The 54,915-nt window shown below is 65.7% G+C and carries 55 protein-coding genes (2 of these 55 running past the window's edge); 42 read left to right on the plus strand and 13 right to left on the minus strand.

What is annotated here, in order from left to right:
* The 7 genes from malQ to kdsB all read left to right on the plus strand — a co-directional run.
* Positions 1-596, plus strand: the 3' portion of a protein-coding gene (gene malQ / locus RXV90_RS06435; protein ID WP_316647664.1) for a 4-alpha-glucanotransferase. Its footprint begins 1,264 nt before the window's first position; 596 of the gene's 1,860 nt are visible here — the last part of the coding sequence; the start codon falls outside the window, past its left edge; it ends in the stop codon at positions 594-596.
* An 86-nt stretch (positions 597-682) separates the two neighbouring features.
* On the plus strand, positions 683-1,645 hold the full coding sequence (locus RXV90_RS06440; RefSeq protein WP_316647665.1) for a metal ABC transporter solute-binding protein, Zn/Mn family: 963 nt from the start codon (positions 683-685) through the stop codon (positions 1,643-1,645).
* Positions 1,646-1,656: 11 nt separating this feature from the next.
* A complete protein-coding gene (aztA, locus tag RXV90_RS06445) occupies positions 1,657-2,463 on the plus strand; it encodes a zinc ABC transporter ATP-binding protein AztA (RefSeq protein WP_316647666.1) in 807 nt (268 codons plus the stop codon).
* A gap of 4 nt (positions 2,464-2,467) precedes the next feature.
* Positions 2,468-3,673 carry a metal ABC transporter permease gene (locus RXV90_RS06450; protein WP_316647923.1) on the plus strand — a complete coding sequence of 402 codons (1,206 nt, stop codon included), beginning with the start codon at positions 2,468-2,470 and terminating at the stop codon, positions 3,671-3,673.
* Entirely contained in the window at positions 3,670-4,599 is a 930-nt protein-coding gene (locus RXV90_RS06455) for a metal ABC transporter permease (protein WP_316647667.1), read from the plus strand. Before RXV90_RS06450 ends, RXV90_RS06455 begins: the two co-directional genes overlap by 4 nt.
* 42 nt (positions 4,600-4,641) lie before the next feature.
* The gene (locus tag RXV90_RS06460; RefSeq protein ID WP_316647668.1) at positions 4,642-5,607 is read left to right on the plus strand and encodes a KpsF/GutQ family sugar-phosphate isomerase; all 966 of its coding nucleotides are present in this window, start codon (positions 4,642-4,644) and stop codon (positions 5,605-5,607) included.
* Positions 5,604-6,377, plus strand: a complete 774-nt coding sequence (gene kdsB, locus RXV90_RS06465; RefSeq protein ID WP_316647669.1) for a 3-deoxy-manno-octulosonate cytidylyltransferase — start codon at positions 5,604-5,606, stop codon at positions 6,375-6,377. The genes RXV90_RS06460 and kdsB overlap by 4 nt, the downstream gene beginning before the upstream one ends.
* A gap of 61 nt (positions 6,378-6,438) precedes the next feature.
* Here kdsB and RXV90_RS06470 read toward each other — a convergent pair whose 3' ends face one another.
* A complete protein-coding gene (locus RXV90_RS06470; RefSeq protein WP_316647670.1) occupies positions 6,439-7,251 on the minus strand; it encodes a class II aldolase/adducin family protein in 813 nt (270 codons plus the stop codon).
* Between the two features lie 137 nt (positions 7,252-7,388).
* On the opposite strand from RXV90_RS06470, the gene RXV90_RS06475 reads away from it, so the two are divergent.
* From RXV90_RS06475 to RXV90_RS06515, 9 genes are all read left to right on the plus strand, one after another.
* Positions 7,389-8,315, plus strand: coding sequence for a LysR family transcriptional regulator (locus RXV90_RS06475; protein WP_316647671.1), 927 nt, complete (start codon positions 7,389-7,391; stop codon positions 8,313-8,315).
* 73 nt (positions 8,316-8,388) lie between these two features.
* Positions 8,389-9,084, plus strand: a complete 696-nt coding sequence (locus tag RXV90_RS06480) for a GntR family transcriptional regulator (RefSeq protein ID WP_316647672.1) — start codon at positions 8,389-8,391, stop codon at positions 9,082-9,084.
* Between the two features lie 21 nt (positions 9,085-9,105).
* On the plus strand, positions 9,106-10,665 hold the full coding sequence (locus RXV90_RS06485) for a class I adenylate-forming enzyme family protein (RefSeq protein ID WP_316647673.1): 1,560 nt from the start codon (positions 9,106-9,108) through the stop codon (positions 10,663-10,665).
* Positions 10,666-10,702: 37 nt separating this feature from the next.
* Positions 10,703-12,436, plus strand: a complete 1,734-nt coding sequence (locus tag RXV90_RS06490; protein WP_316647674.1) for a thiamine pyrophosphate-binding protein — start codon at positions 10,703-10,705, stop codon at positions 12,434-12,436.
* A 9-nt stretch (positions 12,437-12,445) separates the two neighbouring features.
* A complete protein-coding gene (locus RXV90_RS06495; RefSeq protein ID WP_316647675.1) occupies positions 12,446-13,192 on the plus strand; it encodes an SDR family NAD(P)-dependent oxidoreductase in 747 nt (248 codons plus the stop codon).
* 6 nt (positions 13,193-13,198) lie between these two features.
* Complete coding sequence (locus tag RXV90_RS06500) at positions 13,199-14,404, plus strand: acyl-CoA dehydrogenase family protein (protein ID WP_316647676.1); 1,206 nt, start codon at positions 13,199-13,201, stop codon at positions 14,402-14,404.
* The gene (locus RXV90_RS06505) at positions 14,401-15,450 is read left to right on the plus strand and encodes a phosphotransferase family protein (RefSeq protein WP_316647678.1); all 1,050 of its coding nucleotides are present in this window, start codon (positions 14,401-14,403) and stop codon (positions 15,448-15,450) included. Before RXV90_RS06500 ends, RXV90_RS06505 begins: the two co-directional genes overlap by 4 nt.
* A 47-nt stretch (positions 15,451-15,497) precedes the next feature.
* Positions 15,498-16,784 (plus strand): acetylornithine deacetylase/succinyl-diaminopimelate desuccinylase family protein, encoded by a 1,287-nt coding sequence (locus tag RXV90_RS06510; protein WP_316647679.1) that lies wholly within the window; start codon positions 15,498-15,500, stop codon positions 16,782-16,784.
* Positions 16,785-16,960: 176 nt separating this feature from the next.
* Positions 16,961-18,436, plus strand: coding sequence for an ABC transporter substrate-binding protein (locus tag RXV90_RS06515; protein ID WP_316647681.1), 1,476 nt, complete (start codon positions 16,961-16,963; stop codon positions 18,434-18,436).
* Between the two features lie 77 nt (positions 18,437-18,513).
* Here RXV90_RS06515 and RXV90_RS06520 read toward each other — a convergent pair whose 3' ends face one another.
* Entirely contained in the window at positions 18,514-19,899 is a 1,386-nt protein-coding gene (locus RXV90_RS06520; RefSeq protein WP_316647683.1) for a hypothetical protein, read from the minus strand.
* A 217-nt stretch (positions 19,900-20,116) separates the two neighbouring features.
* On the opposite strand from RXV90_RS06520, the gene RXV90_RS06525 reads away from it, so the two are divergent.
* From RXV90_RS06525 to RXV90_RS06545, 5 genes are read left to right on the plus strand one after another with little or no spacing between them, the layout of a single operon-like run.
* Positions 20,117-21,061, plus strand: a complete 945-nt coding sequence (locus tag RXV90_RS06525; RefSeq protein ID WP_316647685.1) for an ABC transporter permease — start codon at positions 20,117-20,119, stop codon at positions 21,059-21,061.
* Positions 21,061-21,879 carry an ABC transporter permease gene (locus RXV90_RS06530; protein ID WP_410482348.1) on the plus strand — a complete coding sequence of 273 codons (819 nt, stop codon included), beginning with the start codon at positions 21,061-21,063 and terminating at the stop codon, positions 21,877-21,879. Before RXV90_RS06525 ends, RXV90_RS06530 begins: the two co-directional genes overlap by 1 nt.
* Positions 21,876-23,489, plus strand: coding sequence for an ABC transporter ATP-binding protein (locus RXV90_RS06535; RefSeq protein WP_316647686.1), 1,614 nt, complete (start codon positions 21,876-21,878; stop codon positions 23,487-23,489). Before RXV90_RS06530 ends, RXV90_RS06535 begins: the two co-directional genes overlap by 4 nt.
* Positions 23,464-24,918 (plus strand): aldehyde dehydrogenase family protein, encoded by a 1,455-nt coding sequence (locus tag RXV90_RS06540; RefSeq protein WP_316647687.1) that lies wholly within the window; start codon positions 23,464-23,466, stop codon positions 24,916-24,918. Before RXV90_RS06535 ends, RXV90_RS06540 begins: the two co-directional genes overlap by 26 nt.
* Complete coding sequence (locus RXV90_RS06545) at positions 24,911-25,699, plus strand: citryl-CoA lyase (RefSeq protein ID WP_316647688.1); 789 nt, start codon at positions 24,911-24,913, stop codon at positions 25,697-25,699. Before RXV90_RS06540 ends, RXV90_RS06545 begins: the two co-directional genes overlap by 8 nt.
* Positions 25,700-25,771: 72 nt before the next feature.
* Here RXV90_RS06545 and RXV90_RS06550 read toward each other — a convergent pair whose 3' ends face one another.
* Complete coding sequence (locus RXV90_RS06550) at positions 25,772-26,992, minus strand: FAD-binding domain-containing protein (protein ID WP_316647689.1); 1,221 nt, start codon at positions 26,990-26,992, stop codon at positions 25,772-25,774.
* Positions 26,993-27,087: 95 nt separating this feature from the next.
* Here RXV90_RS06550 and RXV90_RS06555 point away from each other — a divergent pair, with 95 nt between their 5' ends.
* Both RXV90_RS06555 and RXV90_RS06560 read left to right on the plus strand, forming a co-directional pair.
* Positions 27,088-28,011: a DMT family transporter gene (locus RXV90_RS06555; protein ID WP_316647690.1), complete on the plus strand. Its 924-nt coding sequence runs from the start codon at positions 27,088-27,090 to the stop codon at positions 28,009-28,011.
* A gap of 1 nt (position 28,012) precedes the next feature.
* Entirely contained in the window at positions 28,013-28,789 is a 777-nt protein-coding gene (locus tag RXV90_RS06560; protein ID WP_316647692.1) for a methyltransferase domain-containing protein, read from the plus strand.
* Between the two features lie 5 nt (positions 28,790-28,794).
* On the opposite strand, the gene RXV90_RS06565 is transcribed toward RXV90_RS06560, so the two are convergent.
* Positions 28,795-29,280, minus strand: coding sequence for an SRPBCC domain-containing protein (locus RXV90_RS06565; RefSeq protein ID WP_316647694.1), 486 nt, complete (start codon positions 29,278-29,280; stop codon positions 28,795-28,797).
* Entirely contained in the window at positions 29,273-29,593 is a 321-nt protein-coding gene (locus tag RXV90_RS06570) for an ArsR/SmtB family transcription factor (RefSeq protein WP_316647695.1), read from the minus strand. Before RXV90_RS06570 ends, RXV90_RS06565 begins: the two co-directional genes overlap by 8 nt.
* Positions 29,594-29,737: 144 nt before the next feature.
* On the opposite strand from RXV90_RS06570, the gene RXV90_RS06575 reads away from it, so the two are divergent.
* The 4 genes from RXV90_RS06575 (at position 29,738) to RXV90_RS06590 (ending at position 33,248) form a co-directional block, all read left to right on the plus strand.
* On the plus strand, positions 29,738-30,367 hold the full coding sequence (locus RXV90_RS06575; protein ID WP_316647696.1) for an ATP-dependent Clp protease proteolytic subunit: 630 nt from the start codon (positions 29,738-29,740) through the stop codon (positions 30,365-30,367).
* A gap of 115 nt (positions 30,368-30,482) precedes the next feature.
* Positions 30,483-31,748, plus strand: a complete 1,266-nt coding sequence (gene clpX / locus RXV90_RS06580) for an ATP-dependent Clp protease ATP-binding subunit ClpX (RefSeq protein ID WP_316647697.1) — start codon at positions 30,483-30,485, stop codon at positions 31,746-31,748.
* A gap of 5 nt (positions 31,749-31,753) precedes the next feature.
* The gene (locus tag RXV90_RS06585; RefSeq protein WP_316647698.1) at positions 31,754-32,257 is read left to right on the plus strand and encodes a hypothetical protein; all 504 of its coding nucleotides are present in this window, start codon (positions 31,754-31,756) and stop codon (positions 32,255-32,257) included.
* 205 nt (positions 32,258-32,462) lie between these two features.
* Positions 32,463-33,248: a HalD/BesD family halogenase gene (locus RXV90_RS06590; RefSeq protein WP_316647700.1), complete on the plus strand. Its 786-nt coding sequence runs from the start codon at positions 32,463-32,465 to the stop codon at positions 33,246-33,248.
* A 19-nt stretch (positions 33,249-33,267) separates the two neighbouring features.
* On the opposite strand, the gene RXV90_RS06595 is transcribed toward RXV90_RS06590, so the two are convergent.
* Positions 33,268-33,678 (minus strand): (R)-mandelonitrile lyase, encoded by a 411-nt coding sequence (locus RXV90_RS06595; protein WP_316647701.1) that lies wholly within the window; start codon positions 33,676-33,678, stop codon positions 33,268-33,270.
* A gap of 84 nt (positions 33,679-33,762) precedes the next feature.
* On the opposite strand from RXV90_RS06595, the gene RXV90_RS06600 reads away from it, so the two are divergent.
* Both RXV90_RS06600 and RXV90_RS06605 read left to right on the plus strand, forming a co-directional pair.
* Positions 33,763-34,143, plus strand: a complete 381-nt coding sequence (locus RXV90_RS06600; RefSeq protein WP_316647702.1) for a RidA family protein — start codon at positions 33,763-33,765, stop codon at positions 34,141-34,143.
* A 75-nt stretch (positions 34,144-34,218) separates the two neighbouring features.
* Complete coding sequence (locus RXV90_RS06605) at positions 34,219-34,473, plus strand: YdcH family protein (protein WP_316647705.1); 255 nt, start codon at positions 34,219-34,221, stop codon at positions 34,471-34,473.
* Between the two features lie 16 nt (positions 34,474-34,489).
* Here RXV90_RS06605 and RXV90_RS06610 read toward each other — a convergent pair whose 3' ends face one another.
* Together RXV90_RS06610 and RXV90_RS06615 are read right to left on the minus strand one after the other, a co-directional pair.
* The gene (locus RXV90_RS06610) at positions 34,490-35,875 is read right to left on the minus strand and encodes a helix-turn-helix domain-containing protein (protein ID WP_316647707.1); all 1,386 of its coding nucleotides are present in this window, start codon (positions 35,873-35,875) and stop codon (positions 34,490-34,492) included.
* Between the two features lie 60 nt (positions 35,876-35,935).
* Entirely contained in the window at positions 35,936-37,156 is a 1,221-nt protein-coding gene (locus RXV90_RS06615) for a multidrug effflux MFS transporter (RefSeq protein WP_316647709.1), read from the minus strand.
* Positions 37,157-37,359: 203 nt separating this feature from the next.
* On the opposite strand from RXV90_RS06615, the gene RXV90_RS06620 reads away from it, so the two are divergent.
* The 5 genes from RXV90_RS06620 to RXV90_RS06640 all read left to right on the plus strand — a co-directional run bounded on the left by RXV90_RS06620 (position 37,360) and on the right by RXV90_RS06640 (position 42,512).
* Positions 37,360-38,892 (plus strand): acyl-CoA carboxylase subunit beta, encoded by a 1,533-nt coding sequence (locus tag RXV90_RS06620; protein ID WP_316647710.1) that lies wholly within the window; start codon positions 37,360-37,362, stop codon positions 38,890-38,892.
* Between the two features lie 229 nt (positions 38,893-39,121).
* Positions 39,122-39,250, plus strand: coding sequence for a hypothetical protein (locus RXV90_RS06625; RefSeq protein WP_316647711.1), 129 nt, complete (start codon positions 39,122-39,124; stop codon positions 39,248-39,250).
* 126 nt (positions 39,251-39,376) lie between these two features.
* Positions 39,377-39,727 (plus strand): hypothetical protein, encoded by a 351-nt coding sequence (locus RXV90_RS06630; RefSeq protein ID WP_316647712.1) that lies wholly within the window; start codon positions 39,377-39,379, stop codon positions 39,725-39,727.
* Between the two features lie 337 nt (positions 39,728-40,064).
* Positions 40,065-40,265: a hypothetical protein gene (locus tag RXV90_RS06635; RefSeq protein WP_316647713.1), complete on the plus strand. Its 201-nt coding sequence runs from the start codon at positions 40,065-40,067 to the stop codon at positions 40,263-40,265.
* A 246-nt stretch (positions 40,266-40,511) separates the two neighbouring features.
* Positions 40,512-42,512: an acetyl/propionyl/methylcrotonyl-CoA carboxylase subunit alpha gene (locus tag RXV90_RS06640; protein WP_316647715.1), complete on the plus strand. Its 2,001-nt coding sequence runs from the start codon at positions 40,512-40,514 to the stop codon at positions 42,510-42,512.
* A 15-nt stretch (positions 42,513-42,527) separates the two neighbouring features.
* Here RXV90_RS06640 and RXV90_RS06645 read toward each other — a convergent pair whose 3' ends face one another.
* Together RXV90_RS06645 and RXV90_RS06650 are read right to left on the minus strand one after the other, a co-directional pair.
* Positions 42,528-43,115, minus strand: coding sequence for a hypothetical protein (locus RXV90_RS06645; RefSeq protein ID WP_316647716.1), 588 nt, complete (start codon positions 43,113-43,115; stop codon positions 42,528-42,530).
* Between the two features lie 134 nt (positions 43,116-43,249).
* Positions 43,250-43,735 carry a DUF4174 domain-containing protein gene (locus tag RXV90_RS06650; protein WP_316647717.1) on the minus strand — a complete coding sequence of 162 codons (486 nt, stop codon included), beginning with the start codon at positions 43,733-43,735 and terminating at the stop codon, positions 43,250-43,252.
* Positions 43,736-43,837: 102 nt separating this feature from the next.
* On the opposite strand from RXV90_RS06650, the gene scpA reads away from it, so the two are divergent.
* The 6 genes from scpA (at position 43,838) to RXV90_RS06680 (ending at position 49,416) form a co-directional block, all read left to right on the plus strand.
* Entirely contained in the window at positions 43,838-45,958 is a 2,121-nt protein-coding gene (scpA, locus tag RXV90_RS06655; protein WP_316647718.1) for a methylmalonyl-CoA mutase, read from the plus strand.
* Positions 45,959-46,278: 320 nt separating this feature from the next.
* Positions 46,279-46,905: an imm11 family protein gene (locus tag RXV90_RS06660; RefSeq protein ID WP_316647720.1), complete on the plus strand. Its 627-nt coding sequence runs from the start codon at positions 46,279-46,281 to the stop codon at positions 46,903-46,905.
* Between the two features lie 190 nt (positions 46,906-47,095).
* Positions 47,096-47,233 (plus strand): hypothetical protein, encoded by a 138-nt coding sequence (locus RXV90_RS06665; protein WP_316647721.1) that lies wholly within the window; start codon positions 47,096-47,098, stop codon positions 47,231-47,233.
* A gap of 14 nt (positions 47,234-47,247) precedes the next feature.
* Positions 47,248-47,580: an MAPEG family protein gene (locus RXV90_RS06670; protein ID WP_316647722.1), complete on the plus strand. Its 333-nt coding sequence runs from the start codon at positions 47,248-47,250 to the stop codon at positions 47,578-47,580.
* 65 nt (positions 47,581-47,645) lie between these two features.
* A complete protein-coding gene (locus RXV90_RS06675) occupies positions 47,646-48,563 on the plus strand; it encodes a ketopantoate reductase family protein (protein ID WP_316647723.1) in 918 nt (305 codons plus the stop codon).
* Between the two features lie 88 nt (positions 48,564-48,651).
* Positions 48,652-49,416 carry an HpcH/HpaI aldolase family protein gene (locus RXV90_RS06680; protein WP_316647724.1) on the plus strand — a complete coding sequence of 255 codons (765 nt, stop codon included), beginning with the start codon at positions 48,652-48,654 and terminating at the stop codon, positions 49,414-49,416.
* On the opposite strand, the gene RXV90_RS06685 is transcribed toward RXV90_RS06680, so the two are convergent.
* Both RXV90_RS06685 and RXV90_RS06690 read right to left on the minus strand, forming a co-directional pair.
* A complete protein-coding gene (locus RXV90_RS06685) occupies positions 49,408-50,355 on the minus strand; it encodes an alpha/beta hydrolase (protein ID WP_316647725.1) in 948 nt (315 codons plus the stop codon). The two genes, RXV90_RS06680 and RXV90_RS06685, sit on opposite strands and share 9 nt — an antisense overlap.
* Positions 50,356-50,361: 6 nt before the next feature.
* Complete coding sequence (locus tag RXV90_RS06690) at positions 50,362-50,649, minus strand: SCP2 sterol-binding domain-containing protein (RefSeq protein WP_316647727.1); 288 nt, start codon at positions 50,647-50,649, stop codon at positions 50,362-50,364.
* A 67-nt stretch (positions 50,650-50,716) separates the two neighbouring features.
* Here RXV90_RS06690 and RXV90_RS06695 point away from each other — a divergent pair, with 67 nt between their 5' ends.
* Positions 50,717-51,268: a tetratricopeptide repeat protein gene (locus tag RXV90_RS06695; protein ID WP_316647729.1), complete on the plus strand. Its 552-nt coding sequence runs from the start codon at positions 50,717-50,719 to the stop codon at positions 51,266-51,268.
* Between the two features lie 67 nt (positions 51,269-51,335).
* Here RXV90_RS06695 and RXV90_RS06700 read toward each other — a convergent pair whose 3' ends face one another.
* On the minus strand, positions 51,336-52,175 hold the full coding sequence (locus tag RXV90_RS06700) for an OmpA family protein (RefSeq protein WP_316647730.1): 840 nt from the start codon (positions 52,173-52,175) through the stop codon (positions 51,336-51,338).
* 235 nt (positions 52,176-52,410) lie between these two features.
* On the opposite strand from RXV90_RS06700, the gene RXV90_RS06705 reads away from it, so the two are divergent.
* Positions 52,411-54,915, plus strand: the 5' portion of a protein-coding gene (locus RXV90_RS06705) for a helicase-related protein (protein ID WP_316647731.1). The gene runs 444 nt beyond the window's last position; 2,505 of the gene's 2,949 nt are visible here — the first part of the coding sequence; its start codon is at positions 52,411-52,413; its stop codon lies beyond the right edge, outside the window.

The raw sequence follows: 54,915 nt of genomic DNA on the forward strand, positions 1-54,915 counted from the left end.
CGCCGGGTGCCTATGTCACCATGCCGAAAGACGCGATGCTCGCTGTCCTGCGCATTGAAGCACACCGTGTGGGGGCAGTGATCGTGGGCGAAGATCTCGGCAATATCCCCGAGGGGCTCCAGCATGATCTGGCCGAAAGCGGCATCCTCGGCTGCGACGTGGCGCAGTTCATGCCAGGTGCGGCGGCAGGGGCCTATCGCGAGGCGGCACTCGCCTCCTTCGGGACGCACGATCTGCCCACTTGGTCGGGCTGGCAGGACGGGCGCGACATCGACGCGCGTGTGGCGGTCGCTGGCTTATCCCCTGATGCGGCGGAAACGGCGCATTCGTCGCGTGCACGCGACGTCGCAAAACTCCTCTCCGGCACGGGCGGGGCAACGGTCGACGCGCTTCACGGCTTCATCGCGGCCTCCTCCGCCCGGCTCGTCGCGCTTCAGCTCGAGGACATCCTTGAAGTCGCCGATCAGCCCAACCTTCCGGGAACCGTGGACGAATACCCGAACTGGCGCCGCACTCTTCCCGTCGCGGCCCAAAACCTCGCGGCCGATCCGCGCCTCGCCCGTGCCGCCCGGATCATGCAGGCCGCCAGCCGCTGAGCTTTCTTGCAAATAATTCGCAACTGCATTGACTTTTTGCAAATGGATCGCATATTCATTTGCAGGTAACCTCAATGGAGTCTCCGATGCGGTTCGTCCGTCGCCACGTTCTTGCCTTCGCAGTCGCAGCCCTCGCGACGGTGTCCGTCCCTGCCTGGGCGGAAGAACGCATCTCCGTCGTCGCCACGACCGGCATGATCGCCGACACCGCCCGCGCCGTGGGTGGCGATCTTGTCGATGTGCGCGCTCTGATGGGGCCGGGTGTCGATCCACATGCCTACCGCCAGACCCGTACCGATATCGTCGCCATGACGCGTGCCGACATCGTGCTCTGGCATGGCCTCTATCTGGAAGCGCAGATGGAGGATTTCTTTCATGATCTCGACGGAAAACGCCCGGTAATCGCGGTGGGCGAGGCAGTGCCTGAAGCCGATCTTCTGGCGCACGAGGATTACGAGGGACGCTTCGACCCCCATGTCTGGATGGATCCCGACCTCTGGACCCATGTCGTCATCGCCGTGCGCGACGCCCTGACCGGGATCGCGCCTGAGCATGGCGAGGCCTTCGCCGCCAATACCGAGGCACATCTTGCTGAACTCCAGCGCCTTGGAACATATTCGGAAGACGCGCTCGCGACCGTGCCCGAGGCCTCCCGCGTCCTCGTGACCGCCCATGACGCTTTCCGCTATTTCGGCGAGGCCTACGGGTTCGAGGTGCTGGGGATCCAGGGCATTTCCACCGAAAGCGAGGCGGGACTGAACCGCATCGCCGAACTTGTCGATCTTCTCGTCGAGCGCAAAATCGGTGCCGTTTTCGTCGAAAGCTCTGTTTCCGACCGCAACATACGTGCCCTGATCGAAGGGGCCGCATCGCGCGGCCATTCAGTGAAGGTGGGCGGAGAGCTCTATTCCGATGCCATGGGCGCCGACGGCTCCTACGAAGGCACGTGGATCGGCATGATCGATCACAACGTGACCACTATCGCCGGTGCGCTGGGCGGCGTCGTTGCCGAGCGTGGCATGGATGGCCGCCTGTCGGCGGGCTTCTGAGGATCGCGCGGATGTCCACACTCGAACTCGTCAGGAAGGAAGGCCAGCCGCTCGATGAGACGGGCGAAACGCCAGCACTCCGGATCCGCGGGCTGACCGTGTCCTACGGGCGCTCGCCGGCGGTGTTCTCGGTGGACGTAACCGTTCCGAAGGGCTCCATGACGGCGATTGTCGGGCCGAACGGCGCAGGCAAGTCGACACTCCTGAAGGCGGCACTCGGCATCGTGCGCCCACTTGCCGGGCAGGTCTCGGTCTTCGGGCGGCCCCTGTCGCGCGCGCGCAGCCGCGTCGCCTACGTCCCGCAGCGCGCAAGTGTGGACTGGGATTTCCCGACCCGCGTGATCGATGTCGTCCTGATGGGGCTTTACCGCGAACTCGGCCTCCTGCGCCGGGTGAGTAAAGCCGATCGCGCTCGCGCGGCCGAGTGCCTCGAAAGGGTCGGAATGGCAGATTTCGCCGACCGCCAGATCGGCCAGCTTTCGGGCGGCCAGCAGCAGCGTGTCTTCCTCGCCCGCGCATTGGCGCAGGATGCCGATCTCTACCTCCTCGACGAGCCCTTCGCGGGCGTCGATGCGGCCACCGAAAAAGCGATCATCTCGGTGCTGAAGGCGCTTCGTGCCGAAGGCCGCACGGTTGTCGCCGTCCATCACGATCTGTCGACGGTGCCTGAATATTTCGACCGTGTTCTGATGATCAACGTCCGCAAGATAGCCGAAGGTCCCGTTGACACGGTTTTCACTGAAGAGGCGCTCCACGCCACCTATGGCGGCCGTCTCGCCATGGCGGGGCCGGGTGCGCCTGTCGCGGGCGCGGGTTGATCCCATGCTCTTCGAGGCGCTGACCCTCGGGCTCGGCTACAACGCGACGCTCGTTACGATAGGGGCCGCCCTCCTCGGCGTCGCAGCCGGTGTGACGGGCACGTTTCTGTTTCTGAGAAAGCGCGCGCTTGTCTCTGACGCGATCAGCCACGCGACGCTTCCGGGCGTCGGGCTCGCCTTCATTCTGATGGTCACGATCGGGCTCGACGGACGCAACCTCGCCGGGCTTTTGCTGGGCTCGGCGGTTTCCGCAGGTCTGGGGTTGCTCGCGGTTTCTTGGCTCACGCGGCACACGCGCCTCGGCGAGGATGCCGCTATCGGCTCCGTGCTGTCGGTATTCTTCGGCGCGGGCGTCGTTCTTCTGACGGTCATCCAGACGATGTCGAGCGGCCGACAGGCCGGGCTTGAGGGTTTCCTCCTCGGCTCCACCGCGGGCATGCTCTTCGGCGAAGCGGTGCTCATCGCCTTGGGCGGCGCGGCGGTCCTTGCGCTTGTCCTCCTTCTTCGCCGGCCGATGACGATCGTGGCCTTCGATCCCGAATTCGCCGCAGGCGCCGGGATGAACACCACCCGCATCGACCTTGCGATCATGGGGCTCGTCCTTGCCGTCACCGTCGTGGGGCTGAAGATCGTTGGACTGATCCTGATCATCGCCCTTTTGATCATCCCGCCTGTCACCGCCCGGTTCTGGAGCGACAGGGCAGGCACCGTCGCCCTCATCTCGGGCGCGATCGGCGGGCTGTCGGGCTGGGTCGGCACGGCAATCTCGGCCACTGCCCCCGATCTTCCCACGGGCCCGATCATCGTGCTTACGGCCTTCGCGATCTTCATCCTGTCGATGCTTTGCGCACCGGGGCGGGGCGTCCTGTCCTCGCTCGTCCGCTACCTCGCCTTCCAACGCAGGGTGCACCTGCGCCAGGGCCTTCTCGCAATCGCCCAAGGCCAGCCGGTCTACGAACCGCTGACACTCAGGCTCTTGACGCGGGCGGGCCTCGCCCATGCCGACGGCGTTGCCACCGACGCGGGTCGCGCGCGCGCGGCGAAGGCGCTCCGGGACGAGGCGCGCTGGGGCGTCGTCCGCCGGCACGATGCCTTCGCGGGCACGGCGGCCCTCTACGACGGGCTGCGCGAGATCGAAACGGTGCTGACCGCCGATCAGATCGCCGAGGTCGATACGCTCCTCGGCGGTCCCAAGGAGGCCGCGACATGAGCGGTGCCGAATTCGTTCCCCTGTCGCTCACACCTCTCCTGATCGGCATCCTCGCGGCCATCGCTTGCGCCTTGCCGGGCAATTTTCTGTTGCTTCGCCGACAGGCGCTGATCGGCGATGCGATCAGCCACGTTGTCTTGCCAGGCATCGTCGTGGCCTTCCTTCTGACGGGCAGCGTCACGTCAGGCACCATGATGGCGGGGGCGGCCGGGGCGGCGATCGTCTCGGTTGTCCTGATCGAGGCGATCCGCCGCGTCGGCCGGATCGAGCCGGGCGCAGCCATGGGCGTTGTCTTTACTGCGATGTTTGCCGCGGGTGTCCTCCTGATCGAGCAAAGCGATACCTCCTCGGTCCACCTCGATGTCGAACATGCGCTTTACGGCAATCTCGAATCGCTCATCTGGCTGGATGCGACGGGCTGGGGCTCGCTGGTTGATCCCTCGGCCCTTGCGGCGCTCCCGCCCGAACTCTTTCGCGTCGCCGCCGCGGCGCTCGCCATGGCCGTGTTCCTCTTCGTTTTCTGGCGCCCCCTCGCGATCGCCACCTTCGACGAAGGGTTCGCGGCAACTCTCGGGCTGCGCACGAACGCCCTCGGCATTGGCCTCGTGATCGCCTCCGCGATAGCCGCCGTTGCGGCCTTTGACGCGGTTGGATCGATCATCGTGATCGCCATGTTCATCTGTCCGCCCGCCGCCGCCCGGCTCGTCACGAACCGGCTTGGCCACCAGGTCGCGTGGTCCGTTCTCTTCGCCGCCCTTTCCGCGATTCTGGGCTACGTCCTCGCCGGCTACGGGCCGCTTTGGCTCGGCGGATCCGATGCGGTCAGCGCGGCCGGCATGATCGCCGCTGTCTCCGGTGCGATCCTCGCAATAACCGCCCTCGTCGGCCCTTGCCGCAAGCGCGTCGGGGCCCCGGCGGTAGGCTGAGCGCTCTGGCCTTGCCCGAAAACGCGGCGTAAAGAGCGATCCATGAATGACACCGAACTTGCCGATGCCTGCGTCACGGCCCTGAAGGACGAGGCCGCCGCCATCTCCGCCTATGCGGGCCGTGGTGGTGCGACCTTGGCCGAGGCCGTGCGACTGATCCATGCGTCCACCGGGCCGCTTATCGTGGCGGGCATCGGCAAATCGGGACATATCGCGGGCAAGCTCGCCTCCACCTTCCGGTCAATCGGCAAGGCCGCGATCTTCCTGCACCCTGCCGAGGCCTCGCACGGCGATCTGGGCCTCGTCGCCCGCGACAGCGTGCTGCTCATCCTCTCGAACTCGGGCGAAACCACCGAACTTTCGGATCTTCTTCACTTCGCATCGGAATACGGCAACCCGATCATCGCGCTGACTGGGTCGGAAAGCTCGACGCTCAGCCGCGCGGCCCGCGTCACCATCGCCTACGGCAAGGTGGCAGAGGTCTGTCCCAATGGCCTCGCCCCCACAACATCGACAACCCTTTCGCTCGCCATCGGCGACGCGCTCGCGGTTGGCGTCACTCATCTGCTCGGCACGGCGGCAGAGGATTTCCGCCGCTATCACCCCGGGGGCAAGCTTGGCGCCATGCTTCTGACTGTCCGGGACCTGATGCACACGGGTGCCGAACTCCCCTTCGTGTCTCCCGACGCGGCGATGTCCGAAACCGTGGCGGTCATGGCGGAAAAGGCCCTCGGCGTCGCCCTCGTGCGCGATGGTGAAGAGGTGACGGGCATCATTACCGATGGCGACATGCGCCGAAACGCCGAGCGCCTGTTTTCCGCCCGCGCGGGCGACATCGCCACCCCGAACCCGGCGGCCGTCACGCCAGATATGCGCGCCTCCGACGCGGTGAAGTTCATGACGAAAACCGGCAAGGGTATCACAAGCTGCGTCGTGCGCGAGGAAGATGGCCGCTTCGCCGGTTTCCTCCATATCCACGACTGTCTGCGCGCCGGGGTTGTCGTATGAGCGTCGTGATCCTGATCCCAGCGCGCTACGCGTCTACCCGCTATCCGGGCAAACCGCTCGCGATCCTGAAGGGCGCCGATGGCGAGAAAACCCTGATCCGCCGCACCTGGGAAACGGGGATGAGCGTCTCAGGCGTCGACCGCGTTCTCGTCGCCACGGATGACGATCGGATCGCCGATCACGTGCGCGATTTCGGCGGCGAGGTGGTCATGACCTCCGAAACCTGCCGGAACGGGACAGAGCGCTGCGCGGATGCCATGGCGCGGCTCGATCTCAGACCCGACATCGTCGTGAACCTGCAGGGCGATGCGCCGCTGACCCCGCACTGGTTCATGGAAGATCTGATTGCCGCCCTTGCCGATCGGCGCGACGTGGGTGTCGCGACCCCGGTTCTGAAAACCGATGCCGAGGCTTACGGGCGCTTCCGCGAAGATCGCAGGAATGGTCGCGTCGGCGCGACTACGGCGGTCTGTCGCCATGACGGCACGGCGCTCTACTTCTCGAAGGAACTTCTACCCTTCCTCCCCGACCCCGAAATGTCCGAGCCCCCTGTCCTTCACCATGTCGGTGTCTACGCTTACCGGCCCGATGCGCTCGACCGCTATATGGGATGGGACCAGGGGCCGCTCGAAACCCTGGAAGGGCTCGAACAACTGCGCTTTCTGGAAAACGGCGAGGATATTCTTTGCGTCGAGGTCGACGCACGAGGGCGCGCCTTCTGGGAGTTGAACAACCCCGTCGATATCGAGCGCATCGAAAGCGTGCTCTGACGGCGCCCCGGGATGGGGGAAGGGGTTGGCGGCGCCCGTCAGGCGCGCCGCCCCGCCGGTCTCACTCGAACATGTCGGGCTGATCGATCACCAGCTGGTTCCAGATCGTCTGGAAATGCAGCCAGCCGATATATTCGCTGCCCACATGCTCTCGGCTGTAGCGCGCGCGGTCTGCCGGAATGCGGATCGGCTCGATCCCCGAGGCGGCGATGGCAAGCTGCTGCTGGCAGCAGCGCTCCAGCGCGATGAACCAGAAGGCCGCCGAGTCGATGCTGTGGCGGCTCGCGGTCAGAAGCCCGTGATTCTGGTGCAGCGCCGCTTTCACGCCCTTGAACGCCTTGGCCACGTCCGAGCCCGCGTGGTTCTCGACGGCAACCTGCCCGCCCTGTTCGCCGATCACCACGTGATCCTCGAAGAAGGCGCAGGCGTCCTGCGTGATCGGGTCGATCGGGCGGCCCGTGGCGCACCATGCGGTGCCATAGGTCGTGTGCGCGTGGCACATCGCGATGATATCGGGATGCTCCTCATGCACGTTTGCATGCAGGACGAATCCGGCGCGATTCACCGCATACTCGCCTTCGATCACGTTGCCCGCATGGTCGACGAGGATCAGGTTCGACACCTTCACCTTGTCGAAATGCACGCACATAGGGTTCGTCCAGTAAAGCTCGGGGCGTTCGGGGTCGCGCACCGTGAGGTGGCCCGCAAATCCATAGTCGAACCCGACCTGCGCAAACGCGCGACAGGCGGCGACAAGCCGTTCCTTGCGGTGCTGGCGCTCCTGCTCGACCGTGTCGAATTCCGGCAGTTCCGGGAAGATGAGGCCCTCCTGCTCGGGCTGATAGATCGAGACGCGATTTCCGAGATCCAGCATGGCATGTCCTCCCTCTGGCAGTGGCGCGGCGAGGCCGCTTTGGCGGCGGACAATGGGGGAGAGCAGGGCCCTGCATCAATACAACTCTCGCAATAACTGTTATCGTGATTGGAGATAAATGACGAAGAGGGACGACGATGAAGGACGACAGACTTCTCGAAATGCGCGTGTTCCAGGCGGTCGTCTCGGCGGCCGGATTCACCGCTGCGGCCCATAGCCTCGGCGTCAGCCAGCCCTTCGTCAGTCAGACGATCCAGCGGCTCGAGGCCCGGCTCGGCGCGAAACTCATGCACCGCACCACGCGCGGGCATCGGTTGACCGCTGAGGGTGAGCGTTTCCTTGACGTCGCCCGCCGCGTGCTGGACGCGGTGGAGGCAGCGGAAGCCGAGTGGCAGGTCAGCGACGCTCAGGTCGAAGGCGTTCTACGCGTCTCCGTGCCCATAGCCTTCGGGCTCGATCGGATCACGGCCCTTGTGCCGGCCTTCCTCACGCGCCATCCCAACCTGTCGCTCGAAATGCGCCTGACCGACGACACCGAAAGCCTGATCGACGATCAGATCGACGTGGCGATCCGTATGGGCACTCTCAGCGATTCAAGTCTCGTGCACCGCCGCCTTTGCGGCCTGCAACGCATCGTCGTTGCCACGCCGGCCCTCGTTGCCCGCTTTGGCAGACCGGAACGCCCCGCCGATCTCTCTGCCATCCCTTGCCTCGCATGGGATGGCAGCCGTGAACATCTGAACCGCTGGAAGTTCCTGGAAGACGGTAAGGAGATCACCTTCCGCGCGGAGGGCCGCTTTCGAAGCAATCAGGGTATGTCGCTCTATCAGCTTTGCCTCGCGGGTATGGGCGCGATGCGGGTGGCGGAACACCTTGCCCGTCCGGCCATCGCCGACGGGCGGCTGGTCCAGCTTCTGCCTGAACACACGGCAGAGGACGAAACAGCGATCTATGCAGTTTTCCTGCCCGACCGCCACATGGTGCCGCGCATCCGCAACTTCATCGATTTCATGGTCGAGGCGTTCCGCACGCCCGATTGGGAAGTGCCGGAACTCCCGGCTTAGCCCGAGTGTCCACCTTGACCGAGGCTTGATCTTGTTGTACTGAATTCTGAATTCAGAATGCGGAATTCAGAAAATGAAGCTCCTGAAACCCCAGCCCAGCCTCACCGAACAGGTCTACGAGGCGATCGTGGACGAGATTTGTGACGGTGCACTGCCCGCCGGCTCGCATCTCGTACAGGAACAGCTGGCCGAGCGGCTGGGGGTCTCACGCCAGCCGGTGCAGCAGGCCATGGCGCGCCTCAAAGCCGACGGGATGGTCGAGGAGGTGGGGCGGCGCGGCCTCTGGGTCACGCGGCTCGATGCCGATCTCATGCGCCACCACTATGATATCCGCGCAGCACTCGACGGGCTGGCGGCCCGCATGGCGGCGGAACGTATCGCCGCCGGGCCGGAACGCGGCCAACAGTTCACCCGCGCTGCGGCGGAGATCCTCGAACTCGGGCAACGCGCTGTCGAAACCGGCGACGTCGCGGGGCAGGTGCGGCACGACATGGCGCTCCACACCCTGATATACGACGCCTCCGGCAACCCGCTTCTGGCGCGGACGGCCGAGCCGCACTGGCGCTTTCTGCGCCGCGCAATGAGCGAGGTCCTGCGCCACGCCACGCTTCCCCGCGAGATATGGCGCCAGCACGCCGAAATCGTCGAGGCGATCGCCGCCGGCGACGCCGCCCGGGCCGACACGCTCATGGTCGCCCACGATCTTGCCGCGGCGGAGACGCTCCGCGCCGCGCTCGACGTGCCTGCCGCCGAACCTGCAAACACCTGATCCGTGCATGGAGGTCCCGGAATGACCGCGCTTTTGACTGTGGGAGAGATGCTGGCCGCCCAGGCGCGGATCCAGCCCGAGCGTATCGGCGCCCGCGATCTCGAGCGTCAGCTCACCTTCCGCGACTGGAACGCCCGCGCCTGCGGCCTCGCTAATGCGCTTCTGGACGCGGGGCTCTCAAAGGGCGATCGCGTCGCGGTTGTGGCCTACAACCGCGTCGAATGGGCGGAGATATACGCCGCGGTCGCAAAGGCCGGGCTCGTGGCCGTTCCGATCAACTACCGTCTCACGGCACCTGAAGCGCGGTTCATCTGCGCTGATTGCGGCGTCTCGGCAGTGATCGCCGAGGCGGCGCTCGCTGATCTTGCCGATGCGATGCGTGCGGAGCTCAGCGTGCCCGAAGCGAACTACATCTTGATCGGCGAAGAGGCGCGGTCAGGCTGGACAGGCTACGAGCCGCTCATTGCCGCAGCGCCGGGTCAGGAGCCGGGCGTGCCCGTCGCCCCCGAAGACGCCTGGTGCCTGATGTACACCTCCGGCACCACCGGCAACCCTAAGGGCGCTATCCGAAGCCACCGGGGCATGGCGATGCTCGCCCTGATGACGCAGGTCGAGCTTGGCCTGCGCCGGAACGACGACGCGCTTCTTGTCATGCCCATGTGCCATGCGAACTCGCTCAATTTCTTCACCTCCTTCCTCGGCATCGGCGCCACCGTCACGGTATTCTCGCGCGCCAGCTTCGATGCCGCGCTCTGCCTGCGCACTATCGGCGAACTGGGAGTCACCTTCTCGTCCCTCACACCAACCCATTTCACCATGATGCTCGACGTGCCCGAGGCCGAACGCGGCGATGCGGGGTTTGCGCAGGTTGCAAAGCTCATGATCTCCTCCGCCCCGGCTCGCGTCGAAATCAAGCGCGCGATCATGAAGATGTTTCCGAATTCCGGCCTTTTCGAACTCTATGGCTCGACCGAGGCCGGCTGGGTCACCTTCCTGCATCCCGACGAACAGTTCGATCACCTGGGCACCGTCGGGCGCGAAGTGACGGGCTCGGCCCCGATCCGCCTTCTCGATGAAGACGGCAACGAAGTGCCCGATGGCGAGGTGGGCGAGCTTTATTCCTGCGGCCCCTACGCCTTCGAAGGCTACTGGAACCTTCCCGGAAAAACCGCGGAAGCTTTCCGTGGATCCTATCTTTCCGTGGGCGACATGGCGCTCCGCGACGATCAGGGCTTCATCAAGCTTATCGACCGCAAGAAGAACATGATCATCTCGGGCGGCGAGAACGTCTATCCGACAGAAGTGGAAGCCGTCCTCGCCCAGCACCCCGCCGTCAAGGACGTGGCCGTGATCGGCCGGCCCGATGACAAGTGGGGCGAGCGGGTGGAGGCCGCCGTCGTTCTCCGCGATGGCGCAACCCTTTCGGGCGAGGATCTGATCGCCTGGACGAAGGACAGGCTCGCGGGCTTCAAGCGACCGCGCAACATCGTCTTCCTCGCCTCAGACGAGATGCCGCGCAACACCACCGGCAAGATCCTCCACCGTGTGCTGCGCGACATGATCGGCCAGCGCGCCCCATGATGCGCCGGCTCCAGCGACTTCAACAAGGAACACTCCAATGACCGACCGCCAGGATCTCAACCAGGACGAAAACAGCGTCGCCGCCTGGATCGCCCAGGTGCTTGCCGAACGCGGGATTGACCGCGTCTTCGGCCTCCAGGGCGGACATATCCAGCCGATCTGGGATCATCTCGCACGGCGTGGCATCCGCATCATCGACGTCCGCGACGAAGGTGCGGCGGTCCATATGGCCCACGCCCATGCCGAACTTACCGGCACACTCGGCGTCGCGATGGTCACGGCGGGGCCGGGCGTTACGAACTGCGTCACCGGCGTGGCCAACGCGGCGCTGGCGCGCGTCCCGCTGCTTCTGATCGGCGGCTGCACCTCTCGGTTCCAGGCCAATATGGGGCCGCTCCAGGATATTCCCCATGTCGAAATCATGCGGCCCGTCGCGCGCTACAGCCGCACCGCCCGCGTCGCCGATCAGGTGATCCGCGAGCTCGACGAGGCTATCGCCGGCGCCTTTGGCGACATGGGCGAACCGGGGCCCTCCTATATCGAGGTGCCGACTGATGTCCTCCGCACCCCGGTTGCGGCGAACCTGATACCCGCGGACTGGATTGCGCCGAAACCTCTCCGCCGTCCGGTCCCGGATCCGCACCTCGTGGAAGAAGCCGTCGCGGCGATCCGCAATGCGAAACGCCCCCTCGTCGTCAGCGGTCGCGGCGCGCGCGGCTCAGGCGCGGCGATCACCGCCTTCCTCGACGCCACCGACGCGCTCTACCTGGACACACAGGAAAGCCGAGGCCTCGTTCCCGCCGACCACCCGTCGGTCGTCGGCGCGGTCCGCGCGGCGGCGATGGGGCAGGCCGATCTCGTCATCACCCTCGGCCGCAAGCTCGACTACCAGCTTGGCTTCGGCTCTCCGGCCGTCTTCCCCGATGCCACATTCCTGCGCATCGCCGATACCGCGGGCGAATTGGTCGACAACCGCCGCGGCACGCCGGAACTCCTCGCCCCGGTGGATCTCGCGCTCGAAGCGATCACCGCCGCCCTCGGCAACGATACCGGCTCCCGCGACGAAGGTTGGCTCACCGGCCTCCGTGACAAGCACCGCGCCCGGATCGCGAAGGGCAGCACGACGCCCGCGCCAAAGACCGGCGCCGACGGCAAGATCCACCCCATGGCGATTTTCGAGGCGATCCGCGAGGTGGCGGCGCCCGACTACATCGCGATCGCCGATGGCGGCGATCTCCTGAGCTTTGCGCGCGTCGGTCTCAACGCCTCGACCTACATGGATGCCGGCGCCTTCGGCTGCCTCGGGGTGGGCGTTCCCTTCGCCGTGGCCGCGGCGCTCGCCTTTCCGGGGCGCCAGGTGATCTCCGTCAACGGCGATGGCGCTTACGGCATCAACGCGATGGAGATCGATACGGCCGTCCGTCACGGCGCGAAGGCCGTCTTCATCGTTTCGAACAACGCCGCCTGGAACATCGAGCGCTACGATCAGGAGTTCAACTACGGCGGCCGCGTCGTCGGCACGACGCTCCGGCACTCCGATTACGCGGCCATGGCCCGTGCCCTGGGTGCCCATGGCGAACGGGTCCAGGATCCGGCCGACATCGCCGATGCGATCCGCCGCGGCCTCGCCAACGCACCCGCCGTCATCGATATCGTGACCTCGCAGGATGCGGTGTCATCCGACGCCATGAAAGGCCTCGGCTTCGTGCCCGACTACCAGGCGCTGACGGCCTGGGACGACGCCGAACGCCGCCGCCGCGACACTGCCTGAGGTGCCGATATGGAACTTAAGCTCCAAGGAAAACGCGCTCTCGTCACGGGGGCGTCCAGCGGCCTCGGCCTTCACTTCGCCGGCGTCCTGGCGGGCGCCGGCGCGGAGGTGACGCTGGCCGCCCGCCGCCTTGCCAAGGTCGAAAAGGCAGCAGAGGCTCTGACTGGCGCCGGCCACACCGCCCACGCGATCGAACTCGACGTGACCGATCCCGCATCGGTCTCTGCCGCGTTCGATGCGGCCCCCGCCTATGACGTCGTGATCAACAACGCCGGGATCAGTGGCTCCGGCGCGGCCCTTCACATGGATGTGGCCGAGTTCGAGCGGGTGATCGACACCAACCTCACGGGCGTCTTCTCTGTGGCGCAGGCTGCGGCCCGCGGCATGTCCGAAGCGGGCGGTGGCGCAATCGTAAACATCGCCTCGATCCTTGGCCTTCGCGTCGCCGGCCACGTCGCCGCCTACACCGCATCCAAGGCCGCCGTGATCCAGCTGACCAAGGCCCTCGCACTCGAATGGGCGCGCCACGGGGTGCGCGTCAACGCGCTCTGCCCGGGCTATATCGAAACCCCGATCAATGCCGATTTCTTCGACACCGATGCCGGGCAGGCGCTGATCCGTCGCATCCCGCAGCGCCGCCTCGGTCAGCTTGGAGATCTGGACGGGCCACTCCTGCTGCTGGCCTCCGACGCCTCAAGCTACATGACGGGCTCGGTCGTTGCGGTCGATGGCGGCCACCTCGTTTCAGGATTGTGAGGCACCATGAATTTCACCATTTCCCCCGAACTCGCCGCACTCCGCGACCGGATCGAGGCTTTCGTCGATACCGAGATCCTGCCGGTCGAGGCCGATCGCTCTAGCTGGGACGCGCATGACAATATCGGGGCCGACGCGCTCGCACATCTCCGCGCAAAGGCCCGTGCCGAAGGGCTCTGGTGCCTGCAACTCTCGCCCGAATTTGGCGGGCAGGGGCTCGGCAAGGTCGGAATGGCCGTCTGTTACGAAGCGATGAACCGCTCGATTTTCGGGCCCGTGGTGTTCAACTCCGCCGCCCCGGACGACGGTAACATGATGATCCTCGAAGCACTCGGCACCCCCGAACAGAAAGAGCACTGGCTGCGCCCCATCGCCAATGGCGATGTCCGCTCGGCCTTCGTGATGACCGAACCGCATCCGGGCGGCGGTTCCGACCCGGGCATGATGCTCACCCGCGCGCGCCGCGATGGCGACGACTACGTCATCGATGGGCATAAGTGGTTCATCACCGGCGCGGAAGACGCCGCCCATTTCATCCTCGTCGCCCGCACCTCGGACGACGCACGGCGCGGGCATACCGCGTTTCTCTTCCACCGCGACGATCCGGGCTGGGACATCGTCCGCCGCATCCCGATCATGGGCCCCGAGGAACATGGCGGGCATTGCGAACTGCGCTTCGACGGCTTGCGCATCCCGGCGGAAAACATCCTTCTCGAAGAGGGCAGGGGCCTCAAGGTCACCCAGGCCCGGCTCGGTCCTGCGCGGCTCACCCATTGCATGCGCTGGCTCGGCCTCTCCAAACGATGCGTGGAGATCGCCGGGGAGTATGCAGGCCGCCGCGAAGGTTTCGGCATCCGCCTCGCCGACCGTGAAAGCGTGCAGGTGATGCTCGGCGACCTCGCCATGCAGATCGAGATCGGGCGCATGCTGGTGATGAAGGCGGCATGGGAGATCGACCGCGGCGGCTACGCCCAGAAAGAAGTGTCTATGGCCAAGATCCACGTCGCGAACCTGCTCCACAAGGCCGCCGACGTCGCCATCCAGATCAACGGCGCGCGGGGCTATTCGAAGGATACCGTGCTTGAATGGATCTACCGCTACGCCCGTCAGGCGCGGCTCGTCGACGGGGCGGACGAGGTGCACAAGATGCTCTTGAACCGGCACCTCGAAACGCAAGGCGCAGGCTTCTGGGCGTGGGAGACGGCATCGTGACGAAGCCGCACCTCACCGGCGACGTCGATTTCGACGCCGCCCTTCTCGGCACCCTTCTGCGAAACGTCCTCGGCCCCGATGCGGGCAACTTCGCGATCGAACGCATTGGCGGCGGGCAATCGAACCCCACCTACTATCTCGACTGGGCCGACCGCCGGCTGGTCCTGCGCAAGCAACCCCTCGGCCCGATCCTGAAGGGAGCCCACGCGATCGACCGTGAATACCGGGTCCTCACCGCACTCCACCCCACCGATGTGCCGGTGCCCGCGCCGGTTCATTTCCATTCTGACGCCGAACCGCTGGGCACACCATTCTACCTCATGGAACGCATCGACGGCCGCGTCTTCACAGACACGGCGCTCGCCGGTCTTCCTCCGGAAGAGCGCGCGCCGATCTGGATGGCAGTGGCCGATACCATGGCCGCGATGCACGCTCTCCGGCCTGACGAGATCGGACTCGGCGACTATGGCCGTCCGGGCAACTACTTTGAACGCCAGATCTCCCGCTGGGACAGGCAATACCGCGCCTCGCCCTCAGCGCCAATCGCTCCGATCGAGGCGCTTCACGCCTGGCTCACGCAGGCGCTTCCGCCAGATGACGGTGCGGTTGCCCTCTGCCACGGCGATTTCCGCCTCGGCAATCTCCTTTTCCACCCCGACGCACCGCGCGTCGTCGCGATCCTCGACTGGGAGCTTTCGACGCTGGGCCACCCCCTTGCCGATCTCGGGTTCTGCTGCATGCCCTGGCACACGGCGCCTGATGAATATGGCGGGCTTCTTGGCCATGATCTGGATGCGATGCGGCTTCCCTCCGAAGCGGCCATCGTCGAACGCTACGTCGCAGCTTCCGCCGATACCGCGCCGCTCTTGCCCTTCCACAAGGCCTTCGCTCTCTACCGCTTTGCCGTGATATTTGTGGGCATTGCCGATCGGGTACGCGACGGCAGCGCGGCCGCCGCCGACGCCGCGGCCCTTGCGCCCCTTGCCGAACGCTTCGCGCTGCGCGGGCTCGAAATAGCCGGGGGGCGCCCGCACAGTCTCGGCTGACGACGCCTCGCTTGCCCCCTCCGGCGCCAGCCTCTAGCTTCGGCGCCATGAGCCTCGCCGATCGCCTGACTGCCGAAATCACCGCCCGCGAGGGCGATCTGATCGAACTTACGCAGGCGCTGGTCCGCGTTCCCACGCTGAACCCGCCGGGCCGCCATTACCGCGAGATTTGCGATCTCATCGCCACCCGGCTGTCCCGCTCCGGCTTCACGTCCGAATTCATCCGCGCCGAAGGCGCACCCGGCGACAGCGACGCCTGGCCGCGCTGGAACGTCGTCGCCCGCCGCGAAGGGGCGCGGCCCGGCGACTGTATCCATTTCAACGGCCATACGGACGTCGTCGAGGTCGGCCACGGCTGGACGGTCGATCCCTTCGGCGGTCTCTTGAAGGATGGCAAGGTCTACGGCCGTGGCACCTGCGACATGAAGGGCGGTCTTGCGGCGGCCATCGTCGCCGCTGAGGCATTCGTCGCGCTCTGCCCCGATTTCGCAGGTGCGATCGAGGTTTCGGCCACTGCGGATGAGGAGACAGGCGGCTATGGTGGCGTCGCCTATCTCGCGGAACGCGGCTGGTTCGATCCGGTCCGGGTTCAGCATGTCATTATCCCCGAGCCGCTGAACAAGGATCGCGTCTGCCTCGGCCACCGCGGCGTCTGGTGGGCCGAAATCGAAACGAAGGGGCGCATCGCCCACGGCTCCATGCCGTTTCTGGGCGACAGCGCGATCCGCCACATGGGCGCGGTGCTCGAAGAGATGGAGCGGCATCTCTTCCCGCTCCTCGCCTCCCGCGAAACCGACATGCCGGTGGTCCCCGAAGGCGCCCGGCAATCGACCCTCAACATCAACTCGATCCACGGCGGGGAGCCGGAACAGGAGCCGGGCTTCACCGGCTTCCCGGCGCCTTGCGTGGCCGACCGATGCCGTATCGTGATCGATCGCCGCTTCCTGATCGAGGAAGGCATCGACACCGTCAAATCCGAACTCCGCGACATGCTCGAGAAGATCCGCGCAGACCGCCCCGGCTTTTCCTACGAGATCCGCGAACTCCACGAAGTCCTACCCTCGATGGCCGATCGCGACGCGCCCGTCGTCCGCTCCACCGCGGCGGCGATCGAGCGGGTGTTCGCCAAGGCCCCCGATTTCGTCTGCTCGCCCGGAACCTATGACCAGAAGCATATCGACCGGATCGGACGGCTCAAGAACTGCATCGCCTACGGTCCCGGCATCCTCGATCTTGCCCATCAGCCCGACGAATGGATCGCGGTCGACGACATGGCCGACAGCGCCCGGGTCATGGCGCTGGTTATGGAGGATCTCCTCGCCCCGGAAGCCTGAGCCTCCTTCATTTTGGCGCGAAATACTCCGGGGGAGGCCCGGGCCCGCTCGGCCCGGGTCGGGGGCAGCGCCCCCGAAAGCCATTCGACGGCCGCCGGCATTGCCCGCTTTTTCTTCTGGGGTTTCGCCCAGACCCGTGTAATCTCACCCGAAAGTCCAGGAGGGAGACCCTGATCATGCTCAAGCGCCTGACCCTGTCAGCCGCCGCCGTTGCAATCGTGGCCGGCGGCGCCTTCGCGCAACAGACCGATATCACCATCGGGATGCAGCTCGAACCACCCAACCTCGATCCCACCGGCGGCGCCGCCGCGGCGATTGACGAGGTGGTCTATGCCAATGTCTTCGAAGGCCTGACCCGCTACCAGTCCGACGGATCGATCGCTCCCGGTCTCGCCGAAAGCTGGGAGATCTCCGACGACGGCCTCACCTACACCTTCAACCTCCGCGAAGGCGTGACCTTCCATGACGGCGCGGCCTTCACGGCCGAGGACGTGAAATTCTCGCTCGATCGCGCCCGTGCGGAAGACTCGACCAACGCCCAGAAGGGTCTTTTCGCCGGCATCGCCGATGTCGCCGTGATCGACGATACGACCGTGCGGGTCACGCTCAGTTCCCCCAATGGCGGTTTCCTGACGAACATGGCCTGGGGCGATGCGGTGATCCTCGATCCCGCCTCGGCGGAAACGGCGGCGACGAACCCCGTCGGCACCGGCCCCTTCCGGTTCAGCCAGTGGGTCCAGGGCGACCGGGTGGAACTCGTCCGCAATCCCGATTACTGGGGCGAGGCGCCGGCTCTCGAGGCGGCGACCTTCAAGTTCATCTCCGATCCGACAGCCGCCTTCGCCGCGATGATGGCGGGGGACATCGATGCTTTCCCGGGCTACCCGGCGCCCGAGACACTGGTGCAGTTCGAGGCGGATCCCCGCTTCAAGCTCCTGATCGGTTCGACCGAGGGCGAAACGATCCTGTCGACAAACAACAAGGCCGACGCGCTCTCGGATGTCCGCGTCCGCAAGGCGCTGGCCCATGCGATCAACCGGCAGGAGATCATCGACGGCGCGATGTTCGGCTACGGCACGCCGATCGGCACGCATTTCGCCCCGCACAATCCCGATTACGTCGATCTCACGGCGGGGTCGGCCTATGATCCGGAGCTTGCCAAATCGCTTCTGGCGGAGGCGGGCTACGGCGATGGGCTGACGCTTTCGCTGAAACTGCCGCCGCCCTCCTACGCGCGGCGCGGGGGCGAAATCATCGCCAATCAGCTGGCCGCCGTCGGCATCACCGCCCAGATCGAGAATCTGGAATGGGCGCAATGGCTTGAGCAGGTGTTCCGCGGCAAGGATTTCGATCTGACCATCGTCAGCCATACCGAGCCGATGGATATAAACATCTATGCCCGGCCCGAGTATTACTTCCAGTACGACAAGCCGGAGTTCCAGGAACTGATGGCAGAGCTTGACGTGGCCACCGATCCTGCCGACCGCTCCGAACTCCTCGCCGCAGCGCAGACAATGATCGCCGAGGATTACGTGAACGGCTATCTCTTCCAGCTCGCGCGCACCGGTGTGGCGAATGCGAAGATCGAAGGGCTCTGGGAAAATGCGCCCACCCAGGCCAATGACCTGACGAAGGTCCGCTGGACAGAATAGGAATCCGCAAGCGCGCCCGCTAACGGAAACGCCCGGTCACACGACCGGGCGTTTTCGTTTCAGGGTGCGGGAAAGACCTACTTGTTCCGGCCCTTCGCCTTCCCGTTGTTCTCACGGTTCTTGCCGGGCTTGTCCTTAGCTTGCGTGTCCTTGGCGCCTTTGCTGCCGTCGGAGTTGCCGACATCGCCATTGCCATTGCTCTCCCCGGCCTTGCCCTTTTCCCCGTTGCCGGGCGCATCGTCCGGCATCCCCGCTCCGTCCGTGGCCGACGCACCGGAGGCGTCACCCCCGCTGGCCGGCGTGCCATCCTTCGGCGATGCGGCGCTGCCGTTCTTGCCGTTCTTGCCGTTCGCGCCGTTTTTGCCAGAACCCTGCGATACCTGGACGCCGCCTTCGATCACAACCTGTTCACCATTGGCCTTGCGATAGACGATCCGCTTGTTCTGCGCGTCGTCCACCACGATTTCCTCGCCGCTTGCGGTCTTGATGATCACCTTCATCTTTCCAGGCGTTTTCCGTGCCGTCGGCGCGGGCTGCGTCATCGTCGACAGGGATGCCACCGTTGCGCCCGTCTCCAGGCTGCCCTGTGTGATCTCGTAGTCGGCCTTGTGTGAAATCGGATCCACGGCCGCGCCCGTCTCGTCGTAATAGCCGCGGCCCGCCTTGATCGTGTACCCGGTAACGTCCGAGCCATACTTGGCCTCGATCGCATCGATGTATTGCGCGGGATCACCGGCATCTTTCACGTCGCCACCATAGCCGTCGATCTTCACCGTGGTGCCATCGGCCAGCTGGTACGTCACGAAAGAGATACCGTTATTCAGGCTACCGCCGTTTCCGCCGTTCCCGCCGTTTCCGCCGTTCCCGCCGTTGCCGCCGTTCCCGCCGTTCCCGCCGTTGCCACCGTTCCCGCCGTTCCCGCCGTTGCCACCGTTCCCGCCGTTGCCACCGTTCCCGCCGTTTCCGCCGTTCCCGCCGTTTCCGCCGTTGCCACCGTTCCCGCCGTTCCCGCCGTTCCCGCCGTTTCCGCCGTTGCCACCGTTCCCGCCGTTCCCGCCGTTTCCGCCGTTTCCGCCGTTCCCGCCGTTTCCACCGTTGCCGCCATTCCCGCCGTTTCCGCCGTTCCCGGAACCGCCGCCATTGAAGGGCCCGCCGCCATTGTCGCTGCCGCCCCCATTTCCGGGGTCGTCAATCGATGCCGTTGCAGTGTCGAGAAAACCGAGCGCAAGCTCGGGGCAATTGTCCAGAAGGTACTGGATGTAGTCGTCGTATTGCGGGCTGCTTTCGATCCTCGCAATCTCTTCCGCCGTCAGTTCGTCGCCGTCGCACAGCGTATCCCAGCCCGACGGTGCGTTCAGGTCCGCCAATGCTCCCAACACGCCCGCGCCGGCCTGCCCGCAGGCAAATGCGAAGGTTACGACGATGGGAACCACCCACGACTTCAGTAGTGTCTTACCAGACATTTTCGCCCCCTAGCGCGCAGCACACAGCCCGATACGCGCCTAAGTTACCAGCCCTGCCGAGTCTGTGACCTCCGCCACAGTTTCGTCAAACTTTTGCCGACTTGACGCCAACATTGCGCAAAGTTGCCCGGCAATCGTTAATTAAGGCTGAAATTGTTTCTGCTCTTTGGACGTACACCATATGGTGAGTCGTCGGGAGACACCATATCGTGGCAAAATGTTGGCGTATATTTGCTCCCGGCTCCTGTCACTCGCGTTAAGCCTCGCGGTGGCGAGCGTCGTCATCTTCGCGGCGATCGAGGTGGTTCCGGGGGATCCCGCCGCTTTCATGCTGGGCCTGAATGCACAGCCCGAAGCGATTGCCGCATTGCGCGCCGATCTCGGGCTCGACGGAAGCCTTGTTGAGCGCTACGGGTCCTGGATCGTCGGCATGCTGACGGGCGATTTCGGCACATCCTACACGTATCGCGTCCCGGTGGCGGAGCTCGTGGCGGATCGGCTCAGTGTTTCCATTCCGTTAACCATTTACGCGATGCTCCTTTCCACGGCGATTGCGCTTCCGGTGGGGGTTATCGCGGCGGCGCGGCGGGGCGGGCCCACCGATCTCGCGGTCATGGGGGTCACCCAGCTTGGCATCGCGATCCCGAATTTCTGGTTCGCGATGCTCCTGGTGCTGGTCTTCGCGATCGGGCTCCGTCTCTTTTCCGCGGGTGGTTTCCCGGGCTGGGAGGCGGGGCTCTGGCCTGCGCTGAAGGCGCTGACCCTCCCTGCGGTGGCGCTCGCCCTCCCTCAGGCTTCGATCCTCGCCCGGGTCATGCGCTCGTCGCTCCTCGAAACGCTGGGGCAGGATTACATCAGAACGGCCCGCGCCAAGGGCCTGAACGAACGCCAGGCCGTTCTCCGCCACGCCTTCCGCAATGCGCTAATCCCGGTCATGACGATCCTGGGGCTCCAATTCTCCTTCCTGCTCGCGGGTGCCATCATCATCGAGAACGTCTTTTTCCTCCCAGGTCTCGGACGGCTCATCTTCCAGGGCATCACCCAGCGCGATCTGATCGTGGTGGAAAGCGTGGTGATGCTGCTCGTCTTTGCGGTGATCATCGTGACGTTTCTCGTCGATCTGGCCTATGCGGCCGTCGACCCGAGGCTGAGGCGGCGCTGATGCGGCTGCCGGCCTCGCTTCTCATTGGCGGCGTGCTTTTCGCGCTCTTCGCGGCTGCCGCGCTTCTGTCCTTTCTCTGGACACCCTACGATCACACGGCCATGGCGATCTCGGACCGGATGTTGCGGCCATCGGCGCAACACCTCCTCGGCACCGATCACTTCGGGCGCGATATCCTGTCGATGATCATGGTGGGCGCGCGCACCTCCATCGCCGTCGCCATCCTCGCTGTGGGGATCGGCATGGCGGCGGGCGTGCCCCTGGGCCTGCTCGCGGCGGCGAACCGGGGCAGCCTGCTCGACGAGATCATCATGCGCGGCAACGATCTCGTCTTCGCCTTCCCCTCGCTCGTCATCGCGATCCTGATCACTGCCGTCTTCGGCCCCTCTGCCACAAACGCGATCATCGCGATCGGCATTTTCAACATCCCGGTCTTCGCGCGCGTCGCCCGGGGCGGCGCGCTGCCTCTCTGGACGCTCGACTATGTCATGGCCGCGCGCGTGGCAGGGAAGGGCAAGATCCGCATCTCGCTCGAACATATCCTGACGAACATCGCGAACCTCCTGATCGTTCAGGGCACGATCCAGTTCTCGCTCGGGATCCTTGCCGAAGCGGCGCTGTCCTATGTCGGCCTTGGCGCCCAGCCCCCCACGCCAAGCTGGGGGCGCATGCTGGCGGACAGCCAGACGATGATATCCCTCGCGCCCCACATGGCGATCTTCCCGGGGCTCGCCATCGTCTTCACCGTGCTGGGGCTGAACCTCGTGGGCGACGGCCTTCGCGACATCCTGGATCCCCGCGTGAGGCGCGAACGATGACGCTCCTCTCGGTCCGAAACCTCGATCTCTTGATCCACGGAACGCCGATCCTGCGGGATGTGGGGTTCGACATCCGCGCGGGCGAGGTGTTCGGGCTCGTGGGCGAATCCGGCTCGGGCAAGTCGCTCTCGGCGCTCGCCTGCATGGGGCTCCTGCCGCGCGGATCGACGGCCAACGGCACCGCCTCCATGGGCGGCGAAAACCTTCTTGCGCTCTCTGAGCGCCGCCTCTGCACACTCAGGGGCAACGAGATCGGTATGATCTTTCAGGAACCCATGACGGCGCTCAATCCCGTCAAGACCATTGGCGATCAGGTCGCCGAAACCCTTGTCATTCACGGCGCGGCCACCCGTGCCGAGGCCCTCGCCACAGCCCGCGAGAAACTCGACCGCGTGGGCCTCACCGCCGATCGCTTCCCGCTCACCCGCTACCCGCATGAGCTTTCGGGCGGCCAGCGCCAGCGCGTCTGCATCGCCATGGCCATCGCGATGCACCCGAAGATCCTGATCGCCGACGAACCGACAACGGCCCTCGACGTCACCACCCAGGCCCAGATCCTCGATCTTCTCGACGATCTCCGGCGGGAGGAAGGCATGGCTCTCTGGCTCATCACCCATGACCTCGCCGTGGTTGCGGGGATGGCCGATCACGTGGCGGTGATGAAGGAGGGCAGGGTGGTTGAAGCCGGCGCAACCGAACCCCTGTTCCGCACCCGCGCGCACAATTACACCCGCGCCCTCTTCGCGGCCTCGAACCACGTGCCCGTCAGGCACGCACGGCCGGCTGCCGCCGCGCCCGTACTCGAGGTCACCGATGCCGAACGCGCCTACCGCCAGCCCCGCAGCTCGCTCTTCCGTCCCGCCGAGCCCCACGTCGCGGTGGCCGGCGTCACGCTTCGGATCGCGCTAGGGGAAAGCGTGGGGCTCGTGGGCGAATCCGGCTGCGGCAAATCCACCCTCGCGCGCGCGATCCTCGGTCTTGAACCCCTGCAGGCGGGTGCCATCCGAATCGGCGACAGGGATGTCGAGGCGGGCCGCTACCCGCCCGAGATCCGCCGCCGCATCCAGGTCGTGTTCCAGGATCCCTACGGTTCCTTCAACCCGCGCCACCGGGTCGGCCGGCTCGTGGCCGAGCCCTTCCACCTCACCGGTCGCCCGCCGGATGCAGAGGCGCGCGTCGACCAGGCCCTGATCGATGTGGGTCTCTCGCCCGCGGACAAGTCGAAATACATCCACGAGTTTTCCGGCGGCCAGCGCCAGCGCATCGCCATCGCCCGCGCGCTCCTCACCCGCCCGGACATCATCGTGCTCGACGAGGCGGTCTCTGCCCTTGATGTCCGCGTCCGCGCCCAGATCCTCGATCTTCTCTCCGCGCTCCAGGGAGAGTACGGGCTGTCATACCTCTTCATCAGTCACGATCTCTCGGTCGTGCGCGCGATCACTGACCGGGTTCTGGTGATGAAGGCAGGCAGGATCGTCGAGGAAGGCCCAACCGACCGGGTGTTCGCCGCCCCCGAACACGCTTATACGAAAAGCCTGATCGCGGCGGTGCCGCGCATTCCGGACGACTGGCAGGAGGATATGCATGGCGCTCGACAGGCTCTGGATTGATCCCGCGAAGATCCTGATCGCGGGCACGTGGCGTGACGCCGAGGGCGGCGGCCGCCTGCCGCTTGAAAACCCCTCCACCGGCGACGGGATCGGAGAGATCGCGGCGGGCACGGCGGCTGACATAGACGCGGCCGTCGCGGCGGCGCGCGGGGCGCTCTCGGGCGACTGGGGCCGGATGACCGCCACCGAACGCGGCCGCGTCCTGACCCGCCTGGGACAGCTCGTTCTGGAACGGGTCGACGATCTCGCCCAGATCGAGGCCACCGATGTCGGTAAACCCCTGAAACAGGCCCGCGCCGATGCGGTGGCGCTGGCCCGCTACTGTGAATTCTACGGCGGCGCGGCCGACAAGGTGATGGGCGAGACCATTCCTTATCTCGACGGCTACACCGTCTACACCCTCCGCGAGCCCCATGGCGTCACGGGCCATATCGTGCCCTGGAACTACCCGATGCAGATCATCGGGCGCTCCGTCGGTGCCGCACTCGCCATGGGCAATGCCTGCGTCCTGAAACCCGCCGAGGAGGCCTGCCTCACAGCGCTCGCCTTCGCCTCCCTCGCCGAAGAGGCGGGGCTTCCCCCGGGGGCCTTGAACGTCGTCCCGGGCCTCGGCGAAGAGGCCGGCGCGGCCCTCGCGGGCCACCCGGGCATCAACCACGTCTCCTTCACCGGCTCCGTGGGCGTGGGCAGCCTCGTCCAGGCCGCCGCCGCGAAAAACGTCGTTCCCGTCACGCTCGAACTTGGCGGCAAGTCTCCGCAGGTTGTCTTCGCAGATGCCGATCTCGATGCGGCCCTCCCGTTCCTCGTGAACGCCGGCATCCAGAACGCGGGCCAGACCTGCTCCGCCTCCTCCCGCATTCTCGTCGAGCGCTCCCGACTCGATGAGGTGACCTCCGCCATGGCCGCCCGCTACCGTGCCCTCACCGTGGGCCCCGCCACGGCGGATCTCGACGTGGGCCCGCTGATTTCGGCCCGCCAGAAGGAGATCGTCGAGGGCTTCCTTGCCCGCAGTGACGATCTCGAAACCGCCGCTACCGGCAGCCTCGCGGGGAACGCACCGGAGGGCGGCCATTACGTCTGCCCCCACCTTCTCGCGAACGTGCCCCCCGATCACAGCCTTGCCCGCGACGAGATCTTCGGCCCCGTCCAGGTTATCATCCCCTTCGACACCGAAGAAGAGGCGATCGCCATCGCCAACGGCACCGACTACGGCCTCGTCGCATCGGTCTGGTCCGAGAGCGGCGCCCGCCAGATGCGCCTCGCCAAGGCGCTCCGTGCCGGCCAGGTCTTCATCAACAATTACGGGGCAGGGGGCGGGGTGGAGCTTCCCTTCGGCGGCACGGGCAAATCGGGCCACGGGCGCGAAAAGGGGTTCGAGGCGCTCTATGGCTTCTCATCTCTCAAAACCGTCGCGGCCCGCCATGGCTGACGCGCCGGGCACGGGGGATGTCGCCGACTGGTGGCGCACCTCGATCATCGAGATGGAGCCGGGTGTCATCCGCCTCCGCGGCCGCCCGATTGAAGATCTGATCGGCAGCGTCACCTTGCCCCAGATGATCTGGCTCATGCTCCGCGGCGACCTGCCGACCGCGCCGCAGGCCGGGCTTCTCGAAGCCGCCCTCGTCGCTGCCGTCGACCATGGCCCCCAGGCTCCTTCCATCGCGGCCGCCCGCATGGCCGTCACCTGCGGTCTGCCCCTGAACAACGCCATGGCGAGTGCCGTGAACATGCTGGGCGATGTCCATGGCGGCGCCGGCGAACAGGCGGTCGAACTCTATCACGCCATCGACGCGGCCGGCGGGCCCGGTGCGGCGGCAGGAGAAATCGACCGCTGGCAGTCGGAGCGCGACCGGTTCGTCCCGGGCTTCGGTCACCGCTTCCACAAGCCCCGCGACCCGCGCGCGCCCCGCCTCCTCTCCCTCGTCGACGCAGCAGCGGAAGAGGGCACCGTCACGGGCCGCTTCGCCGCCATCGCCCGCACTGTCGAGGCTGAACTCGAGCGCCGCAAGGGCCGCCCGGTCCCCATGAACATCGACGGCGCCACGGCGGTCATCTTCGCTGAACTGGGCTTCGCGCCGCCCCTCGCACGCGGCCTCTTCTGCCTCTCCCGCTCGGTCGGTATCCTGGCACATGCCTGGGAACAGATGGGCCAGGGCGGGCGCAACAAGGGCCCCACGCCCCCGGCCTACCGGTGGACATACGATCCCTGACCACCCCTTCATTTTGGTTGAAATACTCCGGGGGGGGCGCCCGCCAGGGCGGCGGGGGGCAGCGCCCCCCTCTTACGCCGCAGCGAGGCCCAGCTCTTCCAGAAACGCAGGGATCTTCTGCTTGAACTTGAAGAAACCCGCCGTGGCATGGGGCCAGCACAGCGCGTCATAGGGCCGGATCACCCGAACAAGCGTCACTTCGCGCGCCGCAAGGGCGTTCTCCGCCGCTGCGACCCGCTCTGCCGACGGCCCGACCGGCGGGTGCGCCACGACGATCTGCTCAAGCCCGGTCTCCTCTGCCCAATCCGCAACCCGCGCGGCGGCGTCCTTGCCCGAAACCGTGCCCGCGAAGGCTCCCAGCCCGGCCCCATGACGCGCCGCCATGTCCTGTACGGCCCCGTCAGTGAAGGCATGAACCCGCTCCGACACCATGAGGGGGGAACGCCCCTCCACACCGCTCAGCACCATACTCGCCACTGGCCGCACCTGCTCGATCAGCCAGCCGGGGGAAAGATCGTCCTCGGTGATCAGAAGCCCGGTCGTTAGTCCGCCTGCGAGTCCCCCGCTCCTGGGCGCGGCCTGCCGCTCGGGATGGGGCGGGCCCTCCAGCGGTCCGGCCCCGGTGTCGAGCCCTTCGGGCCGGAACCGCCCCTCCGTATAACGCGCGATGTTCGAGGGCCGCGCGAGGTAATGCTTGCCCCGCGTCTGAAGCCCCGCCACCCAGCGCCAGGATAGCGTGTTCGACGCCGGATCCCCGTCGATCAAGTGCCTCAGGAAGAAATCCGCACCCAGCGCCCAGGGCAGCCTCAGGGTGAAGATCCAGATCGAGGCGAACCACATCCGCGCGTGGTTGTGCAGGTATCCGGTGTCCCGAAGCTCCCGCGCCCAGTGGTCGAAAGCGCCGATCCCTGTTTGCCCCAGGCAGGCGGCCTCCCAGTCGCGCCGAAGCCCGGCCTCGCTCCCGACCCGGTTGATCCCCCGAAGCACCTCGGCGCGGTAGCCCTCCCAAACACCCGGCCGCATCTCGAGCCATCCCTTCCAATAAGTGCGCCAGAACACCTCCTGGATGAACTTTTCCGCGCTCGGTGGCGCATAGCGGCCCAGAACGGCGGCCAGCACCTCTTCCTCCGTCACCATCCGGTGCCGGATAAAGGGCGACAGAACGGAGACATGGGGATGCCCCTCGAGATCGAAGTTCCGCTTCGCGGCATAGCCGCGCCCCGCCTTCGGAACGAAGGCCCTGAGCCGCGCCAGCGCCTCACTGCGGTCGGGGGGATGGTGCGATCGCGTCATCGTCCGCGAATTAGACGTCGGCCCCCGCGCTTCAAGGCTGGACCATGGCCGCGAACCGGCGCTAGGGTCGCGCAGAATTCCCGGGGTCACATTTCGTGCCGCTTACCTCCGCCACACCCATCGCCACACCCCAGCGGGGCCAGCGGCGCACCGAAAACGGCAAGGCGCTTCTTTTCATGGCGCTGGGCATGTTCATCTTTTCGGCGGTCGACACTCAGGCCAAGTTCCTCACCGAAACGCTCCACCCGATCCAGATCACCTGGACACGCCAGCTCGGCCTGCTCGCTGCGGCCTGCGCCCTTCTGGCGATCCACGGGCGCGGCCTTCTCATCACCGGGCACCCCGTGCTTCAGGTCACTCGCGGCGCGGTGGCGGCGGGTTCGGCCACACTCTTCATCGTCGCGGTCCAATACGTGCCGCTCGCCGATGCGGTGGCTGTCAGTTTCGTCGCCCCGTTTCTCGTTACGCTCCTCGGCGCGCTGGTATTGCGCGAGCCTGTGGGACTGCGCCGCTGGGCTGCGGTGATCATCGGTTTTCTGGGCACTGTGATCGTGATCCGCCCGGGGTTCGGCGTGGTCCACCCTGCGGCCTTCCTCGTGATCATCGCGGCGGTGCTCTTCGCGGTGCGGCAGATCATAAGCCGCGCGCTCTCCGATACCGACCGCACGGTGACGACGATCGTCTACACGGCCTTCGTGGGGTCGGCGATCCTGACGCTGCCCTTGCCGTTCGTCTGGCACACCCCCGAAACCGCGCTCGAGATCACGCTTCTCTTCACCATCGCGATCATGGCCGGCGCGGCCGAGATCTGCGTGATCAAGGCGCTTGAAATGGGCCTCGCGGTGGTCGTGGCCCCGGTTCAGTATACGCTGATGGTCTGGGGCACGCTCTACGGGTTCCTGGTCTTCGGGCAATTGCCGGATGGCTGGACATGGGTCGGCACCGCGATCATCATTTCGACCGGCCTTTACACACTTCACCGCGAGCGTCTCGCGTCGCGCAAGCGGACCGGCAAGTGAGATGACCGGCTTCTACGACGACGCCCAGATCGCCCGCCAACTCGCCGTTGCCCGCACGGCGGACATGCGCGCGCAACGTGCCCGCCTCCTCTCGGCGCTCGATCTGCGGCCCGGCCACCATGTGCTCGATCTCGGAAGCGGCAACGGCATCTTCGCCGGAGAACTCGCGGAAATCGTGGGTGAAGCCGGCGATGTCACCGGCGCCGACGCAGCCCCGGGCATGGTCGCCATGGCCCGTCAGATCGCGCCCGCCGCCCGCTTCGTCGAAGCCAGCGCGACCGATCTGCCATTCCCGGACGGGCATTTTGATCGTGTAACCGCCGCTCAGGTCCTGTGTTTCGTCCAGGATCTGCCGGCAGCTCTTTCAGAGATCTACCGCGTCCTCGCCCCGAATGGTCGCGTGGCGCTTCTCGACAGCGACTGGGCCAGCTGTGTGTGGCACTCGGAGGATCCCGGTCTCACGGCCCGGGTTATGCAATGCTTCACCTCGGTTTATGCCGATGCCCACGTGGCGCGCCGCATCGTGCCCGGGCTCGCGGCGGCGGGGTTCACCGGTATCGACGTGGCCGCCCACGTCATCCTGAACCGCGAACTCTCCGAAGACAGCTACGCCGGCCAGACCCTCGCCGGCGCGGTCGATCTCGCCGCCGCCGATCCCGCTATAGGCTCAGAGACCGCTGCCCGCTGGGAACGGGTCATGCGCGACACGGCTGCCCGGGGCGAAGCGTTCTTTTCGCTGAACCGCTACATCTTTTCGGCGCTGAAGCCCGGGACGTGAGCGGGTCAGGTGAGCGCGGCAACCGCCACCGCTTCTCGCAAGCAGCAGCCAAGCACAAGATCCCATCCGCTTGTATAGTTCGCACAAATGTCTCCGGCGGCCGGCCCCAGCACGTCGAACCCGGAATGCGTAAGCTCCACTAATGTTCCACCGTTGATGGCGGCGAAGCGGACGTCGACAAAGGTCGCCTCCGCCTCGTCCCGCCCGACATACCATTGCGTGGCAAAGCGTTCGCCGGGCACCCAGGCCGCCACCGTGGCCCATGCCGCTTCGCGTCCGTCGGGCAGGGGCTCGATCACCCGGCCGCCTTCACGCGCCTCGACGCGCACCCGGGTGCGATCGCCTGCGCCATCCCGCGCGGCAAGCGAATGGCTGTCCTTCGGCCACCACCGGTCGATGCCCGAGGTAAACAGGTCGAAGGCGTCCCCCGGCTCCAGCGGCACGGTCAAACTCTTCTTGATCGGTGGGGTGGGCGAGGCGGTGTCAGGCATCGGGGTCTCCTTCAGTAAGGGCGTGGGCTTCGCGCGCATAGGCCTGAAGCGCATCGTCCCAAAGCGTATCGAGGTAGCGGCGCAGCGCGCCGATCCCCTCGGGCGACAGGCGGTAGATCCGGCGCGTCCCGGCCCGGTCCGCGGCCACCAGCCCAGCATCCGACAGAACCCGCAGATGCTGCGAGATCGCGGGGCGCGAGATCGGGAAACGGCCGGCCAGAACGCCAACGGGCTGCGGCTCATCGCGCAGCGCCTCGACGATCGCACGCCGGGTCGGATCGGACAGGGCCACCAGGGCTTCACCGTAAGACATGACTTACCGTAAGTCAGGGCTTACATTCCAGTCAATCCTCTTCTAACTTAATTGAAGGGCCGCGCCTTGCGGGCCCCCGGCACCGATACTAAGACTCGCTCAACCAAGCTCCTGTATGAGCATCCCGAACCAGAGGCAGACGACATGCAGAACCCGGTCGAAACTTACATGAACCTCGTCCCCATGGTCGTCGAACAGACGAGCCGCGGGGAACGCGCCTACGACATCTTTTCGCGCCTTCTGAAGGAACGGATCGTCTTCGTGAACGGCCCCGTCCATGACGGGATGAGCCAGCTGATCGTCGCCCAGCTTCTCCACCTCGAGGCGGAAAATCCGTCGAAGGAAATCTCGATGTACATCAACTCGCCCGGCGGTGTCGTCACGGCGGGCCTCTCGATCTACGACACGATGCAGTACATCCGCCCCAAGATCTCCACCCTCGTGGTGGGGCAGGCGGCTTCCATGGGCTCGCTCCTCCTCACGGCGGGCGAAACGGGCATGCGCTTCTCGCTCCCCAATTCCTCGATCATGGTCCACCAGCCCTCCGGGGGCTACCAGGGCCAGGCGACCGACATCATGATCCACGCCCGGCATACCGAACGGCTGAAGCGGCGGTTAAACGAAATCTACGTCAAGCATACCGGCCAGACCCTGAAGAAGGTCGAGGATGCGCTGGAGCGTGACAATTTCATGACGCCGGAAGAGGCGAGAGATTGGGGCCTGATCGACGAAATCGTGGAAAACCGGGGCAAACCGGAAGGCGAAGACGCGTAAACTATGCCTCAAATTCGCCGTTGTGCCCCGCTAGCCTGTCCCTTAGGCTTCAACCAGCGGGGAAACCGCGGGGCAGAACGGCACGACGACAGGCATAGACCGCAAGGGTTTTGAGATGGCGAATTCGAACAGCAGCGACAGCAAAAACACGCTTTATTGCTCGTTTTGCGGCAAGTCGCAGCACGAGGTCCGCAAGCTTATTGCAGGCCCGACCGTGTTCATTTGCGACGAATGCGTCGAATTGTGCATGGATATCATCCGCGAGGAAACGAAATCCTCCGGTCTCAAATCCGCCGACGGGGTGCCCACGCCGAAAGAGATCTGCGAAGTTCTCGACGATTATGTGATCGGGCAGGCACACGCCAAGCGCGTTCTCTCAGTCGCCGTTCACAACCATTACAAGCGCCTCAACCACGCTGCCAAATCCGGCGATATCGAGCTTGCGAAATCGAACATCCTGCTGATCGGCCCCACGGGCTGCGGCAAGACGCTTCTGGCGCAGACGCTTGCGCGCATCCTCGATGTGCCCTTCACCATGGCCGATGCCACGACGCTGACCGAGGCGGGCTATGTCGGCGAGGATGTGGAAAATATCATCCTGAAGCTTCTTCAGGCCTCCGAATACAACGTCGAACGCGCCCAGCGCGGCATCGTCTATATCGACGAGGTCGACAAGATCACCCGGAAGTCCGACAACCCCTCGATCACCCGTGACGTGTCGGGAGAGGGCGTTCAGCAGGCACTTCTGAAAATAATGGAAGGCACCGTGGCCTCGGTCCCGCCCCAGGGCGGGCGCAAGCATCCGCAGCAGGAATTCCTGCAGGTCGACACCACGAACATCCTCTTCATCTGCGGCGGCGCCTTCGCCGGGCTCGAAAAGATCATCGCCCAGCGCGGCAAGGGTTCGGCCATGGGCTTCGGCGCCGAGGTCCGCGATCCCGATGCGCGCGGGACCGGCGAACTCTTCACCGAACTCGAGCCGGAGGATCTGCTGAAATTCGGCCTGATCCCCGAATTCGTCGGCCGCCTGCCGGTGATCGCGACGCTCGAGGATCTCGACGAGGACGCACTGGTCACGATCCTGACCCAGCCGAAGAATGCGCTGGTGAAACAGTACCAGCGGCTCTTTGAGCTTGAGGACACCACGCTCACCTTCACCGACGACGCGCTCACCGCGATCGCCAAGCGCGCGATCGAACGGAAAACCGGCGCCCGTGGTCTGCGCTCGATCATGGAAGATATCCTGCTCGACACGATGTTCGACCTGCCGGGGATGGCCTCGGTCGACGAGGTGGTGGTGAACGAAGAGGCTGTCACTTCCGACGCGGCCCCGCTGATGATCTATGCCGACTCCAAGCAGGAAGGCGCCTCCGCCAGCTGACGCCCGTGGCCGGCGCGGGCCAGTTCGGCTCGATCGACGCCGCCTGCGATTTCGTGAAGGACTGGTGCGGCGTGCGCACGGAACACCCGTGGCGCACCTCGCCCGAACCCGGCCGCTTCCCCGATCCGCTGCACCGCCTTGGCCATCGTCTCGACGCGCTCTGGGAAACCCGCGATCATCCCTACTGGACGCTGCCGGACCAGGCCCACACCGTTCCGCTCTTCGAGGCGCAGGAACACATCTTCGACCCAAGGGACAGGCGCACGCTCGAGGGCATCGCCTGCGTCATCGCGGAAAACCAGGGCCTCTACACGCTTGGCTATCCCACGGATGCCGCACCGTGCCTCCACGTCTGCGGCGACTGGTTCGACGGCGGGGCGACCGACCGCTGGCGCCCCGTCCCCGGCACGACACTCGAACAGGCGCTGATTCTCCACCTTCTCGGTAACCTTTTCTGGCCCACCTACCCGACGGTGGGATCGGCAGAGGAACGGGCGCTCGAACCTTAGCCTCGAGATCCCGACCTCACCCTCCCGCTCATCGAGCTCCTCGAATGGGGGGGGGGCGATTGCCTTTTCACCAACCCTGCGGGCACCGCGTTCCATCACCGCGGGCTGCAGCTTGCGATTTCGAAGCCCGCGCCGCTGTCCCGGGCTTGACCCGGGACCTCTCCGTCGCGTGCTATCGAAAAAAATACGCAACGGATCGCGAACCATGCATGACGTCCTCGATCTCACCCGTTTCCCGCTAGACGCCCCGGACAGCCCGTGCTGGAACGACCTGGTCGCAAGTTCCCGGGCAACCCTCTTGCATGACGGCCTCGTCAACCTCCCGGGCTTCGCGCAGCCGGAGGCGGCGGCCACCGCCGCCCGCGTCCTCGCGCCAAAACTCGCCGCCGAAGGCTTCACACATGCCCGCCGCCATAACATATACTTCCGGCGCGAGATCCCGGGGCTCGACCCGTCACACCCTGCATTGACGCAATTCGACACCTCGAACCGCACACTCTGCACCGATCAACTGCACCGCACCCTTCCGGAACGGCTCTATCTCTGGCCCCCCTTCGCACGCTTCCTCGCGGCGGTGATGGAGAAGCCTGCGCTCCACCCGATGGACGATTCGCTCGCGGGCGTGAACGTCATGGGCTACGGCGACGGGCAAGCGCTCAACTGGCATTTCGACCGGTCGGAGTTCACGACGACACTCCTCCTCCAGGCGCCCGAGGCGGGTGGCACCTTCGAATACGCCCGCGATCTCAGATCCGACACTGATCCCAACTATGATGGCGTCGCGGCCCTCCTCGACGGCCACACCACCGCCACGCGCATGCCGCTCGCTCCGGGCACGCTCAACATCTTCAAGGGCCGGAACACCGCGCATCGCGTTACCCCCGTCAAGGGCAACCGCCCCCGCATCATCGCGGTCTTTTCCTATTTTGCAGAACCCGGCGTGGGGTTCTCGGATGAGGAGCGCATCGGCTTCTACGGTCGCGCCGGCTGATCCCGACGCGGCCCCGGCCTCATCCGCCGTACTGCTCGTCCGTCACCGGCTCCGCCCAGTCGATATGGCTCCCGTCCAGCGCTTCCTGCATCGCCACGTGAACCATGTCGCAATCGGGCGCGGCCCCGTGCCAGTGCCGCTCGCCCGGCGCGAAGAACAGCACATCGCCCGGCCCGAATTCCACGATGGGCTCGCCCTCGCGCTGCGCCCGCCCGCGGCCCGAGATCACGTAAAGCGTCTGGCCCAAAGGGTGCGTGTGCCAGTTCGTCCGCGCGCCGGGCTGAAACGTCACCACAGATGCGCGCAGCCGCGCGGGCTCCGGCGCCTCGATCAGCCGCACGAGATCCACCTCGCCGGTAAACCAGTCCGGCGTCATCCGGCTCGCGGGCCGCGTATCCTTGGGGGAAAAAATCATCGTCTCACCTGCCATTCTCTTCTGCGGTTTCATTCTTAATCCGCGGCCGTCCCGCAGGGAAGCTTGCCAAGTCCCGATCCTGCCGATACCCGGGGGTCCATGCGCAGGCTTATCTCCACCGGCTCCCCATTCGAGCGCAGCATCGGCTATTCCCGGGCGGTCGTTTCGGACGGCTGGGTCTTCGTCGCGGGCACCACGGGCTACGATTACGCGACCATGACGATGCCCGAAGACGTGGCCGAACAGTGCCGCAACGCGCTCGCCACCATCGCCGCGGCGCTTGACGAGGCGGGCGCATCCATGGCCGATGTCGTCCGCGTCCGCTACATCCTGCCCGACGCCGCCGACTGGCCCGCCTGCTGGCCCGTGACATCCGATGTCTTCGGTGAAATTCGCCCCGCCGCCACAATGCTGACGGCCGGCCTTCAGGAGCCGGAGATGAAAATCGAGATCGAAGTCACGGCACGCCTGCCCGTTTGATCGAAATCAAGGAAACCTGGCACCCATCTGTCAGGCTCCATAGGCGCGCGAAAGGTTTTTTGGAGTGACACACCCATGTCTCACACCCCTCATGAGCTTGCCGCGGACTTCCCCGAATTCACCGACCGGATCCACGATCTCAAGATGTCGAATGCCGATTTCCGGCTGCTGGCCGACGAGTATCATGATCTGAACCGTCAGGTGCACCGGGCCGAAACCTTTGTCGAGCCCATGAGCATGGCGGCCGAAACCGAACTGCGCCGCCGCCGCATGGTCCTGAAGGACCGGATTTACCAGATGCTGACCGAGCAGGTTGCAGCGGCAGAATAGCCACGCCGGAAACGCCCTAGCCCCCAACCGTATAGGGCAGGGTTCCCCGCCGGTTCACGTCGATCTCAAGCCGCCGTTCCAGCGGCGGCACGGCGCGCTGGTGGCAATCCCGACGCTCGCAGATCCGGCAGGAAATCCCGATCGGCTGGAACGCCCGCGCGTTCGTGACATCCAGATCGTCGGCATAGACGAGCGCGCCCGCATGGGCGATCTCGCAGCCAAGCCCGATCGCGAACCGCCGCACCGGCGCGTCGAACCGCCCCCCCGGCTTCGACACGTCCCGCGCGAGGCACAGGTAGCGCACGCCATCGGGCGTCTCCGCCAGTTGCCTCAGAAAGCGCCCCGGCGTCTCGAACGCCCGGTGAACGTTCCACAGGGGGCAGGCCCCGCCATAGCGCGCGAACTGAAGCCGCGTGGCCGAATGACGCTTGGTGATGGTGCCCGCCTGATCGACCCGCACGAAGAAGAACGGCACGCCCTTGGCGCCCGGGCGCTGCAGCGTCGACAAGCGGTGCGCCACCTGTTCAATCGAGGCGCCGAAGCGCCCCGCCAGCGCCTCAAGATCGTGGCGCAAGGCGCCGGCGGCCTCTAGCATTGCGCCATAGGGCAGAAGCGCGGCGCCGGCGAAGTAATTCGCCATGCCCACCCGGGCGATCGCCCGCGCCTCCTCGGTCCGGAACCGTGCCAGATCCAGTGTCGCCTCGATCAGATCGCTCTGCAGCAAGAGCGCCGCCTGGTGCAAAAGCTGAAACCGCCGTGTCGCCGGGTCGCTCACCGCCGACAGCGACAGTGTCTTCGTTTCCGGATCGTACCGCCTCAGGCCACCATTCGCCCCGTCCCGGATCGTGACACCCCGCGCCTCCAGCGCTTCCGACGCCGCGGCCACGGCATCGCCGCCACGCGCCATCCGCTCCGCCGCCCGGTCCACCGCGTCGATATAATTGTCGCAATAGTGGAAGAAATCCCGCACCTCTTCCCAGGGGGACGCCGCTGTCACCCCTTGTCCCAGCGCCTCGTCAAGCGAGGCAAGCCGTTCCTGCCCGGCCCGGTGCGCCCGGTGCAGCGCAAGGAAGGCGCGCGCGAAAACCGGCGCATTCGAGGCCACGAGCCTGAGGTCCGCAAGCTCGGGCATGTCGTCTGCGAAGGCCGGGTCGGCCAGCGCCTCGCGCATATCCGTCACCAGCCGCTCCGCATCGCCCTCGGCCAGTTCCGCCACGTCGAACCCGAACTCGCGTGCCAGCGCCAGCACCACGGTCGTCGACACCGGGCGATGGTTGTTCTCCATCTGGTTGAGATAGGGCAGCGACACGCCAAGCTGCCCCGCAAAGGCCTTCTGCGTCAGGCCCAGCCGCTGCCGGATCTCCCGAAGTTTCGCCCCGGCATAATGTTTCTGAACCGCCATGCACAACGCTCCTTTGCAAAGCCAGGAATAGCCTTTGCAAAGGCGCCGCGGCAACCGTCTTCAGCCCGAGGCCCCAACCTGCCGCGCGACGGCGTTGGTGTAGAATGCGGCCACGACCGACAGAAGCGTTGTGGTCAGCATCAGCGCGATCAGGGGAAGCGCCCCGCCGCCCAGCGTCAGGACTGATCCCGCCAGCGCCGAAAGCGCCGCCCCGCTGCCGATCGTGATCGCGCCGCCAAGGCCGCTCGCGGATCCCGCAAGGTGCGGGCGCACCGAAAGCATCCCCGCCATCGAGTTCGGAATCACCAGCCCGTTCCCCAGGCCGATGAAGATCGCGAAGCCGAAGAACAGGAACGGCCCGCTGAACCCGATCAGATCCAGCGCAAGAAGGATGCTCAGCGCGATGGCCGAGATCACGACCCCCCAGATGATCATCCGGTTGATCCCATAGCGCACCGAAAACCGTCCCGATATGCCGTTGCCCACCATGTAGCCCATTGCGGGGGCGCCGAAGAACAGGCCCAGCGTCGCGGGGCTCATCCCGTAAACCTCGGTCCCCACATAAGGCGCGCCGCCGAGATAGGCGAAGAATGCGCCGCTCGCACAGCCCGACGCCGCGCAATACCCCCAGAACCGGCGGGACCCGAAGACTTCGGGATAATCCGCGAACTGCTCGCGGAAACTCGTGGCTTCAAGAGGCGCCGTTTCGCCTAGGTCGGTCCAGGTCAGCCAGGCGATCGCGCCCCCGGCGAGGAACAGCAGCCAGAAATTCGCCTGCCATCCGAAAAGCTCGTCCAGAACCCCGCCGAAAACCGGCCCGATCATCGGCACCACGGCCATCCCCATCGTGACGTAACCGATCATCGAGGCCGCCTCGTTCTGGGGCACCATGTCCCTTATGATCGCGCGGCTCAGCACCAGCGAAGTGATGATCGCGGCCTCGATCATCCGGAATGCCAGGAACACCTCGATTGTTGGCGCGAAGATGCAGCCCAGCGTCGCCAGCATGAAAATCGCGATCCCGGCCAGGATCACCGGCCGCCGCCCGTAGCGGTCGGAAATCGGCCCGATGAACAGCTGAAGCACCGCGTTCATCGCCAGATAGACCGTGACCGACAGCTGCACGACACGGTAGTCGGCGTCGAAATAGACGGCCATGCCCGGCAGCGACGGAAGAAAAACGTTCATGCTCAACGCGCCGAGACCGGCGAGCAATATCAGCGTCGCAATGTGTGGGGGCGTGGTGCGGTCGAGAAACCGCACGCCGCGATCTCGTGTCATATCGGGCACATAGAGGGAAGCGGGGGCGCTGTCCACGTGCGCAACCGTCGCGTCCCATGTGCGGGAATGCGGAGGTATGTTTTGCACATTTGCAATTATGCAAAGTAAGTTTTCACATGATTTGCAAATTTGCGCATTCCCGCTGTCTTTGGCCCGCTGCCTGCGCTAGCAGGAAGGAGCAAACGGTGGGGGAGGGAACACCCATGTCCGATATTCTTGACGAACTCGAACGCCGCCGCGCGGCGGCCCGCGCCGGAGGCGGCGAAAAGCGTGTCGCGGCCCAGCATGCCAAGGGCAAGCTCACAGCCCGCGAACGGCTCGAGGTCTTGCTCGATGACGGCTCGTTCGAGGAATACGACATGTTCGTCTCCCACCGGACGACCGATTTCGGCATGGCCGAACACCGTCACCCCGGCGACGGCGTGGTGATCGGCTGGGGCACGATCAATGGCCGCCTCGTCTACGTCTTCAGCCAGGATTTCACGGTGCTCGGGGGCTCTGTCTCTGAAACCCACGGCGCCAAGATATGCAAGATCATGGATATGGCGGTGCAGAACGGCGCGCCCGTGATCGGCATTAACGACTCCGGCGGCGCCCGCATCCAGGAGGGTGTGGGCTCACTCGCGGCCTATGGCGAGGTATTCAAGCGCAATATCGAGGCCTCGGGCGTCATCCCCCAGATCTCCGTCATCATGGGCCCCTGCGCGGGCGGGGCGGTCTATTCGCCTGCCATGACCGACTTCATCTTCATGGTGAAGGATTCCTCCTATATGTTCGTCACCGGCCCTGATGTCGTGAAGACGGTCACGAACGAACAGGTCACGGCAGAGGAACTGGGCGGTGCCACCACCCACACCCGCAAATCCTCCGTTGCCGACAAGGCGTTCGAAAACGATGTCGAGGCACTGATGGAAGTCCGCCGTCTCGTCGATTTCCTGCCGCTCTCGAATCGCGACCGTGCCCCCACACGGCCCTTCTACGACGATCCCGGCCGAATCGAGGCAAGCCTCGACACCCTGATCCCGACGAATCCGAACACCCCCTACGACATGACCGAACTGATCCGGAAGATCGCCGACGAAGGCGACTTCTACGAGATCCAGGAAGAGTTCGCGAAGAACATGGTCACGGGGTTCATCCGCATCGAAGGCTCGACGGTGGGCGTCGTTGCGAACCAGCCCATGGTGCTCGCCGGCGTTCTCGACATCGACAGCTCGCGCAAGGCGGCGCGCTTCGTCCGGTTCTGCGATGCCTTCGAGATCCCGATTCTCACCCTCGTCGACGTTCCGGGCTTTCTCCCGGGCACAAGCCAGGAATATGGCGGCGTCATCAAGCACGGGGCAAAGCTGCTTTTCGCCTATGGCGAGGCGACGGTGCCCATGGTCACGGTCATCACCCGCAAGGCCTATGGCGGGGCCTATGACGTCATGGCCTCGAAACATCTGGGCGCCGACGTGAACTATGCCTGGCCAACCGCCGAGATCGCGGTGATGGGCGCGAAAGGCGCGGTCGAAATCCTCTACCGCTCGGAACTCGGGGATCCCGAAAAGATCGCCGCGCGCGCATCGGAATATGAAGAAAACTTCGCAAATCCCTTCAAAGCGGCCGAGCGCGGCTTCATTGACGAGGTGATCCAGCCACATTCCACCCGCCGCCGCGTCGCCCGCGCCTTCGCCATGCTGCGCACCAAGAAGCGCCAGCTGCCCTGGAAGAAACACGATAACATCCCGCTGTGATGCTGCTGTTGCCGACATATGGGGGCGTTCCGCCGGGGCGGGTCGTGGCATTCGCGCCACGGTACGCGCGGTCTCAGCCGCATTTTGCCGTAACTGCTGCTTCCGCTTGGCATCTCCGCGCGCATTTGGTTAGACTCTTCATTGGGTTCATGGAAACCCGTACCTGGTACGAGGGGCAGTGTTCCGGTCAAAGACACGGGGCCGCCCGACACAGAAAACGGAGACAGAGATGTCCAAGACCTTTAAGGCGTTCGTCGTTCTCGGCCTCGTCACATTGGCGGCTGCCTGCGCTCAGCAGGAAGAAGAAGTTGTCATCGTTGAGCCCGTCATGGAAGAACCCATGTCGAGCAAGTTCTGATGAACTGACCGGACGGGCGCTCGCGCCCGTCCGGCCCTCCATCCAGTACGCAGGTCGGACCAGGGGATGCCCCGGTGCCGGCTTTTCTTTTTTCACAGGCCTTGAAAGGCCTGCGGGGGCAGGGCGATGATCAAGCATCGCGGCTTTCCCTCGCGCCTTCCCGGCACCGATCACCAGTTCACCATCCGGCGCGCCAATCCGCGCGGGGTCACCCCGTTGAAGGCCCGCGCCCGCCACGCCGATCGCCGCCCGGATGACAGGCGCGCCGATCTGGGGTTCATGGCCGCGCTCTGGGCGCAATTCGGGGCAGAGCCCTTTCCTCGCGGCAATCTCGACGCGGGGCGTCTGAGCTGGCTTTTCGAACGCGAGGTCGTCCCGGCCGAGGATCCCTTCGACCCTGCCGATTACGACGCCATGCTGCGGATTGACGAACGCGTCGCCCGGCAAAGCTTTCCGGAGGCATTCGACGGCTCATGATCGGCAATTTCCCGCCTAGACCGCCGCAGATCCGGCAGAATCCAGCGGATACACGTCCCGCGCGAATTCCGCCCTTTGAATCGCGCGGTGAAGTGCCCATCTTCAGACAGTGGCTGGCATCCCCCAGAATTTCTGCCGGCCGCATAAGTACAAACGGTTACCCTTCCCCTTCTACGCGGTCCGGCCTTCTCATGGTCGGACCGCACTCCTTTCTCTCCGGCAACTTCGGCGCGCGAATTGACGCCGATCAGGGCGTTGATATCGCATTTCAGGCTAGGGTCGGGCGATATTCCGGGCTATCAGCACGCTATATAACCGGCAATGGAGGCATAAGGGCATGCGGAAGACACTCTCATTCATCGCGATCGTGGCGGTTCTCGGGCTATCGGCCTGTGGCGACAGCGATCTGGAACGCGGCGCATCCGGCGCGGCCATCGGCGCGGTCGGCGCAGCGGCGCTTGACGGCGACGTGGTCACCGGCGCGGCGGTCGGTGCAGCCGCCGGCGTACTCTGCGACGATCTCACCGACCTCTGCTAAGACCTTTCCGGCCTCACGCCGGACGTCGTATTTCCTGACATCACCGCCCGGCGCCTCTCAGGGGTGCCGGGACGGAGCGCTTCGTCCGCTCACCGCGATCTGCCGCAACGGCGCAGCCGCGGGCCGATCCCGGCCATCACCCCACGAACATAGACAGTTCCCCGCCGGGGCGCCCTGCTGCGGCGCCCTCGCGGCACCACATACTCAGAAGGCGCGCGCCATCGCCGCGCCCGGGAAGGAGAGGGCATGTTCCAGAAAATCCTGATCGCCAACCGGGGCGAAATCGCCTGCCGCGTCATCAAGACGGCGCGCGCCATGGGCATCAAGACCGTCGCGGTCTATTCCGACGCCGATGTCGACGCGCTTCACGTCAAGATGGCGGACGAGGCGGTGCATATCGGCCCGCCGCCCGCCAACCAGTCCTACATCGTGATTGATAGGATCATGGAGGCGATCCGCCAGACCGGCGCCGAGGCGGTGCACCCGGGCTACGGCTTCCTCTCGGAAAACCCGAAATTCGCCGAGGCGCTCGACAAGGCGGGCGTCGCCTTTATCGGGCCCCCCAAGGGCGCGATCGAGGCGATGGGCGACAAGATCACGTCGAAGAAGATCGCGCAGGAAGCCAACGTTTCGACGGTCCCGGGTTACATGGGCCTGATCGAGGATGCCGACGAGGCGGTGCAAATCTCGAACGACATCGGCTATCCGGTGATGATCAAGGCCAGCGCCGGCGGCGGCGGCAAGGGCATGCGCATCGCCTGGAACGACGCCGAGGCCCGCGAAGGCTTCCAGTCGTCGAAGAACGAAGCCGCCAGTTCCTTCGGTGACGACCGCATCTTTATCGAAAAGTTCGTCACCCACCCCCGGCACATCGAAATCCAGGTGCTCTGCGACACGCACGGCAATGGCGTCTACCTGAACGAACGCGAATGCTCGATCCAGCGCCGGAACCAGAAGGTTGTGGAAGAGGCACCGTCGCCCTTCCTCGATCCCGAAACACGGGCTGCTATGGGGGCACAGTCGCTCGCGCTCGCCCATGCGGTCGGCTACGCCTCCGCCGGTACCGTCGAATTCATCGTAGACGGCGACAAGAACTTCTACTTCCTCGAAATGAACACCCGGCTTCAGGTCGAACATCCGGTGACCGAACTGATCACCGGCATCGATCTTGTCGAACAGATGATCCGCGTCGCCGCAGGCGAAAAGCTTTCGCTCACCCAGGACGATATCGGCATCAACGGCTGGGCCATAGAGAACCGGCTATACGCCGAAGACCCCTACCGCAACTTCCTGCCCTCGATCGGGCGCCTTACCCGCTACCGCCCGCCCGAAGAAGTGGCCACCTCCGAACGCGCCGTGCGCAACGATACCGGCGTCTACGAGGGCGGCGAAATCTCGATGTATTACGATCCGATGATCGCCAAGCTCTGCACCTGGGCCCCCACGCGTTCCGCGGCGATCGAGGAGATGCGCATCGCGCTCGACGCCTTCGAGGTCGAGGGCATCGGCCACAACCTTCCCTTCTTGTCCGCCGTCATGGATCACCCGAAATTCATTTCGGGCGACATGACGACGGCCTTCATCGCCGAGGAATATCCCGACGGTTTCGAGGGCGTCGATCTGGGGGAAACCGCGCTCCGCCGCATCGCGGCCTCGGTCGCGGCCATGCACCGCGTCGCCGAAATCCGTCGCACCCGCGTCACCGGCCGGATGGACAATCACGAACGCCGGGTGGGCCGCGAATGGCAGGTCCGGATCGGGAAGGCGGATTATGACGTCACGATCGAGGCATATCATGGCGGCGCAACCGTCACCTTCGCCGATGGCGAGGTCTCACGCGTCGAGGGCGACTGGACGCCTGGCGACACGCTGGCGGAAATGACGGTCGACGGCGCGCCTCTGGTGATGAAGGTCGGCAAGCTTTCGGGGGGCTTCCGCATCCGCACCCGCGGCGCCGATCTGCGCACCCGTGTCCTCACGCCGCGCATCGCCGAACTCGCCGCCCTCATGCCCGAGAAGCTGCCGCCGGATACGTCGAAACTCCTGCTTTGTCCCATGCCCGGACTCATCGTGAAGGTCGATGTCGAGGAAGGGCAGGAGGTTCAGGAAGGCCAGGCGCTCTGCACGGTCGAGGCGATGAAGATGGAAAACATCCTTCGCGCCGAAAAGAAGGGCACGGTCGCGAAGATCAACGCGAAACCGGGTGACAGCCTCGCCGTCGACGATGTGATCATGGAGTTCGAATAGGTGGCACGCGCCCCCTCACTCTCCGGGCACAAGCCCGTAGCCTGGCCGCCGGATCCATCCGGCGGCCAGCGCCGCGCCGAAGCCGAGCGCTGCGCTGCCGAGGAGGAGCGGGGCCAGCACCGCCGCCAGTTCACCCGCCGCCATGGTCTTGGCATAACCGATCCCGCCCAGCAGCAGGGCGGCAATCCAGCAGCCCGCGGAAAACCCCGCAATCGCCCCCAGCCGCCCGCGCCTCAGCCAAGGGATCTCCGCCACGCCCGCGCCTTCGAAGCGCACGATTTCGACCAGCACCACCCGGTCGATCAGCAACATGTTCAGCGTCAGAAGCGTCACGACCACCAGCTTCGCGCCCAGCTTGTCGGAAAACGACCCGCCATAGACGCCGAGCCGCAGGAACAGAAGCGCAAGCCCCGTGAACCACAGGCCGATGAGCGCCACCTTGATCAGCTTGTGCCCGAACAGCATGAGCCGCAGGCCCTCTTCCTCGATCACGTGATGGAAGCGCCTGACGACGTTCAGCTCCAGAAACGCGGCCCCGCCGATCCCGATGGCAAAGCACAGCATGTGGCCCGTGCGGACCGCATCAAAAACAAGGTCGATCATGGGGCCCGAAACCCGTCTGTCCCGAATGACCCTCAGGCTTCGGCCGGATTGTGGCGGGATTGGGGCGGAGAGGGGCGCAAAGCTTGGTTAACCGCGCGGCGGCCGTCACCAAACCATCCCCGAACCGGGAACACTCACTCCGCGGCCTGGGCCCTCGTGCGGATTTCCTGCTTCCGAAGCGGCATCTTGTCGATCGAGCGCGAGATCTCGCGCACGTCCCAGGGCAGGGGCTTTCTCAACTTCACGCCCCCGTCCTTGCCGATGATGGCCAGCATGAACCCCCGCGGCCTCAGCTTCCGCCGAAGCTCCGATCGCGCGGCGGGATCTGTATCGGTGATTACCACCACGTCACGGTCCACAAGCGCCCCGATCCGCGCATCCAGAAGCTCGATCTGCTCCTGGAATGCCGGATCTGCCGGCGTATCGGCGAACACAACCACGGGCCGCGCGATCCACTTGAACGCCTCGATATCCACTTCCGAGCCCGTAAAGTGCGTCGCCGGGTCAGCAAGCCACATCGCCACCGGATCGCCGGCCTTGTCGGTCGACCCGTCGGTCGCCAGCGCTGGCACCGCGCCGATCAGAAATGCGCCAAGGATCAAGAGAATACGCACTGTCATTCCGCCTCCGTCTCTCTCCGATATAGGGCAGACGAAGGCCAAAACGAAGGGCTCCGCAACACCGGGTCACGTTCCCGTGCGCGGACATGTCAGGAGGGTCCGATGACCGATTGGAAATCACTCGCCGAGAAAGAGCTCCGGGGCCGCCCGCTCGACGATCTGACTTGGGAAACGCTTGAGGGCATTTCCGTAAAACCCCTTTATACAGAGGAGGATACGGCCCGCCTTTCGCATATGGGTGGCACACCCGGCGTCGCCCCCTTCACCCGCGGCGTCCGTGCCACGATGTATACGGGCCGCCCCTGGACGATCCGCCAGTACGCAGGCTTCTCGACCGCCGAGGAATCGAACGCCTTCTACCGCAAGGCGCTGGCCGCCGGGCAGCAGGGCGTCTCGGTCGCCTTCGATCTCGCCACCCACCGCGGCTATGACAGCGATCACCCCCGCGTCCTCGGCGATGTGGGCAAGGCGGGCGTCGCCATCGATTCCGTCGAAGACATGAAAATCCTCTTCGATGGCATCCCTCTCGAAAAAGTAAGCGTTTCCATGACGATGAATGGCGCAGTTATTCCCGTTATCGCCAGTTTCATCGTCACGGGCGAAGAACAGGGCGTCGATCGCGCGGCCCTCTCCGGCACCATCCAGAACGACATCCTGAAAGAGTTCATGGTGCGCAACACCTACATCTACCCGCCCGAACCCTCTATGAGGATCGTCGCGGATATCATTGAATACACGTCGAAAGAGATGCCGCGCTTCAACTCCATCTCGATCTCCGGCTACCATATGCAGGAGGCGGGCGCGAACCTCGTCCAGGAACTCGCCTTCACCCTCGCCGACGGCCGCGAATACGTCCGCGCCGCCATCGCCCGAGGCATGGATGTTGACAAATTCGCACCTCGCCTCTCGTTCTTCTTCGCCATCGGCATGAACTTCTTCATGGAGGCGGCAAAGCTCCGCGCCGCCCGCCTTCTCTGGTCGCGGATCATGGCCGAGTTCTCGCCCAGGGATCCGCGCTCCAGCATGCTCCGCACCCATTGCCAGACCTCCGGGGTGTCCCTGCAGGAACAGGATCCCTACAACAACGTCATCCGCACGGCCTATGAGGCGATGTCCGCCGTCCTTGGCGGCACCCAGTCCCTGCACACCAACGCGCTCGACGAGGCCATCGCACTTCCGACCGAATTCTCTGCACGAATTGCGCGCAACACCCAGCTGATTTTGCAGGAGGAAACCGGGATCACCAATGTCGTCGATCCGCTTGCCGGCTCCTACTATGTCGAAAGCCTCACCGCCGAACTGGCCGACAAGGCCTGGGCCCTGATCGAAGAGGTCGAGGGCATGGGCGGCATGACGAAGGCCGTCGCCTCCGGCATGCCCAAACTCCGGATCGAGGAAACCGCCGCTCGCCGCCAGGCCATGATCGACCGGGGCGAAGAGGTGATCGTCGGCGTCAACAAATACCGCAAGGACTTCGAAGACCCGATCGATATCCTCGACATCGACAACGACAAGGTGCGCGCGGCCCAGGTTGCACGGATCGAACAAACCCGCGCGTCCCGCGATGCGGCGGCCTGCGCGGCCGCACTCGCGGCCCTTGAAGACGCCGCGCGCGGCAAAGGAAACCTCCTCGCGGCGGCCGTCGAGGCCGCCCGCGCACGCGCCACAGTGGGAGAGATCAGCATGGCCATGGAAAAGGTATTCGGCCGCCACCGGGCGGAAGTGAAAACCCTCGCCGGGGTCTACGGCGCGGCCTACGAGGGCGATGAAGGCTTCGCCGCGATCCAGAAGGATGTGGAGGCCTTCGCAGAGGCCGAGGGCCGCCGCCCCCGCATGCTGGTCGTCAAGATGGGCCAGGACGGCCACGACCGCGGCGCCAAGGTCATCGCCACGGCCTTTGCCGATATCGGCTTCGACGTCGACGTGGGGCCTTTGTTCCAGACCCCCGAAGAGGCCGCGCAGGATGCCGTCGACAACGACGTCCACGTCATCGGCATTTCCTCCCAGGCCGCGGGCCACAAGACGCTCGCTCCGAAACTCGTGGAAGCGCTGAAAGAGAAGGGCGCCGACGACATCCTCGTCATCTGCGGCGGCGTGATCCCGCAACAGGATTACGACTTCCTCAAATCCAACGGCGTCTCGGCGATCTTCGGCCCCGGCACCAACATCCCCGACGCGGCCCGCGAGATCCTGACGCTGATCGGAGAGCGGCGCGCGGCGTGACGCAGTCCCGGACTTGATCCGGGACCTCGTCCCCCGACGGCCCCCCGAAACGAGAGGCCAGCGCAGGCCCCTTGGGGCTGCGTCCCTACCTGTCGCCTTGCAGCTTTATTGCGCAATCTCCCCTGCCGCCTCGCTGCGCGCCATCATCAGCAAAAGCGCAGACCCGCCGGACGGGCCTGCGCTGGCCGGGCGGCTGACGCCGCTGTTAACCGGCTTTTGGAACAAGCTTGAGCTATGCAAGGCTCGTAAATGACAGGACAAGACCAAGTCTTCTAAAGACCACCGATGACACGCAACACTCCACCGAGCGTCAGAAGAATATGAGCGACCAGCGCGTATGGATAAGCGAAGCCCTCCGCGATACGACCCTCATCCGGCCCTTTACTTCCGATGTTTCCGAGAATCGAACGAAAGAGTTTCTCCACGCCCATTCCTTGGCCAGAGTAGGAAATGCGCTCTCGCAAGCCATGGTCGCACGGGCGCTCTACGCCAAAGAGCCTCAACCAATAGGCCGCCTCCCGGAGTTCTTTGAAGGATGTGGCTACAGCATCGTCTCCAAACGCTTCGCCGATGTCCTCCGCGGCTTTGACCTCGGTGACTGCAAACTCTACGACGTCGACGTCTTCGAACACGATCGAACGACACGATGCGCCGGCGACTACGAACTCCTATCCATAGCCGGCGCCAAGGGCGCGTTCCTGCCCGAACAGTCGACAGGACTGCGCCGCATGTACAGAGACGAGCAGGACATCTGGCATCTCATAAAGATCGAAGATGGCTCCGTCGCGGTCACCGACTCCGCCACCCGCGGCGCCGACATCTGGACCGAAGGCGAACGCCTTCCCCTTCATTTCTTCATCTCGGACAGGCTGAAAAGAGCGCTGGACGACGCAAAGCTCAATGCCAGGCTCTCACTCTCCACTTGCCGGGTCATCTACCGACACTGATCCGCTTGAGGTCGCGCGCAAGGCTTTGTCGGGAAAGCTCCGCACCCAAAGGTGAACGGCGTCGACCGCCGCGCCGCCTGACCCGGTCCCGGCCCAGAGCCGGGACCTCCCCGGCGCCTGATCCTGCCCAGGTTGCCGCCCCCGCCCTGGCGTGCCACCCTCGCCCGACCAAACCGCGGCGGACGCTCCGATGACCAAACGCCCCCAGATCCTCCTCGGCATGGCCGGCGGCCTGCTCTGGTCCCTCGTTGTCCTCTGGATCGGCCCGCGCCTCGAGACGCTAAGCTCCCCCTCTACGCCCCCGAAGTCGCCGCCACATCGGCCCTGATCGCCGGGCTCCCCATGGCCGCCATGGTCGGCCGCATCGCAGGGCGCCGCTTCTTCGACGACACGATCATCGACGGCCAGCCGCTTTCCGGCCCGGCCGAAATCGACCAGCGCGTGCTGCAGAACACCACCGAACAACTTGTCCTCGCGGCCGTCCTCTGGCCTGCAGCGGGCGTCGTTCTCGGCATGGGCACGGTCCTCGCCCTCGCCATCTCCTTCTTCATCGCCCGGCTCCTTTTCTGGGTCGGCTACCACATCTCCCCTCCGCTCCGGGGCCTCGGCTTCGCGGCAACCTTCTATCCCACAGTGCTCGCTGCGCTTGTGACCATCCTGCGCACCGTCGCCTGAGCGCCGGTTGCGGCGCCCACACCCCCATGCCACTCTCCCTCAAGACGCACACTTCGGAGGGACCTATGGATATCGCCATCGTCGGCGCCGGCGGAATCGGCGGCTATCTCGCGGCCAAGCTCACCAGCGCGGGCCGCGACGTGAAACTCCTCGCCCGCGGCACGCAACTCGCCGCGATCCGCGAGAACGGCCTCCACCTCATCGAGCCCGAGGGCGACCTCACCATCACCCCCGCCACCCTCACCGATGATGCGCGCGAGATCGGCCAGCCCGACCTCATCATCATGGCCGTCAAGGCGCACCAGCTCGAAGACGCCATCGAACAGGTCCGCCCCGCCGTCGGCGACGGCACCCGTCTCCTGCCGTTCCAGAACGGCGTCGACGCCCCCGACATGCTCGCCCGCGCCTTCGGCAAGGATCGCGCGCTGATCGGCGTCAGCCGCTTCTTCGCCAACATCACCGCCCCCGGCGTCATCACCCGCTACGGCGCCGTGCGCGGCTTCACCGTGGGCGCCATGAACGGCACCCAAAGCCCCGTTCAGGATATCATCGCACTGTTCCGCAACGCCGGGATCGAAAGCCCCGATCACCCAGATGTCCGCATCGATCTCTGGGCCAAGCTCGTTCTCTTCAATGCGGCCTCCAGCCTGACGGCCGGCACCCGCAAACGCTTCGGCACGCTCCGCGACACGCCGGAAACCGCGGCCCTCGCCCGCCGCCTCATGCAGGAAACCTGGGAGGTCGGCCGTGCCGAGGGCGTGCCGCTGCCCGAAGCCATGGTGGCCGACACCTTTCGCATCTTCATGGAGGTCGTGCCGGCCGACGGCCGCACCTCCACCGCCCACGACCTCGAGGCAGGCCGCCCCCTCGAGATCGATTTCACCTGCGGCGCAGTCGCGCGCCGCGGCCGCGCGCTCGGTGTCGATGTCACGGCATCGGAAACCGTCTACGCGCTCCTCGCCCCCTGGCGCGAAGGCGGCTGACGGTCAGGGGAGGTCAGGGGCGGGCAGGGGCTTTCCGTTCCCCGCCAACCGGCCTAGGCTCGCCCGGCACTGAAGGAGGAGGGGCCTTATGTCGTTTGCAACCCTGAGATCGCGGATGCTCGCGGGCGAGACGCTCGTGGGAACCTTCCTCAAGGTCCCGGCCATCGAACTTGTCGAGATCCTCGCCACAACCGGCCTCGATTTCATCTGCATCGATGCCGAACACGCCCCGGTGGACCGCGCGCGCATGGATGGATGCCTCGCCATCGCCCGTGCGCTCGATTTCCCGGTGCTGGTGCGCGTCCCCGCCGCCACGCCCGAGAACCTGCTCATGGCGCTCGATTCCGGCGCGGTGGGCGTCGTCTGCCCCCATATCGACAGCCCGGAAAAGGCGGCCGACATCGCCCGTGCGGCGCGTTTCGGCAATGGCGGGCGGGGCTTCGCGGGCTCCACTCGCTGGGCCGGCTTCAACTCGCGCGGTATGGCCGACATCCTCGCCCAGTCCCGCGAGGAAACCATCGTCCTCGCCCAGATCGAGGAACCGGCCGGGGTCGAGGCCGCCGATGCGATCGCCGCGACGCCGGGCATTGACGGGCTTTTCATCGGGCCCGCGGATCTTTCCGTCGCGATGGGCAAGACGGATCAGACGTCGGATGAACTGATGGCCGCCTATGCCCGCGTCGGCGAGGCCTGCAAGGCCCGCGGCAAGGCCAATGTCACCTTCGTGGGCGATGCGGCACGTGCGCGCCTCGTGGCCGAACACGGCGTCACCGTCTTCTTCGTCGCCTCCGAATTGACATGGATGGCCCAGGGCGCCCGCGCCGTTTCGGCCGACATCAAGGGCTCAGGCTAGAACCCGCGCCTTCGCGAAGGTCGCGAAACACCGGTCGAGAAAGGCACTCCGGATTCCGGGCCGCTCCATCAGTATCTCGTGCTCGGCCCCCTCGACCAGCGTGAAACTCGCGCTCTCCCAGCGTTCCGCAAGCCGCGTCACCGCCGGCGCCTCGACGATCTTCTCTTCGGTGCCAAGGCTCACATGGGCCGGGATATCGGGCAGGGCGATCCGCTGCAGGGCGCGCGTTTCCGCCAGCGCCTCCCCCAGCCATATGAGGCTCGGGCCCCCCAGCCGGAACCGGTCGACCGCGCGGGCCTGCCGCTGCATCCGGTCCCACTGCGTTCTGTCGCTCGTCAGGAAATTCCCTTCGAACGGGGCGTGCAGAAAGTAATCCGCCGTGTTCGTCGTCGGCGCCCGCGTGCCGCCCAGCCCCACGGTCTTCGCGATCACCGGCAGGGTGTAGGACAGGTGCTTCAGCCGCGGCGTGATGAAGATCCCCCACATCGGCGCGGAAAACGCGGCAGCCGCGAAGACCGGCGTGCGCGTCAGCGCCCTGAGCCCGATCGCGCCCCCCATCGAATGGGCCAGCATGAACCACGGGCGCGGCAGCCGCTCTGCCTCGGCCCAGGAAATCAGCGCCCGCACATCGGCCTGGTAATCCTGGAAATGTCGCACATGCCCGATATCGGGATTCTTCAGCAAACGCTGGGAAAGGCCCTGGCCGCGCCAGTCCACCGACAAAGCGGTCATGCCGCGGGCCAGCACATCACCCGCAAGCTGCGCATATTTCTCGATATATTCGCACCGGCCGGGCAGTATGAACACCGTGCCCTCCGGCCCGCCGGGCCAAATCCCGGCGCGGATCTTCACCCCGTCATCGGCCCTCAGCCACTGCGCGCGCGCGGTCTCCGGCCCCTCGGCCAGGTCAGCGTGATATGGCGCAGCGTCACGGGGCATCGCAGTTCAGCCGAGCGCCCCGCCAAGGCGCAGCGCGGCCCCCATGTCGCCGTCCACCTTGAGGCGCCCGCCCATGAAGGCCGCGGTCGGATCAAGATCGCCCGACAGGATCGCCTGGAACGTCTCGCTATCCGCCGTCATGGTCACATCGGCCGCCTCATCGCCTGCGCGTGCGCCGCTTTCGTCCACCATGATCGCGCCTTCGCCCTCGATCACGAACTTCGCTGTGCCGTCGAAGCCGCCGTTCATCTTGTCGTTCAGTGCGGCCACGGCCGCGTCAATCGTATCGCTCATCCACGTCTCTCCCAGATGTGAGGTCTTGGGGCTCGCTTCCTCCGGAAATGGCCCTATCATGAAATGTATGACGCGCTTCAGGGTTCCGATCAAATCTGCCGTTGCGGCACTAATTCTGTCGGTTACGATGGGGGCCGCACAGGAGGCGCGGCTTGATCCGCTCTTCGATCTCCTGCGCGAGGCCGAGGGCGCGGCGGCGTCCGAGATCGAGGCGAAGATCTGGGAAGAATGGTCTCGATCGGGCTCGGATTCGATGGATTTCCTGCTTGAACGCGGGCGGAAGGCGCTGGAAGACGGCGATCCCGCGCTGGCGATCGAACATTTCACCGCGCTCATCGATCACGCGCCGGACTGGGCCGAGGCCTATAACGCCCGCGCCACGGCCTATTTCCAGGCCGGGCTCTACGGGCCGTCGCTCGCCGATATCCGCGAAACCCTGGCGCGCAATCCCCGCCACTTCGGGGCTCTGGGCGGGCTTGGCCTCATCTTCGAAGAGATCGGAGAGCCGGAGGGCGCGCTCGAGGCTTATCGCGCGGTGGAAGAGATCTATCCCCACCGCGAGGGGCTGGCAGAGACGATTCGCCGGCTCGAACGCTCGGTCGAGGGCGAAGACATCTGATCCCGAAAAATGCATCGGGGCGCGCCTGTGCCCCCGGCGCGCCCCGATCCCCCACCGCAGGGCTGGCTTAGAGCTCGTCGCCGCCCTGGTTCTTGCCGCCGGACTTTCCGGGGTCGCGATCTTCATCGCCGTTGCCGCGGCCCGAATTGGCCTGGCTGCCTTTACCTGGCTTGTCGCGTCCGCCGCCGTTGTCGTCGGACCCGCCACCATTGCCGCCGCCGTTCCCGTCCGGCGTGCCGCCTCCGTTGCCGTCAGGCGTGCCCCCGCCATTGCCATCCGGCGTGCCCCCGCCGTTCCCGTCCGGCGTGCCCCCGCCGTTCCCGTCCGGCGAGCCGCCCCCGTTGCCGCTGATCGAGCCCGTCGCATCGTCCAGCATGGCCAGCGCCGCGGGATCATCCTCGCGGATCAGCTCAAGCACATCGGTTTCCACCCGCCGGTTGGCGCGCTCGCGCGCCTCGGTCGCGATTACCGGATCGGTTTCCCCTTCCGAGATCATCGCCACAAGCTGCGTCCGCGCCACCCCGCGGGTCACCATGTACTCGACCGCCGCCTGCGCCCGCTTGAGGCCCAGCGCCTCGTTATAGGCCAGGTTGCCCACCCTGTCGGCGTGGCCCGTCACCGCGAAGCGCACGTTCGCATGCTTGCGGATCCACGCCACCTGCGCGTCAAGCCGCCGCTTCGCCTCGGCATCGAGCACCGTCGAATCGAAGTCGAAGTTGATGACATGCGGCACCTCGCGACGAAACTCCGCCGACAGCGCCGAAAGCATCCGCCCCGTCCCCCGCACCGCGGCCTGCGTTTCAAGCCCGATCCCCGTCGTCCGGGTCGTCTCCGGCGCCGTCGCACATCCCGACAGGGCAACCGCACCGGCCAAGAGGGCTATTTGAAAAAGCTTGGGACGGAACATGGGGGGATCCTCACTCGCTACACTCGACAACACGTCCGAAACACACTCGAACGAGAACTGGATTACACTGCGGCCCGGATCTGACCTAACTTTCGCCCAATTTCGGTCACATTGGCCGGGCCTCGCGCGGCGTTCACGGCGAAATTGAGGCATTGTCGCCGAAACGGCACCAGTCGCCCTTGTGAGACCCCCGCGCGTCCGGTTTAGTCGCCTCGAATCGAGCGGACGACAGTTCATGGCAGGCGAACGGGGCCGGGTGGTCGCGGTCCTCGGACCCACCAACACCGGCAAGACACATTACGCGATCGAGCGGATGCTGGGCTACCGCACCGGCGTGATCGGGCTGCCGCTCAGGCTTCTCGCGCGCGAGGTCTATGACCGGATCGTCGCCCTTCGCGGCCCCTCCGTCGTCGCCCTTGTTACGGGCGAAGAGCGCATCGTGCCGCCGCGCACCCAGTACTGGGTCGCCACGGTCGAGGCGATGCCGGAGGGCCTGGGCCCCGATTTCCTCGCCGTCGACGAGATCCAGCTTTGCGCCGATCCCGAACGCGGCCACGTCTTCACCGACCGGCTCCTGCGCGCCCGCGGCACCCACGAAACGCTCTTTCTCGGTGCCGAAACCATGCGCGGAGCGATCCAGGCGCTGGTGCCAGAAGCCAGCTACCAAAGACGCGAACGGTTTTCCCAACTTGCCTGGGCAGGTTCGAAAAAGACAAGCCGCATGCCGCCCCGCAGCGCCATCGTCGGCTTCAGTGTTGAAAACGTCTATGCGATCGCCGAGATCCTGCGCCGCCAGAAAGGCGGTGCGGCGGTCGTCATGGGCGCGCTCAGCCCGCGCACCCGCAACGCCCAGGTCGAGATGTACCAGTCGGGCGAGGTCGATTACATGGTCGCCACCGATGCCATCGGCATGGGGCTCAACCTCGATATCGATCACGTTGCCTTCTCGGCGTTGTCGAAATTCGACGGCCGCCGCATGCGGCCCCTTCAGCCGAACGAGCTTGCCCAGATCGCGGGCCGCGCCGGGCGCTACCAGAAATCGGGCACCTTCGGCGTCACCGGCGAGGCGCCGCCCATTCCCGACGAGGTCGTCGCGGCGATCATCGACAACCGCTTCACCCCGATCCGCAAACTCCAGTGGCGCAACCCGGCGCTCAACTTCGCAAGCCCCGAACATCTGATCCGGTCGCTGGAAGAGCCCACCGCCGACGACTGGCTCCTGCGCGCCCGCGAGGCCGACGATCTCACCGCCCTCAAGGCGCTCAGCGATACCGCCGAGGTCACCGCCCGCGCCACCTCGCCCCAGTCGGTGAAACTCCTGTGGGATGTCTGCCGCATCCCCGATTTCCGCGGCATCAGCCACGCCGAACATGCCTCGCTGCTGCACGCCATCTTCGGCTACCTCCACGAAAACGGCCGCGTCCCCGACGATTGGCTCGCCCGCCAGATCAAGCGCATCGACCGCACCGATGGCGATATCGATACCCTGTCCAAACGATTGGCGTATATCCGCACATGGACATACGTCGCCCAGCGCAACGGCTGGACAACTGACGAAAGCCATTGGCGCGGAGAGACCCGCGCTGTAGAAGACCGCTTGTCGGATGCGCTTCATGACGCGCTGACGCAAAGATTTGTCGACCGGCGGACGAGTGTCCTTCTCCGCCGGTTGAAACAGAAGGAGGCCCTTTTGGCCGAAGTGAACGACAAGGGCGAAGTGACTGTCGAAGGTCAGTTCGTGGGCAAGTTGGAAGGGTTTCGCTTCCGGCAGGATCAAAGCGCGACACCGGACGAAGCGAAAACCGTCCGCCAGGCCAGCCTCCCGGCGCTCGGCCCCCAGTTCCATCTGCGCGCCGACCGGTTCTACAACGCGCCCGATACCGAGATCGACTTCACCGAACAGGGCGGGCTGATGTGGGGCGAACACGCGGTAGGCAAGCTCGTCGCCGGCGCCGATGCCCTGAAACCCGGGATCGAACCCTTCGTAGATGACGAAGCCGGGGCCGAGGTCGCGGCCAAGGTCCAGCGCCGTCTTCAGCATTTCATCGATCGCAAGATCGCCACGCTCTTCGAACCGCTGATCGCGCTTCAGAAGGACGAAACCCTCACCGGCCTCGCCAAGGGCTTCGCGTTCCAGATGGTCGAGGCGCTGGGCGTCATCCGCCGCGCCGATGTCGCGCAGGACGTCAAATCCCTCGATCAGGACGCGCGCGGGCTGCTGCGCAAGCACGGCATCCGCTTCGGTCAGTTCACGATCTTCATGCCGGCGCTTCTGAAACCTGCGCCCACGCGGCTCCGCCTCGTGCTCTGGTCGCTGGCCGAAGGCTTTCAGGAATTCCCCGAAAGCCCGCCCCCGGGCCTCGTGACGGTTCCCACCGACACCTCCGCCCCGGACGGTTACCACGAAAAGGCGGGCTACCGCGCGGCCGGCGAACGGGCGATCCGCATCGATATGCTCGAACGCCTGGCCGATATGCTCCGCGCCGAAGACAGCCGCGGCGGGTTCGAGGCGAAGGCCGACATGCTCTCGATCACCGGCATGACGCTCGAACAGTTCGCCAACCTGATGGAGGGGCTGGGCTACAAGGCCGAGCGTGGCGAACGCGAAAAGATCCGCGTCCCCGCCGAACCCCCGGCGCCCGAGGCCGACGCGGCGCTTGCCGGCGCGGGTGTCCCGGGCGGCGACGGGGAAGGGGCCCCGGTGGCGGAACCGGAACCCGCGCCCGCGGACGTGAGCGCC

The sequence above is a fragment of the Ovoidimarina sediminis genome, assembly GCF_032586175.1.
GTDB classification, from domain to species: Bacteria; Pseudomonadota; Alphaproteobacteria; order Rhodobacterales; family Rhodobacteraceae; genus Ovoidimarina; species Ovoidimarina sediminis.

Excerpts from the sequence above, each read along its gene's own strand:
- RXV90_RS06440 (WP_316647665.1), top strand. The coding sequence starts at position 683 with ATGCGGTTCGTCCGTCGCCACGTTCTTGCCTTCGCAGTCGCAGCCCTC.
- aztA (WP_316647666.1), top strand. The coding sequence starts at position 1,657 with ATGTCCACACTCGAACTCGTCAGGAAGGAAGGCCAGCCGCTCGATGAG.
- RXV90_RS06450 (WP_316647923.1), top strand. The coding sequence starts at position 2,468 with ATGCTCTTCGAGGCGCTGACCCTCGGGCTCGGCTACAACGCGACGCTC.
- RXV90_RS06455 (WP_316647667.1), top strand. The coding sequence starts at position 3,670 with ATGAGCGGTGCCGAATTCGTTCCCCTGTCGCTCACACCTCTCCTGATC.
- RXV90_RS06460 (WP_316647668.1), top strand. The coding sequence starts at position 4,642 with ATGAATGACACCGAACTTGCCGATGCCTGCGTCACGGCCCTGAAGGAC.
- kdsB (WP_316647669.1), top strand. The coding sequence starts at position 5,604 with ATGAGCGTCGTGATCCTGATCCCAGCGCGCTACGCGTCTACCCGCTAT.
- RXV90_RS06470 (WP_316647670.1), bottom strand. The coding sequence starts at position 7,251 with ATGCTGGATCTCGGAAATCGCGTCTCGATCTATCAGCCCGAGCAGGAG.
- RXV90_RS06475 (WP_316647671.1), top strand. The coding sequence starts at position 7,389 with ATGAAGGACGACAGACTTCTCGAAATGCGCGTGTTCCAGGCGGTCGTC.
- RXV90_RS06480 (WP_316647672.1), top strand. The coding sequence starts at position 8,389 with ATGAAGCTCCTGAAACCCCAGCCCAGCCTCACCGAACAGGTCTACGAG.
- RXV90_RS06485 (WP_316647673.1), top strand. The coding sequence starts at position 9,106 with ATGACCGCGCTTTTGACTGTGGGAGAGATGCTGGCCGCCCAGGCGCGG.
- RXV90_RS06490 (WP_316647674.1), top strand. The coding sequence starts at position 10,703 with ATGACCGACCGCCAGGATCTCAACCAGGACGAAAACAGCGTCGCCGCC.
- RXV90_RS06495 (WP_316647675.1), top strand. The coding sequence starts at position 12,446 with ATGGAACTTAAGCTCCAAGGAAAACGCGCTCTCGTCACGGGGGCGTCC.
- RXV90_RS06500 (WP_316647676.1), top strand. The coding sequence starts at position 13,199 with ATGAATTTCACCATTTCCCCCGAACTCGCCGCACTCCGCGACCGGATC.
- RXV90_RS06510 (WP_316647679.1), top strand. The coding sequence starts at position 15,498 with ATGAGCCTCGCCGATCGCCTGACTGCCGAAATCACCGCCCGCGAGGGC.
- RXV90_RS06515 (WP_316647681.1), top strand. The coding sequence starts at position 16,961 with ATGCTCAAGCGCCTGACCCTGTCAGCCGCCGCCGTTGCAATCGTGGCC.
- RXV90_RS06520 (WP_316647683.1), bottom strand. The coding sequence starts at position 19,899 with ATGTCTGGTAAGACACTACTGAAGTCGTGGGTGGTTCCCATCGTCGTA.
- RXV90_RS06525 (WP_316647685.1), top strand. The coding sequence starts at position 20,117 with ATGTTGGCGTATATTTGCTCCCGGCTCCTGTCACTCGCGTTAAGCCTC.
- RXV90_RS06530 (WP_410482348.1), top strand. The coding sequence starts at position 21,061 with ATGCGGCTGCCGGCCTCGCTTCTCATTGGCGGCGTGCTTTTCGCGCTC.
- RXV90_RS06535 (WP_316647686.1), top strand. The coding sequence starts at position 21,876 with ATGACGCTCCTCTCGGTCCGAAACCTCGATCTCTTGATCCACGGAACG.
- RXV90_RS06540 (WP_316647687.1), top strand. The coding sequence starts at position 23,464 with ATGGCGCTCGACAGGCTCTGGATTGATCCCGCGAAGATCCTGATCGCG.
- RXV90_RS06545 (WP_316647688.1), top strand. The coding sequence starts at position 24,911 with ATGGCTGACGCGCCGGGCACGGGGGATGTCGCCGACTGGTGGCGCACC.
- RXV90_RS06550 (WP_316647689.1), bottom strand. The coding sequence starts at position 26,992 with ATGACGCGATCGCACCATCCCCCCGACCGCAGTGAGGCGCTGGCGCGG.
- RXV90_RS06560 (WP_316647692.1), top strand. The coding sequence starts at position 28,013 with ATGACCGGCTTCTACGACGACGCCCAGATCGCCCGCCAACTCGCCGTT.
- RXV90_RS06565 (WP_316647694.1), bottom strand. The coding sequence starts at position 29,280 with ATGCCTGACACCGCCTCGCCCACCCCACCGATCAAGAAGAGTTTGACC.
- RXV90_RS06570 (WP_316647695.1), bottom strand. The coding sequence starts at position 29,593 with ATGTCTTACGGTGAAGCCCTGGTGGCCCTGTCCGATCCGACCCGGCGT.
- RXV90_RS06575 (WP_316647696.1), top strand. The coding sequence starts at position 29,738 with ATGCAGAACCCGGTCGAAACTTACATGAACCTCGTCCCCATGGTCGTC.
- clpX (WP_316647697.1), top strand. The coding sequence starts at position 30,483 with ATGGCGAATTCGAACAGCAGCGACAGCAAAAACACGCTTTATTGCTCG.
- RXV90_RS06590 (WP_316647700.1), top strand. The coding sequence starts at position 32,463 with ATGCATGACGTCCTCGATCTCACCCGTTTCCCGCTAGACGCCCCGGAC.
- RXV90_RS06595 (WP_316647701.1), bottom strand. The coding sequence starts at position 33,678 with ATGGCAGGTGAGACGATGATTTTTTCCCCCAAGGATACGCGGCCCGCG.
- RXV90_RS06600 (WP_316647702.1), top strand. The coding sequence starts at position 33,763 with ATGCGCAGGCTTATCTCCACCGGCTCCCCATTCGAGCGCAGCATCGGC.
- RXV90_RS06605 (WP_316647705.1), top strand. The coding sequence starts at position 34,219 with ATGTCTCACACCCCTCATGAGCTTGCCGCGGACTTCCCCGAATTCACC.
- RXV90_RS06610 (WP_316647707.1), bottom strand. The coding sequence starts at position 35,875 with ATGGCGGTTCAGAAACATTATGCCGGGGCGAAACTTCGGGAGATCCGG.
- RXV90_RS06615 (WP_316647709.1), bottom strand. The coding sequence starts at position 37,156 with ATGACACGAGATCGCGGCGTGCGGTTTCTCGACCGCACCACGCCCCCA.
- RXV90_RS06620 (WP_316647710.1), top strand. The coding sequence starts at position 37,360 with ATGTCCGATATTCTTGACGAACTCGAACGCCGCCGCGCGGCGGCCCGC.
- RXV90_RS06625 (WP_316647711.1), top strand. The coding sequence starts at position 39,122 with ATGTCCAAGACCTTTAAGGCGTTCGTCGTTCTCGGCCTCGTCACATTG.
- RXV90_RS06630 (WP_316647712.1), top strand. The coding sequence starts at position 39,377 with ATGATCAAGCATCGCGGCTTTCCCTCGCGCCTTCCCGGCACCGATCAC.
- RXV90_RS06635 (WP_316647713.1), top strand. The coding sequence starts at position 40,065 with ATGCGGAAGACACTCTCATTCATCGCGATCGTGGCGGTTCTCGGGCTA.
- RXV90_RS06640 (WP_316647715.1), top strand. The coding sequence starts at position 40,512 with ATGTTCCAGAAAATCCTGATCGCCAACCGGGGCGAAATCGCCTGCCGC.
- RXV90_RS06645 (WP_316647716.1), bottom strand. The coding sequence starts at position 43,115 with ATGATCGACCTTGTTTTTGATGCGGTCCGCACGGGCCACATGCTGTGC.
- RXV90_RS06650 (WP_316647717.1), bottom strand. The coding sequence starts at position 43,735 with ATGACAGTGCGTATTCTCTTGATCCTTGGCGCATTTCTGATCGGCGCG.
- scpA (WP_316647718.1), top strand. The coding sequence starts at position 43,838 with ATGACCGATTGGAAATCACTCGCCGAGAAAGAGCTCCGGGGCCGCCCG.
- RXV90_RS06660 (WP_316647720.1), top strand. The coding sequence starts at position 46,279 with ATGAGCGACCAGCGCGTATGGATAAGCGAAGCCCTCCGCGATACGACC.
- RXV90_RS06665 (WP_316647721.1), top strand. The coding sequence starts at position 47,096 with ATGACCAAACGCCCCCAGATCCTCCTCGGCATGGCCGGCGGCCTGCTC.
- RXV90_RS06670 (WP_316647722.1), top strand. The coding sequence starts at position 47,248 with ATGGCCGCCATGGTCGGCCGCATCGCAGGGCGCCGCTTCTTCGACGAC.
- RXV90_RS06675 (WP_316647723.1), top strand. The coding sequence starts at position 47,646 with ATGGATATCGCCATCGTCGGCGCCGGCGGAATCGGCGGCTATCTCGCG.
- RXV90_RS06680 (WP_316647724.1), top strand. The coding sequence starts at position 48,652 with ATGTCGTTTGCAACCCTGAGATCGCGGATGCTCGCGGGCGAGACGCTC.
- RXV90_RS06685 (WP_316647725.1), bottom strand. The coding sequence starts at position 50,355 with ATGCCCCGTGACGCTGCGCCATATCACGCTGACCTGGCCGAGGGGCCG.
- RXV90_RS06690 (WP_316647727.1), bottom strand. The coding sequence starts at position 50,649 with ATGAGCGATACGATTGACGCGGCCGTGGCCGCACTGAACGACAAGATG.
- RXV90_RS06695 (WP_316647729.1), top strand. The coding sequence starts at position 50,717 with ATGACGCGCTTCAGGGTTCCGATCAAATCTGCCGTTGCGGCACTAATT.
- RXV90_RS06700 (WP_316647730.1), bottom strand. The coding sequence starts at position 52,175 with ATGTTCCGTCCCAAGCTTTTTCAAATAGCCCTCTTGGCCGGTGCGGTT.